Source organism: Paenibacillus sp. AK121, assembly GCF_019042715.1.
GTDB classification, from domain to species: domain Bacteria; phylum Bacillota; class Bacilli; order Paenibacillales; family Paenibacillaceae; genus Paenibacillus; species Paenibacillus polymyxa_C.
Genome location: NZ_JAHPJM010000002.1, coordinates 576716 through 634386 on the forward strand (window position 1 = coordinate 576716; position 57671 = coordinate 634386).

Below are 57671 nucleotides of genomic sequence, written 5' to 3' on the forward strand. Positions count from 1 at the left end.
CCTAATAGTACCTTGTGTCACATCGTAATCGAAGGAGACCACTTCTAAGGTCGGAGTATCAATATAATACATGGTACGGTAATCTGAGCTCCAGGCTAAGCCATTAGATGTGGAAGCATTATCAATCAGTAAGGAGACATTTCCTTTTGTGCTCAGACTATACAATGCTCCTTGCGCGCGTTCGCCATTTAAACTCATTGTTCCAGCCAAAAAACGTCCTGCAGGATCGCATTTACCATCATTAAATCGATTTCCTGGCCGACCTTCCTCAGGATCGTGGATCAATACTTTGGTCCCTGTCTCTATATCCAAACAGTATAGACCGCTGATCATGGCTACGATTACTTTATTTTTAAGATAAGGTACAACTGCACTAATATGTTCGCCTACATCTATGGTACGATCTGTGCCTGTAGATGGATCGTAGATGTGCAATTGAAAGCCTTCAATATCGACCCAAAATAAACGTTGAGACTGGTGATCCCAACTAGGACCCTCGCCTAATTTGGCTTTAGCATCTATCACTATATTCGCTGTATAGGTTTCGATGTGTAACACTCCTAACGTATAGGTTTATTTTTGTACATACTCACTCTTTTTACCCTATTCAATGTTCAACGAATACATAAGTGCAGCAAATGGATAATCCAGATGAATACCAATATACAAGATAATATATAAAAGGAACGATGTTTTTTTTTATGCAAAATAGCAGACTGGATTCACAAGGGGGTCTGTCTTTTTTGATTTCCTCAGTTAATAGCCTGTACAGCTTGTCGGTCAAAAGAATGGGCAAGAATGCATATTTTAAATTTGGAAGAATAACATGACATGAGGTGTTGTATTTATATGAATAGAGTCGTATAATAATACATATTTCATAGGGACGGAATGGAGGAAGGTCTGTGAGCAGTAAGCTAAAAGTGGCAATTGTCGGTTCCACTGGATATGGTGGGGTGGAGCTGATTCGATTTTTGGTTCATCATCTGCAGGTGGAGATTGTATCTGTTATTTCTTCGTCCAGCGCGGGTGTCCCGATTAGTGATGGGTTTCCACATCTGACGGATATTGTGGTTCAGGATTTGGACGGTGTCGATATCCATGAAATTGCTGCCAAGGCTGATCTGGTTTTCACAGCTACGCCATCAGGCGTTAGTACCCAGTTAGTGCCACAGCTTCTGGATGCCGGACTGAAGGTGATTGACCTATCCGGGGACTTTAGGCTCCGAAGCGGGGAAGTGTATGAAGCTTGGTATAAAAAGCCTGCGGCTTCACCTGAGTATCTCAAGCAAGCGGTATATGGACTCAGCGAGGTGTATGCAGAAAAGCTTGCTGGAGTTTCTTTCATTTCGAATCCAGGCTGCTATCCAACGGCAACACTATTAGGAATTATTCCTGCCTTGGAGGCGGGGTGGATCGACCATCGGTCACTGATTGTGGATGCCAAATCCGGGGTATCTGGCTCCGGTCGGGGAACAAGTCTTGTTTCGCATTATGCGGAGATGAATGAGAACTTTAAGGCTTATAAGGTCAATAAGCACCAGCATATCCCTGAGATCGAGCAGGTACTGAGTGATGTTGCGGACGAGGATGTTACGATTACGTTTACGACACAGCTTGTGCCTATGACGCGAGGAATTATGAGTACAATCTATGTCACGTTGAAAGGTGATCATACGGATCAGGATCTCATCGGGTTATACCGGGATTATTATAAAGGTCATCCTTTTGTCCGTGTACGTGGCGAAGGTATATGGCCGGCAACGAAAGAAGTATTTGGTTCAAACTACTGCGACATCGGTTTTGCAGCAGATGCTCGTACCGGGCGTCTTACGATTATTTCTGTCATTGATAATGTTGTGAAGGGTGCCGCCGGACAGGCGATTCAGAATTTAAATTTGATGATGGGATGGGAGGAGAACCTCGGACTGGGCTTCATACCGGTATATCCGTAAGTAGCACGTAAACGCAACAGGCTGCGGGGAACGACAGAGAGCAGATTGGAGAACGCAAGTGTCCAGCTGTCATGCCTCCTATATGTTGCGAACGAGGGCACATAATTATGGGCAAAGTAGGCTTTACAGTAGTACATGAGGGCAACATCGTAACTCCGCGTGGCTTTACAGCTGGGGGATTGCACTGTGGATTAAAAAATACGAATCGCAACGATATCGGCGCGATTCGCTGTGAGGTAGAGGCGACAGCTGCTGCGGTGTATACCACCAATGTGTTTCAGGCTGCACCGCTGAAGGTGACTCGCGAGAGCCTGACAGACGGTCGATTGCAGGCGATAGTAGTGAACAGCGGGAACGCCAATGCCTGTACGGGACTGCAAGGGGAGCAGGATGCTTACGCTATGCGTTCGGCCGCTGCTCATCAGCTGGGTGTGGCAGAGAGCGATGTAGCCGTTGCCTCGACTGGTGTAATTGGCGAGCATCTGAAAATGGATCGTGTGCTTGGCGGTATATCGTCACTACCTGAGCGGATGAGCGAGGCAAGCGATGGGGCGGAGCAATTTAGCCAAGCCATTCTGACAACGGATTTGGTTAAAAAGGAAGCGTGCGTGTCAGTTGAAGTGGATGGTGTGACTGTGCACATCGCCGGGGCGGCAAAGGGATCGGGTATGATTCATCCGAATATGGCAACCATGCTCGCTTTCATAACTTGTGATGCAGTCATCGGACAGACGGCCCTTCATCAACTATTAAAGCAGGCCACGGATACCAGCTTTAATATGATCACAGTCGATGGGGATACAAGCACGAACGATATGCTGATCGCTATGGCAAGCGGACTTGCAGGCAACAGCGAGTTGAACGCAGAGCATCCTGATTGGGAGGCTTTTGCCGAGGCATTCACTTATATCTGCCGTGAGCTGGCGAAGGCGATTGCCCGTGATGGAGAAGGTGCTACGAAGCTGGTAGAGGTGTCTGTCAGCGGAGCGATAAGCGATGCATCTGCCCAGGCGATAGCCAAGACTGTGATCGGGTCCAGTCTGGTGAAGTCAGCCGTTTTTGGCGCAGACGCCAACTGGGGACGGATTATTGCAGCTGTCGGACGTGCCGGAGAACCGGTGAATCCGGATACGGTAGACATTCGCCTGGGTGATATTATCGTGCTAAGCCAATCAAGTCCAGTAGCTTTTGATGAAGCCGAGGCGCTTTCCTATTTACGTGGAGATACGGTGCAAATTATCGTTGATTTGCATCACGGGAACGGGATGGCTACAGCATGGGGCTGTGACCTAACCTATGATTATGTGCGGATTAATGCGGCTTATCGGACATAGATACCCGATTTAATTACGGATAAATATTTAATAGTTAATAGAAGAAGCGAGCGAATATAGCTTCGGTATCATTTGAAAATCGCACAAAATTGTGCAGAGAAGAAAAGGAGAGATGATATGCAATCGGCAGTGGGACACGCGGATCAAGCGAAACATGCGGGAGTGGCACGTCGTAATTTTGTGATGAAATGCGGAGGAAGCACGCTGGCTGCGTTGCCTGATTCCTTTTTTGACGACTTGGCCCGTCTGCAGTCGGAAGGTCTCCAACCAGTCATTGTACATGGCGGTGGGCCTGCGATCTCTGACAATTTGGCGAAGCTGGGGATCGAAACGGAGTTCATTCATGGATTGCGTAAAACGACTGAACCCGTGCTGGATGTCGTGGAAATGGTGCTGGCAGGCAGCATTAACAAGCAGATTGTTCGCAGAATAGGGATGCACGGAGGGCGAGCGCTGGGTTTGTCAGGCAGTGATGGCTATTTAATTGAAGCAAAGCCTGTGACGAATGCCGCAGAGGTCGGCTGGGTTGGAGAGGTAACACATGTTCAAGCTTCGATTATTACCGGTGTGCTGGATATGGACTATATGCCAGTTATTGCGCCTATTGGCATTGATCGATCCGGTCAGCGTTACAACATTAATGCCGATACAGCGGCGGGTGCGGTGGCTTCTCATCTCGGCGTCAGTCGAATGATTGTTGTGACGGATGTACCCGGTATACTGAAAAAGAATGGTGTAGAAAAGAAGGTTCTGGAGTCAATTACCATACAGGAAATTGAAGATATGATCAGTACAGGTGAAATCTACGGTGGTATGATTCCGAAAGTGAGAGCGGCTATTGCCTGCATTCACGGTAAAGTGAAGGAAGTCGTCATTGTGGACGGCAGCGAACCGCAGGTACTCAGCCGTGTGCTGGGTGGAGAATCGATTGGAACACGCATTGTGCGTATGCAGTAATTGCGATATATGCTCAACCTATATAACCAAACGATAAAGGGGCGTGAACGACATGAGTAAGGAACAGAATACGCTGGTGAGCGAGGAAATGCCAAGTACGAATGGAAGCGGAGCGCAAGCGGAAAAGGGGGCGGCAAAAGTGCAGGCAGATAGCTCTCTTTTTCCAAACTACGCAAGATACCCGCTTACACTGGTGAAAGGACAAGGAAGCTGGCTGTGGGATGATCAGGGCAAACGTTATCTGGATTTCATGTCAGGTATTGCCGTTACCAATCTAGGCCATGCGCCTCAAGCTGTAGCGGAGCGTTTGAAAAAACAGATCGATGAACTGTGGCATGTATCCAATCTGTTTCATATTCCCGGGCAGGAACGGGCCGCGGCCTTGCTGACAGCCAATAGCAGCGCAGATGCCGTGTTCTTCTGCAACAGCGGGGCTGAAGCGAACGAAGCTGCCATTAAGCTGGCGCGTCGTTACCACCAGAAGGTGAAGCAGACCGGTCGCTATGAAATCATTACGTTCACGCAATCCTTTCACGGACGGACGCTGGCAACCTTGACTGCTACGGGTCAGGACAAAGTGAAAGAAGGTTTTTTACCGCTTCCCGCCGGATTCAAAAGCGTTCCGCTTCATGATCAGGCTGCGCTCGAAGCAGCTATCAATGAGAATACAGCGGCAATTATGCTGGAAATGGTGCAGGCCGAAGGTGGCATGTATCCGGTAGACCCTGCTTTCGTAGACGTGATTACCAAGCTGTGCCACGAGCATGGATTGCTGCTGATCATTGACGAGGTGCAAACAGGTATGGGACGGACAGGTAAGCTGTTTGCCTTTGAGCATTATGGAATAGAACCGGATATTTTTACATTGGCGAAAGGATTGGGCAGTGGCTTTTCGGTCGGTGCAATGCTAGGCAAAGAATATTTGCGTGAAGCGTTCACAGCGGGCAGTCATGGTTCTACCTTCGGGGGTACACCGCTTGCCATGGCAGCAGTTCAAGCAACCATTGAAACGATTATTGATGACAAGCTGCCAGAACGCGCTGCCGAAATGGGAGATTATCTCTTTCATAGTCTGCAAAAACAGCTTAAAGATATTCCTTTTGTCCAGGATATCCGCGGAAAAGGTCTGATGGTCGGGATTGAGTGTGCGGAGCCGGTAGCAGAGCTTGTTTTGGCAGGACAGAAGAAGGGCATTCTGTTCATTACAGCAGGACCGAACGTGATTCGCCTGTTGCCTAACCTGTATGTAACGAAAGACGAAATAGATCAGGCTGTAACATGGATTGCTGAATTGATTCGGGAGCACGTAGCTTAGTGTAGAGCCAGAAGCATCCGAGATTAGAGTGTAAAAGGAGAGGATCGCATGAGTCAGGGCGGCGCATTGCAACAGGTGAATTTGAAAGGACGGGACTTTCTAGAACTGGACGACTACTCGCCAGAGGAAATCCAGTATTTAATTGATCTCGCCATTGAAATTAAGCGTAAACACAAAAACGGAGAAGCTTATCAGCCGCTGAAGGGGAAAACACTTGGACTGATTTTCGAAAAGTCCTCCACACGCACACGGGTATCCTTTGAAGTCGGTATGTATCAATTGGGTGGGCATGCCCTTTTCCTCAGCAAAAATGATATTCAACTGGGACGCGGTGAACCGATTAGCGACATGGCCCAAGTCATGTCACGTTATCTGGATGGCATTATGATTCGTACCTTTGGGCACGATAATGTCGTAGAGTTGGCCCGTTATGCATCCGTTCCGGTAATCAATGGCTTGAGCGATTTGGCGCATCCGTGTCAGGTGCTGGCTGATTATCAAACCTTGTATGAGCAAAAGGGTAAGCTAAAAGGGCTCAAACTGGCTTATATCGGAGACGGCAACAATATGGCGCATTCCCTCTTGATTGGTGGAGCCAAGCTCGGAGTGCATGTCTCCATTGCAAGTCCAGCTGGATACGAGCCTGACCCGAGTGTGGTCGCAGTTTCCCGGGAGATTGCCAAGCAGACAGGTAGTGAAATTGTGATCACTCAAAGTCCGCAGGAAGCAGTAAAAGATGCTGATGCGATCTACACAGATGTGTGGGCAAGCATGGGTTTTGAGGAAGAGCAAAAGGAGCGTGAGCTTGCTTTTGCCGACTTCCAGGTGAATGAGGAGTTGGTTAAGCTCGCTAAGCCAGATTATTTATTTCTGCACTGTCTACCTGCGCATCGTGGGGAAGAAGTGAGTGCGGGAGTAATCGATGGTCCCAATTCGGTCATTTTTGATGAAGCGGAAAATCGTCTGCATGCACAAAAAGCGTTGCTAGTTGCTTTAATGGGATAAGTTGATCGTAAAGAAGATAGAGGTATAAGCATTCGGGGAGGACTTCAATAATGGCAAAAGAAAAAATCGTACTCGCATATTCCGGCGGTCTGGATACGTCGGTCATTCTGAAATGGCTCAAGGAAAAATATGATGCTGAAATTATCGCATTCACTGCAGATATCGGACAAAAGGAAGAACTGGACGGTTTGGAGGAAAAGGCACTCGCTACGGGAGCTTCCAAAGTGTACATCGATGATCTGCGTGATGAATTCGCCAAGGATTTTATTTATCCGATGTTTCAGGCAGGTGCTTTATATGAAGGGCAATATTTACTCGGTACGAGTATCGCACGTCCATTGATCGCTAAGCGGATGGTCGATATTGCGATTGCCGAGGGAGCAACAGCCATTGCTCACGGGGCAACAGGCAAAGGTAACGATCAGGTGCGCTTCGAGCTGAACGCGGCGGCGCTAACGCCGGACATCCAAGTCATTGCACCTTGGCGGCTGGAAGAGTTTCGCAATCAGTTCCCGGGCCGGGCAGAAATGATTGCCTATGCGGAAAAACACGGTATTCCGGTAACGGCTTCTGCAGCCAAGCCGTACTCCATGGACCGCAACCTGCTGCATATCAGTTATGAAAGCGGCGTGCTGGAGGACCCTTGGTTTGATCCGAGCGCTCCTGAAAATAAAGAAATGTTCTTGCTCAGCAACGCGCCTGAGGACGCGCCTGATGAAGCAGAATACTTAGAGCTGGAATTTAAAGCAGGCAACTGCGTCGCTTTGAACGGTGAACAGCTAACTCCGCTGCAAGTGATGGAAAAACTGAATGAACTGGGCGGCAAGCACGGTATCGGACGTGTAGATATGGTGGAGAACCGTTTTGTGGGTATGAAGAGCCGCGGAGTCTATGAGACGCCAGGCGGTACAATCCTGTTCACAGCTCATCGCAAAATGGAATCAATCACAATGGATCGCGAGGTTATGAATCTGCGTGATAGCCTGATTACCCGTTATGCTACCTTGGTGTACAATGGATTCTGGTTCGCGCCGGAACGTGTCGCTTTACAGGCTCTGGTTCATGAGAGCCAGAAAAATGTCAGTGGTACGGTGCGCGTGAAGCTGTATAAGGGCAACATTATCGGTGCAGGTGTTAAAAGTCCGGTTAGCTTGTACAACCCAGACATTGCGACCATGGAAGCTGATCCGACACAAGCCTACGATCAAGGCGATGCTACAGGCTTTATCCGCTTGAATGCTTTGCGTTTGAAGGTCAACGCGGGCGTAACACAAAATCATAAATAAGATGTAATCTAAAAAATGTACGGAATGCGGGCCGTTCTTGTCCAAACGACGAGGGCGGCTTGTTATTGCAGAGAGGGGATCATGCAATGAGTAAGCTATGGGGCGGACGGTTTACAAAGCAAACGAACAAGCTGGTAGAGGAGTATACGGCTTCTATTGGGTTTGATCAGGCGTTGGCGGAAGAAGATATTCAAGGCAGTTTGGCTCATGTGGCCATGCTGGGCAACTGCGGTATTATTCCGCAGGAGGATGCGGACACGATCAAGGGAGGACTGCACACCGTTCTGGAGCGTATCCGCCGTGGGGAAATTGAATTTTCCGTTTCGGATGAGGATATTCACATGAATATCGAAAAAAACCTGATCGAAGTCATTGGCCCGGTCGGCGGTAAGCTGCACACTGGACGCAGTCGTAACGATCAGGTAGCAACGGATATGCACTTGTATTTGCGCGGACGTGTCGTATCACTGGTGGGTATGCTGTATGATGTACAAGTTGCATTAATTGGGCAGGCCAAGGACAATCTGGACACAATTGTACCTGGATACACACACTTGCAGCGTGCGCAGCCTATTTTGTTCGCGCATCATTTGCTGGCGTATGTGTCTATGCTGGAGCGTGATATTGACCGACTCAAGGACAGCTACAAACGCATCAATGTGTTGCCGCTGGGCGCTGGCGCTCTGGCTGGAACCACTTTCCCGATCGATCGTCATTTTGTAGCTGAGCAGCTTGGGTTTGATGGCGTCTATGAAAATAGCCTGGACGCTGTCAGTGATCGGGACTTTATCGTAGAGTTTCTGGCCGGGGCCTCGCTGATTATGACGCATTTGTCCCGTCTGAGCGAAGAACTGGTGCTATGGAGCAGCACAGAATTTGGTTTTGTCGAACTGGATGATGCTTTCTGTACAGGCAGCAGCATTATGCCACAGAAGAAAAATCCGGATGTACCGGAGCTAGTACGTGGCAAAACCGGGCGTGTCTATGGAAACCTCGTCGGTCTGCTGACTGTACTGAAGTCCTTGCCGCTGGCATACAACAAGGATATGCAGGAGGACAAGGAAGGGATGTTCGATACGGTTGCTACGCTGGAGGGAGCCTTGCAATTGTTCGCTCCAATGATCGCCACGATGAAGGTGAACAAGGACCGGATGCGTCAAGCGGTCAATCAGGATTTCTCCAACGCAACGGATATTGCGGACTTCCTGGTCGGCAAGGGGCTTCCGTTCCGTCAGGCCCATGAGGTTATCGGCAAAACGGTGCTGTATTGCATCCAGCAGGGCAAATATCTGCTTGATTTGAAACTGGATGAATTCCAGCAGTTTTCGGATCTGTTCGACGAGCGCATTTATGAGGTGCTTCAACCAGAAGCGGTAGTCAATGCTCGGAATGTGTATGGCGGAACCGCCACCGGTCAGGTGCAGGCAGCCATTGGACGCAGTGAACAGCTTCTAGTGAACACGTCAACATGGTATGAAAATCATAAGCCAAAAAAATAATCCATACAGAAAGAATTATTCTCTTGCACAGCAACGGGATGCTGTGTAAAATCAGATTTTAAGAATATTTGCCATCTATGTTTTCAAAGGCACCGTTCGCGGTGTCTTTTGTGTTTTCTGAGGTATTTGAATGATTTATGATCAGAATAATCATAAACTACATAGATTTATTGGAAGAATATCGCCCAAGATGTTTAATATCTAGTTCTATATACCTATCTATACATTAGTGTGAAAGTTTCTAGAATTTACATTTTTGTATACTACACCTACTAGGATTATGGTAGAATAGCACTAAGTTTTTCATTGAATTACCAATTCGATAGAACAAGAAGCATATGCGATAAATCATTTTCAAGTTTTTATTGGTTTTTTTGACCAGGGAAATTGCATAAATGTGTAAATGAAGGGCTTGAATGAGAAAGCAGGTGTGTCCTGGTTTTGGAAGAAAGCCAGTAAAAATATTGAAGTAGCGACATAGCAAAGGCAGAGTCGGGACGATCCAGGGAGGTATTATGAGAACTAAACGAACGACGCGTCAGCTAAAGAGCGCTTGGATCGGTTATCGCGCTTCTGACGCCGATGGATTGGTATCCTCATTGCATGACGAGCGAATCCAGGCAGAGAGGTTGCTACGTGAGGAGCGGGAGCTTTTCCATGCGGCGCTGGAGCGGAAAAAGCAGCGGGATACCGAGTTAAAGCAGCTGCTTGCAGATGCGCTTGCGGAAGAGCGGCGCTGGATTGAAAGGGCGGGAATTCATGGGTGACAAGCTTAGGTGGCAGGTTGGAGGAGTTTCAATTCGCCAAACCAAGAGAAGAATAAAAGAAGAGCGTCAGCGAATCGAACAACTGCAACAACAGCTAGAGGCTCAGCGTGCAGAGCAGGCCCCGATACTGTACAAGCTTGATTTTCACATCGAAGAGTTGGAACGACGACTTCGGGATACAGAACTTCGTATTCAGGCTATACAGAATGCCAATGATACAGCAGCAGCTGTGGAACAATTGCTGGATGAAGGAATACAGGATGGACAGGTGCAGGAGGCGCAAGTCCAGTATGCATCTGGACAGGAACAGGCAGCGGCAGGAGCAGCCATGGGTCTTGCTTCCAGTATTCCTGGTGCAGAAGGCGGAGAGGCGGCAGCAGGAACGCAGACCGGACGAAACGGCAAGGCCCGTCTGGGAGATCAGCTGGTGGAGAACGGGATGATTACCCGGGATCAGCTGACAGATGCTATCCGCAACCAGAAGCGTTACGGTGGCAGACTGGGCGATATTCTTGTAGAGATGGGTTTCATTACAGCTGAGCAGCTACAAGAGCAAATTGACGGTGATGAATCCAAGGAGAGACTGGGCGACATGCTGGTTCGTTCCGGCTATATTACACCAGAGCAGCTAGAGCGCGCGCTCGAGTTCCAGGCGAAGAGCGGCGGACTGCTCGGCGACATCTTGCTGTCATTACAAATGCTGGAGCCTGCGGATTTGTACCGCGCGATTGCAACCCAGAACCGAATCGGGCGTATAGGTGAGGAGCTGGCGCTGGATGCGGCGTACAAACTACCCGAGCAAGTGGCAATGGCTTATGGCGTGGTCGTCATCCATCAATATATAAACCGCTATATTGTAGCGGTCAGTGATCCATTACCAGAAGAGCGACGCTTGAAGCTGGAGGAAATTCTGGGTATGCCGGTAGAGCAAGTGCTTGCAACAAAGGAAGAGATGGAGCAGCTCTGGGGTAAAATCTACGGCGAGGAAATGATGCAGGAAAGCACGACCGGGCTGTTGGAAAAAGAACCGCACAATTCGGCGCGGACCACCTTTACCAAGGGACAGCTCTGGGTGTTTGCAGCCATGGGAATGATCACATTGCTCGGCCTCTTCTGGAACAGCTGGAAGACAGTGCTGATCATTAATATGATGATCCAGCTTTTTTATTTTGCGATGACGCTTTTCAAATTTGGAATTATCTATCTCGGTTCCCGGCGTGGGGCGCAGCTTCGCTTCACGAAGGAAGAGGTAGACGCCATGGATGAAAAAAGACTGCCGATCTATACGATTCTTGTACCGATGTATAAGGAAGCGGGCGTGCTTCCGATGTTGTTACGGAATTTGGAGCAGCTGGATTATCCAAAGTCCAAACTGGATGTACGGCTGTTGATTGAAGAGGATGACATTGAGACGATTGAGCTGCTGCGTGAAATGAAGCTGCCAGCGTATTACACGACACTGGTCGTGCCCGACGGCTTGCCGAAAACCAAGCCGAAGGCATGTAATTATGGACTTATTCGGGCCTGCGGCGAATTTGTCGTCATTTACGATGCTGAGGATCGTCCCGATGCTGACCAACTTAAAAAGGTCATTGCAGCGTTTGATTCACTGCCTGAGAATTATGCGTGTATTCAAGCGAAGCTCAATTATTTTAACAGCACACAAAATTTGCTGACCCGCTGGTTCACACAAGAATACAGTATGTGGTTCGAATTGCTGCTGCCAGGAATTATGCAGTTAGACACCCCCATTCCGTTGGGCGGTACGTCCAATCATTTCCGGGTATCTGTATTGAAAGATATCAATGCGTGGGACCCCTATAATGTAACCGAGGATGCCGATCTGGGCATTCGTCTGTATAAAGGTGGTTATAAAACGGCCATTGTCGATTCCCGCACATGGGAGGAAGCGAACAGCCGCGTGGGCAACTGGATTCGTCAGCGTTCACGTTGGATCAAGGGATATATGCAGACATGGCTGGTTCATATGCGCAATCCGGTTAAGCTGGTGCGCGAAGTGGGCTGGAAAGGATTTTTCGGTTTTCAGGTGATGATTCTGGCGACTCCGATGTTGCCATTGCTAAACCCGATTTTTTGGGGCTTGCTTATTTTATGGTTTGGCTGGGAGTTGTCCTTTATTCCCAAGCTGTTCCCGGGTTATGTGTACTACTTGGCCAGCGCAGAATTTTATATCGGTAACTTTCTGTTCGTATTCAGTAATGTGGCCGGCATGTATTGGGTCATCGGTGAGCTGGAAGAACGCGGTGAACGAACATTTTCATATGCGATGGTCAAATATGGGCTACTCTCGCCGTTATATTGGGTACTTATGAGTATAGCTGCGATAAAAGCAGCTTGGCAGCTTATAACCAAGCCGTTCTATTGGGAAAAGACGACGCATGGTCTGACCGATATGCATGACTTGGATGATACCCCGGCACAGTCCTCCTGAATATGAAGAAAGAAGGAGCAAGAATGGAGACCAAAAATCCTTTTTTATCCGTCGTCATTCCCATGTACAATGAAGGCTCACACCTTGAGCGTTCACTTAAGGTGATTGATGGGGTGCTGTCTGTTGTCACCTCACGTTATGAGCTTATTATTGTAGATGATGGTTCCAAAGACGATACGTGGCTCAAGTTGTCCGAATTGTCCCGTCGTATGCCCTCTTTGCTCGCACTCCGGCTGAGTCGGAATTTTGGTAAGGAGCTGGCGTTGTGCGCAGGTTTGGAAAATGCATCTGGCGATGCGATCATTGTCATGGACGGTGATCTGCAGCATCCTCCCGAGATGATCGGAGAAATGGTGCGTTTATGGCAGAATGAAGGTTATGATTTAGTTGAATGTGTGAAAGAATTTCGGGGAGAAGAGTCTGTAGGCAAAAAGCTCGGAGCTTCTTTGTTCTATGCAACCTTGAATCGTTTGACGGGCTTTAATCTAAAGGATGCCTCCGATTATAAGCTGCTGGATCGAAGAGTGGTGGATGCCTGGATGGCGATGCCAGAGCGTATGCCGTTTTTTCGCGGGATGACCGCCTGGCTCGGTTTTCGTAAAACCCAGATTACATTCCGGGTGGCTCCACGAGAAGAGGGTCCAAGCCGCTGGAGTCCGTTAGGCCTATTTCGATTGGCTGCGGAAGCGATCGTTTCGTTTTCGACGGTACCTTTGCGGGTAGTGAGTTTAATGGGTCTCATTTTCATGCTGATTTCGGTCGTGTTGGGGATTCAAACCTTAATGCACAAAATAACGGGTGACGCTGTGACCGGGTTTACCACTGTCATTTTACTGCTTTTGATTATCGGTAGTGTACTTATGCTGTCGATTGGAGTGGTAGGAGAATATATTGCCGCCATATATCACGAAGTCAAAGCCAGACCCCGTTATCTAATTGCAGATAAACGGGCGAATGCTGACCGACTGTGGGTGGATAGGGAGTTTAATCAACATGATCAGACGTTCGTATCTAAAGTATCCAATCATTAAATACGGTATTGTCGGACTGCTGGGTACAGGCATTCACGTCGGTGTACTTGTGCTGCTGGTGGAGCTGTTTGCAATACCTGCAGTAACGGCTACTACCATAGGCTTTATCGTTACGTTGCTCGTTTCGTATGTGCTGAATCGTAACTGGACGTTCGAGCCTACCGGCGAAGGGAGCCGCACTCAGTTTCTTAAATATTTATTGGTCTGCACCTGCGGCTTGCTCCTGAATGCCGCTCTGATGTACGTAACCATTCACTGGATTGGTTGGTCGTATCTGATCGGTGAAGTCTTAACTACCATCATCGTGCCAGTTCATAATTATATCTGGAACCGCTATTGGATCTTCTCCGTTCCGCAACAGCGTCAGAAAGAGGTTTCATGATCGTAAGGAAACATGGAAAGTTGTTGTCATTGTTTGCTTGTATTGCTGCTCTAGAATTAGCCGTGGGTGTTTATTTTGCATGGCATCTTGGCTATATGCATACCGATGCGCTCAGTCGAGTAGCAAATGCATTTTATGTACTGTATAGTCGTGACCCGCATTTGGGTGCTATTGGGTTTGTGTGGAATCCACTACCGAGTTTGATGGAACTCATTGTACTGTTGTTCTATCCATTGTTTCCCGCACTCGCTTCCCACGGGCTGGCAGCAGTGATTGTGAGCAGCCTGTTTGCTGGGGCGAGTGCAGCATTATTGTACGGGACGGGAAAAGAACTAGGGCTTCACGGTGTAACCAGTTTGCTAATTGCGCTGTTATTTTCACTGAATCCGTTTATGTTTCTGTTTGGCTTCAACGGCTTGAGTGACTCGCCCTATATCTTTTTTATCCTGTTGACAGTGAGTCGATTCTGTATGTGGCTTAAGGATCGCAAGGCGGCGAATTTGATCGTATCCGGTTTTGCGCTTGCATTGGCATTTTGGGTTCGCTACGAAGCAGTTCCCCTGGGGGTTGCGCTGGCTTTGGGCGTATTACTGACGATTTTTTCTCTGCATCGGTGGCGTACAAACAAAGAGAGCGTTAGAACGCAATTGTCTTTAAAAGAGCGCCTGTACAAGGTAGAAGCGACATGGCTTCTATTGTTGCTGCCGCTTGTCTTTTCGGGTTTGCTGTGGCTCTTTTTTAACTGGATTATCATGGGCGACCCGCTTTACTTTTTACGTTCGCAGTATTCCAATTCCACACAATCAGCGGCTTTGCTGGAGGATCAGCGCTTTGTGGAAATGTTTGCTCATCCTGTGCTGATGCTAAAGTTTGTCGGGCAACGAACCTTATGGTATGCGGCCCCATTAATTGCCATTTTGCTTATACGCCTATTGGACAAACGTCTGTGGAGTTGGAGCACGTTAACGCTGCTGGCTATCTTTTTATCGGTACCCGGGCTTCAGCTTTTACTTATGCTTAAGCATTCTTCGTTTGGCTGGTTCCGATATTTTATGTATGTATTCCCAATTACGGTTGCTTGGCTGCCGTATGAGCTTAGTCTGTTGAAGGGGAAAATGCGGGGGATCGGAATCTCACTGGTAACGGCAGGAATGTTGGTAACAGTAGGCTTGTTATCCTACGCACTGACGAATCCCGCAATTGCGGCGGATGAGCATAGCTATCTGACGCATAGTGGCAATGAAAGCTATACTCGGCAAATTGTTGAACGGAAAATAGGGTCATGGCTGGATGAACATTATGGTTCATCTCTCATTTTGACTGATTCTTATACGGCCTATCCGATCATTTTGAGCAGTAAAATTCCGAAGAAGTTTATGATAACGAGTGATTATGATTTTGGAAAATCTTTAACGGATCTGCCCGCCTCCAAGGTGGATTATGTTTTGGTTACGCGCTTGGTAGAAGGGGTACCGCTGGATCAGGTGAACCGGAACTATCCTGATTTGTTTGAAAAGGGGGCGCCATGGGCCTCGTTGGTGCATGACTTTGACGGGGAGTGGCGATTGTACAAGATAGAGCATGAAGAACTGCAATAATTTTATTGTATGTTAGTGCATCGTAGCGGAGGAAAGGATACAGCTGTCGGGCGTAATTTCCCTACAGCTGCACCGCCGCAAGAAGTTTGAGGGGGAACGAGAGGAATGTCCTTTCGAAAAATGTCTGCAAGCAGATGGATGGCTATAGGTCTGTTTGTGTTTATACTTGCATTGGAGCTGTCTGCTGGCATCTATTTTAGCTATGTTCTGGGATATATGCACACAGACGCGCTCAGTCGCGTAGCTAACGCATTTTATGTGCTGTACAGCCGCGACCCGCATTTGGGCGCCATCGGATTTATCTGGAATCCACTACCCAGTCTTCTGGAAATGGTAATTCTATTGCTGTATCCAATCTTTCCGGCATTAGCCTCCTATGGATTGGCTGCTGTTATTCTGAGTGCTACCTTTTCTGCTTTGACCGCAATGCTGCTATATCGGGCAGGTGTCAGAACAGGGCTTAGCTCTAGGATGAGCTTGCTGCTGGCTTTGTTGTATGCACTGAATCCGTTTATTTTACTGTTTGGTGCCAACGGTCTGAGCGATTCGTTATACATATATTTTATTATGATGACAGTGATTGAATTTGCGCTGTGGCTCAAGGACCGCATGACGGCAAGTCTGATTGTTTCTGGATTAGCGCTTGCCATGGCGTTCTGGACTCGTTATGAAGCAGTGCCTCTAGGCGTGGCAATGGCTGTTGGCGTAGTCTTGGCGATCTTATTTCTTCATCGCAACTTGGGTAGACGCGAGCTGGCCCTGCGGGAAAAGCTGCATAAAGTCGAGGCAACCTGGTTACTTCTTTTGCTTCCTGTGGTCTTTTCGGGGCTGTTGTGGATTTTCTTTAACTATCTCATTATGGGGAATGCCTTTTATTTCCTGAATTCAGAGTATTCGAACACGGCCCAATCGGCAGAGTTGCTGAATGATGATAAATTTGTAGAGATTTTCTCCAATCCACTGGTAGCCTTGAAGTTTATTGCTTCCAAAACCATCTGGTACTCTGTACCATTGTTTGCTATTCTGTTCATCCGTCTGTTGAGTGGACGCTTATTCCGGTGGGGAACCCTGATTATTTTGTTATTGTTCCTGTCTGTGCCCGGCTTGCAATTTTTACTTATGATGAGACAATCCTCGTACGGGTGGTTTCGTTACTTTATGTATGTATTCCCAATTACCGTAGCCTGGTTGCCTTATGAGTTGAGCCAGCTTCAGGGACGATGGCGGAGGGCGGCCTTTGGTCTAGTGTCCGTCAGTCTGCTACTTACCGCTGGATTACTCTCCTATGCGTTGACTCGCCCGGATATTGCACCGGATGAGAATAGCTTTCTCACACGTACAGGGAATGTGAACTATGTGAGACAGGAATCAGATCGCAAGATTGCCGTTTGGCTGGATGGGCATCTGCCGAAATCTACCATTATGACTGATTCGGCTTCAGCCTACACAATGATCGTCTACAGCCAATATCCCAAACGTTTTCTGATCACCAGTGATTATTCGTTCAATAAAGCATTAAGTTATCCGCAGGACAATCATGTGGACTATATCCTTGTACCTAAGATTATGTCAGGCATGCCGCTGAGTAAGATCAATATGGTATATCCGAATTTATATGAGCATGGTGCCCCATGGGTTCAGCTTGAACGTGAGTTTAACGGCGAGTGGCGCTTGTATAAAGTACTGCCTAAGTCACTAACTAAAGAATCTCCATCGACGGAGACAACGACAAATCCCTGATGGGTATAACAACAATCCCCGGAGCTTAATTCCTTCGCATGGTGCGATGAGAAAGGCTCCGGGAATTTTTTTGCCTGTTTTAGTGTCCTTTAAGCGGTAGCCACGCCAGTACGTCCTGAATTTTCGCGTCCCAGTATCCCCATTCATGAGTTCCAGGACCTTCTTCGTAGGTCAGCGGAACTCCAAGAGAGGTGCATGTTTCACGAAAAGTCTGATTTCCCTTATATAAGAAATCTTCCGTACCGCAGCATTGGTAGAGTCGGGGGAGTGAGGTCCCCGCAGTGGCATGACGTTGTAGCAGCTCCAGCAAGTCGTGATCTGTTCCGCGTATTTCATCTGGTCCAAAAATGTTAAGCCATTCCGCTGGACTCATAGCATTTTGCTTAGGATCGGTGCGTGATGCGTGCAAATCCATGACCCCCGAAAGACTGGCAGCGGCTGCAAAGCGCTCTGGATGCTGAAGTGCCAGTTTGAAGGCGCCATACCCACCCATAGAAAGCCCGGCTACAAAATTGTCTTCACGCTTGTCGGACAGAGGAAAAAATGAACGTGCCAAAGCTGGCAATTCTTCACTGATAAAAGTCCAATAAGCTGCTCCTTGCTCCATATTCGTATAGAAACTCCGATGTACCTGAGGCATGACGACCGCTAGGCCCATGGAGGCGACATAGCGCTCAATGGAGGTTCGACGCAGCCAGGTTGAATCATCGTCTGACAGGCCATGCAATAAATACAGTGTCGGATGTGGCCCTATTCCTTGCTTGCCCTCCATTCCAATCTGTGATCGGGTTGCCTGCGGAAGAATAACATTCATGGATGTGCTCAGACCAAGAACTTCCGAATAAAACTGACATTGAATAAGAGCCATAAGAAAACCTCTTTTCCTAAGGGGATGTGACCTCATTGACCTTTTCCAGCATACAACTGATTATTCATCCAGTATACTGTGACCTGTCCAAATATACATATCCAAGTGAATGGCTAGGTATTAAGTCCTGTTTCTTTTTTATCCTACATTAGGAGGGGGTATGGTTATATGGGACGATTTTTTTAATTTAGGGGTTATTTGGGTTTGATTTCTGGTAAAGTGTTTAAAAAAGATTGATGAATCCAATCTGAGGGAGGAATTTATAGCATGGGGAAAAAGTTAAGGAACACAATTACAGGTGTACTGAGCACAGGTCTTATTCTTAGCGCATTCAGCGCAGCGGCAGCTGCTCCTCAAACTACAAGCGGCCATTGGGCGGGAGATCAGGTGCAACGCTGGTCAGCTACAGGGCAATTGGATGGGGCGGTAAAACCGGATGCGGCGATCACACGCGCAGAATTTATCGTTCTTCTGAACCGCAGCTTGGGAACGTTCACACAGGAACTTCCAGCAGTGACAGACGTAACATATGCAGGTGGTGTGAAAATCAACGGTAATGGAAGCAGAACGTTCACAGATGTTCCGGCATCCCACTGGGCATACAACGAACTGACAAGTGCCGTAAATGCAGGCTACATAAGCGGCTATGCAGATAACAAGCTCAAACCAAATGGTAAGGTAACACGTCAGGAAGCAGCTGCGATTATTGGCAAAGCTATTGGGCTGACTGCGGGTAACGCAGCAGATGTTACTAAATTCATTGACTCCGACAAAATCGGATCTTGGGCGAAGAAAAGTGTAGCGGCTGTTGCGGAGCAAAAAATCATCAACGGTTATCCGGATGGTAAATTCCAGCCACTGAAGCCGCTGACTCGTGCAGAGGCGGTTGCTATTCTGGATGCTGCATCCGGTTATAACCTGAGTCCTGTTGATAATCTGACGACGACTCCTGGTGGAACGGTAACGAATTCCACGTACGGTAACGTGACAGATTCCACTTACGGTAATACGTCGACTACTTCTGGAACTGAAACAGAAGATAGCAGCACAAGTACTAGCACAGATAGCACGACTGCGACTACTACAGACAACTCTACAACAACAGAGACAACTACAAATACCGATACGACTACAGACAACACTACAGACAACACTACAGACAACACTACAGACACAGCTACTGACGCGGATGCTACTTCGAATGCACTGAAAGTCAACGATGTGTACGATGGTGAAGGTACAATTACAGGAACAGCAAAAGCTGGTTCCACAGTAACTGCCTATTCCAACGATCTGCCTATCGGCAGTGCAGTAGCCAAGGATGACGGCACATTTAGTATCAGTGTGCTTACTCAAAAAGCGACAGTTAGACTGGTGATCAAAGCTAAAGATACAGACGGCCATGAAAGTGAGCCTGTAGAAATTTCGGTTTTGAGTAAACGTAGCGAGTAATTTAGAAAAACCCCCCCCCCTTTCACTCTGTCTGGAACCAATCCAGCCAGTAGTGAAGGGGGATTTTTTCGTTTATTCGCTTATGCCATCTTCCACAATAGGTTTCTCCAGTTCGCGTGTTTGTGGCTCAGACGATGTGCTACCGCCATAACTAGCTATAATGCGCTGCTGCGCTCGGTACGTATCGCGGCTGATTCGGGTGCGCTCGACGGGTTTTCCATCTACCTTTTTTATTCGAAATGTTTCTACCACATACCCTTCTTTGCCCTGTCGAATGACTTGATAGAAGCCGGGAGATAGGGAGTCATTACGTATTCTTTTTACCGGTATAGGCAGTACGCGAACGGTGTGAGATTCAAGTTCATACGAAATATTGGATGGGAATGTACCAAAAATTTTAACAGTAAGCGTTCGATTTTGGACCACAGCGCGAAGGAGTAAATGTTTGCCGGTATTATTTCTAAAACGAAAATTAATAGACCCTGTAGCAAAAGTCGCATCCTGACCTTTGGGTAAGTAGCTGACTGGCAAGGAATGGTTGCGGCGTTCGACAATGTCCAAGCCGACTCGCAGCGCTGCATTATACACCGTGCTGGATACCTGACAAATCCCACCGCCAATGCCGGACTCCAGCCGTCCATTTACGATCACGGGAGCCTCACGAAAGCCATGAGTGCGTTCAGCCTTGGCAATCACCTGGCCGTAGTCGAATATGTCACCCGGTTTGAGAATTAAACCATCGACGGTGCTTGCCGCTGAATTAACGTTATACACACGTCCTTCCGAACTGCTGCCGAGACTGGTGGAAAACTGGGTGATTTTTCGCTCTATACCTTCGCTGCGCAGACTGTCGACTGTAATTTTCGGCTCCAGTTGGTAGAACGGTAATTCCACCCGGATCGGCTCCTCAGAAGCCGTAAAATCCTTGGGGAGTGCCTGGTTCATTACGACGTCCAGTTTGGGCCAATCCAGGCGCCGGGCAGAGCGCTCCGGAATATAACGAACCTGATCGTTTGCATCAATCTGACGCACCGCATTGACAGGCATGCCGTATCGTTGCTCCTCCCAATCCGCTCCAAATTTGGATTTCAAGATCTTCTCTTGCTGGAAAGGTGTGATAGACCATTCCTTCTCGAAGCTAAAACGTGTCTGTACGCGAGTCCATAGATGCTTCGCGCTTAGTGCCTTCACCGCATTTCGGAATGCGTCCGCTTTATAACTAATCCCTGCTTCCGCGAGTGTTAGCTTTATATCCTGTGCACTGCTGTCACTGTCCGTGAGGAGCAGAGGACGCTGCTTCAATGTATCCAGTTTTTTCTCCACCAGCCGAAGAGCGTCCGTTTTATACATACCGCCTACGTTGACTCCTCCGACTCGCACTCCCTCTGGTAGCGTTTGTCTGTCGGCGTACAGATGAAGTCCTCCCCACAGCACGGCCAGCGCCAGAACACCGGACCATATCCAAATGACAGATAAATGAATTTTTTTCATAATGCAGATGTCTCCTGTCTGATAAGCTTGATAGCGTTTCGTGTGCCACAATATTCATATATATGTGCCAAAAGCAGAAAACTTTCGGTACTATTTAGGTAACAAATTTGTTACAATGATAAACGGTATGATGAAATACAGAAGTTTTTAAAGGAAATGCATGGAATATGTCGAATGGATACTAGGTTATACGTAATATGATTAAGCAGCGGGAAGTGATCGAGTGATTGAAATGCAGGATGTGTGGAAGACCTATACGAACGGGACCCACGCACTTCAAGGAGTATCGGTCAGAATTGACCGTAATGAATTCGTATACGTAGTCGGCCCGTCTGGAGCGGGTAAATCGACTTTTATGAAGCTTATTTATAGAGAAGAAGTACCGACCAAGGGACAAATTTCAGTCAATGGTTTTAATATCGGGAAGCTTAAGCAGCGCAAAATTCCCTACGTTCGTCGTAACATCGGAGTCATTTTTCAGGATTTCCGGCTTTTGCCGCGTTTGACAGCCTATGAGAATGTGGCATTTGCTATGGAAGTTATAGAGGCTCCCAAGAAGCTGATCCGCAAGCGGGTTCCAGAAGTGCTCGAATTGGTTGGCTTGAAAGAAAAAATGAATCGTGAGCCTGCCCAGCTTTCTGGTGGGGAGCAACAGCGTGTAGCGATTGCACGGGCCATCGTGAACAATCCCTCGGTCATCATTGCTGATGAACCAACGGGGAATCTGGACCCCGAAACATCGTGGGAGATCATGCAACTGCTGGATGAAATTAATTTTCGGGGCACGACCATTGTGATGGCGACACACAATAAGGACATCGTGAACTCCATGCGTAAACGCGTCATTGCGATCGAAAATGGCAATATCGTAAGAGACCAGGTAAGAGGGGAGTACGGATATGACTTTTAATACCTTCTTGCGTCATATGCGGGAAGGTTTCAAAAACATATTCCGCAATGGCTGGATGTCCGTAGCATCCGTCACCTCAATTATTGTGTCACTGCTCATATTGGGCGTTTTTATCATGCTGGTGCTTAACGTCAACTCCTTGGCTGATCAAGCAGATAGTCAGGTGGAAGTTAACGTGTTTCTGGAGCTCAATGTCGATCAGAGCATGCGTGAAACGCTGCAAAAAGAAATCGCGGCAATGCCGGAAATCAGCAAAACTACCTTTGTGACGAAAGCTCAAGGTTTGGAGGAGCTGCGCAAAGATTTGGGAGACAGTGGCAAGGATCTGCTAGAGGGCTTTGACAAGGACAGCAATCCACTGCCGGACAAAATCGTGGTAGAGGTTATTGAACCAACGACGGTTCCATTTGTGGCTGAGAAAATTGAGAAGCTGAATACATTACATCCCGAAAAACCGATTTTAAAGGTTCGTTACGGAAAAGGCACTGTAGAGACGCTCTTTACTATTACCAAGCTGATCCGCAATGTTGGCTTTATATTTGTCGCCGGACTGGCGATCATGTCTATGTTCTTAATCTCGAATACCATTCGAGTAACGATATTGGCACGACGCAGAGAAATCAGCATTATGAAGCTGGTCGGTGCGACCAACTTTTTCATACGATGGCCGTTTTTTATCGAAGGCGCGCTTATTGGTCTTATTGGTTCTCTTATTACTGTAGGAATTTTATTTACAGGCTATCAGCGTTTGCTGACAGCCGTTCAAGGAGATATCGCTCTCAATATGTTGAAGCTTATGCCGCTTGAAGGCATTTGGATTCAGCTGAGTGCATTGCTGGTTATTTTGGGGATGCTGGTCGGAATTGTTGGCAGTACCCTGTCCATGCGCAAGTTCTTGAAAGTCTAAGAAGCATTTGGTGGAACGTCGTGGTCGATTTAATAGAACGGGGAAGCCCGGTGTTATTTTGCGATAAAGGATGGGGAGTGCAAGTTGAAAAAAATAGGATCTGTGTTGGCTGCTACGTTGGTAGCTGCATTGCTAATCCAGCCTTCTGACGGATATGCCAAAAGCGTAAGTGAAATCAATTCGCAACTGAACCAATTAGAAAAGCAAGCCAAATCTGCGAAGCAACAGCAGCAAAAGGCTGCTCAAGATAAACAGTATGCTCAGCATTATAAAAATAAAACCGTGCAAAACCTGAAAACGGTACTTGCTCAAATTAACAGCGTCAGTGATCAACTGACTCGTGTAGCGGTTCAGATCGATCAAACGGAAGATAATCTGCGTGCGACTAAAAAAGATTTAGCCGAAGCGATTGATCGCATCAATTCGCGGGAAAAAATGCTGGAAACTCGTGTGCGTCTCATGTATACGGATGGAACGGTATCCTATATGGACGTGCTTATGTCCTCAACCAGCTTTAGTGATTTTCTCAGCCGGGTGGATTCTCTGAAAACGATCGTGGAGCAGGACCAAATTCTGTTGGACGAGCATAAAAAGGACAAGGCTCTGGTCGTTAGCAAGAAGAAGCAGCTCGACACGGAATATAAAAATGCCAAGAAGTTGTATGCACTCAAGCAGGACGCCAAAGCTCAATTGAATTCGAAGGAAAAAGAGAAGCAAAGACTGATTGCCAACTACGATCATGATATTGCTGAATCCGATGAAATCAGTGAAGAGCAAAACGATATGCTGGTAGCCCTCGCGAACAAACGTGTGGCTCTTGTGCAGGAGAAGAACAAGCTCAGAGCGGAGCAGGCTGCCAAAGCAGCACGCGCTAGAGCGGCTGCACGTGCAGCTGCAGCTAAGCGATATGCATCTTCATCCTCAGGCGCCGCCTCGAATTCCAGTCATACGGCAGCCAGTACGTATACAGGCGGATCAGGTACTTTGGCTACGCCTGTAGCCCATTACCGACTCTCATCTACTTTTGGCATGCGGGTACATCCGATAACCGGCAAGCTTAAAGGCCATACAGGTATTGATCTGGCGGCTCCGCAGGGAACCGATATTCATGCAGCCGAAGACGGTGTTGTCATTGTTGCTGAATGGTGGAGCGGGTATGGCAACACGGTTGTCATTGATCACGGAGACGGACTATGGACTCTATACGGACATATTCGCAACGGTGGTACGGTGGTTCATACGGGGCAAACGGTGAAACGCGGTCAAAAAATTGCGGAAGTGGGTTCGACGGGGAATTCCACAGGACCTCACTGTCATTTTGAAGTGCGCGAGAATAACAAACCTGTAAATCCGATGAACTATTTATAATAGATAAGGTAAGCCCTATTTGTAACCAATCCGGTTGTAGATAGGGTTTTGCTTTAATGGTTCATATCCAATGAAGAACATGTGCATTGAAACACAGAGTAGGATACAATTAACATATTCCGTACAAGCTAGACGTATACTTCGTGAATGGATGCGTTGTGAGGAAATAGGATACAAGATAAAGAGAAGGCGGTGGACGATTAGATGTTGAAAAAAAGTACAGCGGTACTCTTGATGGTGATCGGGCTGCTTGGCGGCAGTCTGCTCACTTTTGCTTATACTGGAACAACCACAGTTGGGAACAGCGCTCTGGGCGAAGGACTGCTGGCGAGTGTGACAGGAAGTAGTTCCTCCTCCAGAAGTGATATTCGCAAAATTGAGACAGCGATGGACTTAATTCAGGGACAATACTATCAGGATGTGGATCGAACCAAGCTGGTGGATGGCGCCATTAATGGGATGATGGAGTCGCTTGGCGACCCGTATTCCTCTTATATGGGTAAAGAAACTGCACAGCAGTTCGAGCAATCCATAGAAGGCTCCTTTACCGGGATTGGAGCCGAAGTAGCAGCTGAAAATGGGAAAGTAGTCGTAGTCACACCAATTAAAGGCTCTCCGGCTGAAAAGGCGGGTCTACGCGCTAAGGATATTATATTGTCTGTTAACGGTGAAACCCTGGACGGATTGGATCTGAACAAGGCCGTTTCCAAAATTCGTGGACCAAAGGGCAGTCAGGCAAAAGTCAAAATTCAGCGTAACGGTTCTCCGGATCCACTTGAATACACGATTACCCGTGACAACATTGATATGGAAACTGTAACGGCTCATATGGAAAACGACGGTGTAGGTGTCATTACGATCACCCAGTTCTCCTTAAATACGGCAGAACGCTTCAAGGAAGAGTTAGCCAAGCTGGAAAAACAAGGGCTTAAAGGACTCGTCATTGACGTGCGTAATAACCCGGGTGGAGTGCTTTCTGTCGTTATTAATATTGCAGAGCAATTTGTACCTTCCGGCAAAACGATTGTACAAGTTGAAGATAAAAATCAGAAACGTGAGGAAGAAAAATCCAAAGGTTCGCGCAAAAATTATCCGGTGACTTTGCTCATGAACAAAGGTAGCGCAAGTGCGTCCGAAATTCTGGCAGGTGCTCTCCAGCAATCCGCTGGCGCAGTGTTGATCGGGGAAAACTCCTTTGGTAAAGGTACTGTACAAACCAGCTATGACAAGCAAATGGGTGACGGTAGCCTGCTCAAAATCACGATTGCCAAGTGGCTAACGCCAAACGGAACATGGATTCATAAAAAAGGGATTAAGCCGGATATCGCGGTGGATCAGCCTGAATACTTCACGGCAGCGCCGCTGAACAAGGAAAAATCCTTGAAATACAATATGAATAGCAGTGATGTAAAAAATGCACAAATCATTCTGCAAGGCTTGGGCTACAAACCAGGTCGTGAGGACGGCTATTTTGACAAAGTGACTGAAAGTTCTGTTATGGCTTTCCAAAAAGAGGCGAAGCTGACGACTAACGGCATCATTGATGCCAAGACAGCAGCAGCAATGGAAGCCAAGCTGATTGAAAAAATTCGCGATCCGAAAAATGATAATCAACTCAAGCAGGGGATTGAAGAGATTCGGAAGGAAATGAAGACAAGCGCAGCGAAATAATAGTGAGGCTACAACAAGGGGGCTGGAAACAGCCTCCTTTGTTATTGGGATTTATTTGCAGTCTGTCGGTTTGTCTTCCCTACGTTGGCAATTTCATATAGAATAAATGGATATGAAATGTACGTGATCCGCTATATAGCGGGCCAGGGGCATAAGGAGTGTGAATGGACTTGGAATGGGCATTACAATGGGGATGGAGCGTCTTGAATGCTTGCTTGTATCTGCTTTTGCAGCCGTTTTATTATATCTCGATACTCATTGTCGCGCTTGGCTATCGTCGGCAAATGCTACTAGAGCGCAAGCTATTTCATACTAGAATTCATAGCTGGGCTGCAGAGACCTGGCGTGTCGTATGGAGCGGCTTGCTTGCCGGGATGGCACTATCCGCTCTAGGAATGTTCGTCAGCATGCATCTGAACCCGACTTCCATCGTGTGCCTGTGGATAGCCACATTATTGCTCATGCTGGTACGCGTCCGCTACCTGTGTCTTGCTTATTCGGTAGGTCTGCTAGGTGTAGTTCAATTTTTTCTAAACGTAGCCAGTGGCTGGCAGCCTGGGGGAGCGCTCGGGACATCGGTAGCAGCTATCCGCGGATTGGATATTCCAGCACTCTTAGTGCTCGTTGCTGTGCTGCATGTGGCTGAAGCGCTGTTGGTTCGCTGGCAAGGAGGAAAGGCAGCTATGCCACTGTTTGTTGAGGGCAAACGGGGGAGATTGGTCGGTGGCTATCGTATGGAAGATCTCTGGCCCATTCCGTTGCTGTTGCTGGTACCTGCTCAGGGAGGATTCATGCTTCCCTGGACACCTTTGTTCGGCGGCGATGCCGGAACGGGGTATATGCTAGCAGCTCTGCCAGTCCTGATGGGCTTTAGCAGTGTGACGCTCGGCCAGCTACCACGACAGAAGGCAGTACTCACTTCGAACCGATTGCTCCTGTACAGTGTGGCTTTGCTTCTGCTAAGCCTGTTAGCGGCCTGGTGGAGTCCGCTAATCTTGCTGGCAGCGTTATTTTCCTTCCTGGCCCATGAAGCGCTGATTTGGTACGGAAATATAGAGGAAAGCCGTCTTAGCCCGATGTTTGTACATCCAGAGCAAGGGATGCGTGTTCTCGCTGTGCTGCCAGATAGCCCGGCGACAGCCATGGGTATACTACCAGGCGAGGCCATTTATCGTGTGAATGGCATGGTTGTGAACAGCCGTGCCGAGCTGCACCAGGCCTTGCGGATCAACTCTGCTTTTTGTAAGCTGGAGGTACGCAATCTGCAAGGTGAGAGCAAGTTTGTACAGCGAGGCATGTACGATGGCGATCATCACCAGCTAGGGGTTGTTCTTGCACCGGATGAACACGCAGGCTGGGCCGTATCCATACAACCGGCTTCTATCTACCGAATTGTGGCCATGCACATAGGCGCACGACGACGTAAAGCGGGACAAGCATCCAAGGCAGAGAGTACGCATTTGGACACCATGGACCAATAGATATTACAACAAGAGGGTAGTCATTATTTGATTAGAATCGAATAAGGCTATCCTCTTTTGTATATGGCGACAGTAGCCTGCTTGAAATCAATATTCTCATCGGTATACAATGAATATGTAATGGAAACCTTTGATGAACCGAATGCCTATCATGTGTGTCAAGCAGGGAGAGGAAAAGATGAACGCGATTCACTTTATTCGAGAGTACATCAGGCACCCACGCAGCGTAGGCGCTGTTATACCCAGCTCAAGACAGCTGGCCAAGCAAATTGCCACACCGATTTATTTTGACAAAGCCTCATGCATTATTGAATATGGGGCAGGGACCGGTGTGTTTACGCAGGAGTTGATTTTGAACAAGCGTCCAGAAACGTTACTGTTAGTGATTGAAGCTAATGAATCGTTTTATAAAACATTACAAAGCAAATACGGACACTTGGAAAGGGTACACATTATTCATGGATCGGCCGAGCATGTAGCCCGGTATATGAAACAGTATCATGTCTCGAAAGTGGATTATATCGTATCGGGGCTACCATTTACCAGCTTACCCGCTGCGTTATCCAGTCTCATTTTGGGACAAACGGCTGAGGTGTTAGGCCAGGAGGGCAAGTTTATTACGTTCCAGTACAGCAAGGTTAAGCACAATTTCTTCCGTACTTTTTTTGCAGATATCCAGATTAAAAAGGTGAACTATAATGTTCCGCCAGCCTATGTGTTCACTTGCAGCCTGTGACCCTTCAGCTATGTAGGAGATTAGAATAAATAAGAATATCCATATGCGGATGATTATGAGAAGACTAGGTCAGCATCATTAAGATGTTGAAACGGTCTTTTTTGTTGCCTACTTTTATGGAAATATAAGAGAATGGATATGTTAAATAGCAAAATTGTTTTAAGGAATCATATTTTAAAATGGGGCTTAACCTATATATTACATAAGTTGGAACCTGTTAGATTTTTGTAGGATTCATAATAAATCTGAACTTTTGTTAAAGGAGATTTATATATGGTAAAACCGCTGATGTTCATGCGCTGGTGTGAGTATTATGGGTTAAGCGACCGTGAGACAGATTTTGTATCTTTTTTTATGATGAATTTTTCAGCTGCACGATCAGGCAATCAACCAAAACTTAAAGAGCAATTTGTTGAGATTCAAAAACAAACCTTTCCAGAATACCCGTTTGATATTAGCCCGGAAGAACTGGATTATAACAAATTTGAAGAACTGATGAAACGAGTGTTGAACATTCATTTTGACACGGCTGAACTGCTGTACTCCTTCTATCTCCAAAAGCTGTGTGCACCTTTAGCAGAATACATTTTATCTACTGGAGATGCCGAGCCTGCACGAATTTACTATGAGCTTATTCAAAAGGATAAAGTACGGTAGAGATAAAAAAGCCCCTTGACTAAGGGGCTTTTTTCTATACTCAGGCTATAAAGTTATTTAATAAGTTAACTCTAGTCAATGTTCTGCTATATGGATATATGGAATAATCTATGTATATGGACATTACGTCCCATAAATGGTTCGATATAAAGATTTGGTCGTTAGAACGTATAGCAAAGCTGTATTACAACATTTGAAGATCCGAGCAATTCTGAATTTCGGACGGAGAGGAGAGTGTAATCAACCGAATACCTGGAGCTTCGAGACGCTGTACCGGAACGATTAACTCGTTAGGAATCAGGAGCCTTAAAGCCTGATGGAGCGGCACTCGTATGGGGTGCTGCTCTTTTCAAATGTAAAGGAGGAAAGCGGTATGAGGGCGAAAAATAGTAGTAATCTTTTGTTCAAACGTTCCAAATGGCTGCCTGTCGTCATGGCATGCACAATGATAGTAGGAGGGGCTCTACCAGCTCCAACTGTAGTTCACGGTCAAACGGCAAAAACTATTACTATTAAAGTAGATACATCCAAGGATCGTAAGCCTATTAGTCCTTATATATACGGTACGAATCAGGATTTGGCAGGCGATGAAAATATGGCTGCCAGACGACTTGGTGGCAATCGAATGACCGGATACAACTGGGAAAACAATATGTCCAATGCAGGAAGTGACTGGCAGCAATCCAGCGATAACTTTTTATGTAATAACGGTGGCCTGACAGGAGCAGAATGCGAAAAACCGGGAGCGGTGACGACTTCGTTTCATGATCAATCGCTGAAGCTAGGCGCTTATTCTTTAGTTACGTTGCCGATGGCCGGCTACGTGGCCAAGGATGGAAACGGCAGTGTGCAGGAAAGCGAAAAAGCCCCTTCCGCTCGTTGGAATCAGGTCGTAAACGCCAAAAATGCACCGTTTCAGCTACAGCCTGATCTGAATGACAATCGGGTCTATGCGGATGAGTTCGTCCATTTTTTAGTGAACAAGTATGGCGCTGCTTCAACAAAGACGGGTGTGAAAGGATATGCACTCGACAATGAACCCGCTCTCTGGTCGCATACGCATCCGCGTATTCATGGCGAAAAGGTTGGGGCGAAAGAGTTGGTAGACCGGTCAGTAAGCTTATCCAAAGCTGTGAAGGCGGTTGACGCGGGTGCGGAAATTTTCGGGCCGGTTCTTTACGGTTTTGGCGCTTATAAAGATCTCCAAACCGCACCTGATTGGGACTCTGTAAAAGGTAGCTATAGCTGGTTCGTGGACTATTACCTGGATCAAATGCGCCTCAGTTCGCAAGCCGAAGGCAAGAGATTGCTGGATGTTTTCGATGTGCACTGGTATCCCGAAGCGATGGGCGGAGGCATACGAATTACGAATGAGGTAGGCAATGACGAAACGAAGAAAGCCAGAATGCAGGCACCTCGTACTTTGTGGGACCCGACCTACAAGGAAGATAGCTGGATCGCCCAATGGAACAGCGAATTTTTGCCTATACTGCCTCGATTGAAGCAGTCGGTGGATAAATATTATCCAGGAACCAAGCTGGCAATGACCGAGTATAGCTATGGCGGCGAAAATGATATTTCCGGCGGGATTGCGATGGCTGATGTGCTCGGCATTTTAGGCAAAAATGATGTCTATATGGCAAACTACTGGAAGTTACAGGATGGTGCCAACAACTACGTTAGTGCCGCTTACAAGCTTTACCGCAATTATGACGGAAAAAGCTCTACTTTTGGTAACACCAGTGTTAGTGCGCAAACGTCGGATATTGTCAACAGCTCAGTGCATGCTTCCATATCGAATGCATCCGACAAGGAACTGCACCTCGTAGTCATGAATAAAAGCATGGACAGCGCATTCGACGCCCAATTTGATCTTTCTGGCGAGACGACTTATGGCTCCGGTAAAGTATGGGGCTTCGATAAAACTAGCTCGCAAATTAAAGAAGCAGCGCCAATCACGCAAATTTCAGGAAACCGTTTTACTTATACCGTACCGCCTTTGACGGCTTATCATATCGTGCTGACTGCCGGTAAAGATACGTCTGTGCCACCAGTGGAAAATCCTGAGGGCTTTAAGCTGAAAGCAGAGGCAGGCGATGGGCAAGTCCATTTGTCCTGGGACGCTTCCAACGGAGTTGTGGGCTACAGTGTACAGCGGGCAACGGATGGAAACGGTCCTTTTACTACTGTAGCATCCAACTTGATCGAAACGTCTTATACGGATACTAACTTAACGAACGGCTCTTCATACTATTACAAAGTAACCGCCAAGACAAATAAGGGAACGAGCGAATCTAATGTTTTGAAAGCGGTTCCGAAGGTGTCTGTGAACGATCCGGTTCGCTATGAAGCTGAAGACGGCACGCTGAAGGGAACCATTGTAGAATCCAGTGGAACTGGCTACTCCGGTACTGGTTATGTAACGAATTTTCACAATGCAGGGGATTCTCTAACGATGACGATCCAGGCTCCCACGGCAGGCCTGTACAATCTTACAATCGGCTATCGTTCTCCTCATGATGACAAACGCACGAATTTCTCATTAAACGGCAAAGCGTTTGGAGAACTGGTGCTTAAGAAAACGACTGATTTCAAAGAAACTTCCGGAGGCAAGCTTCTGTTGAATGCAGGCGCGAATACGATCGGTTTTGAAACAGGCTGGGGCTGGTACGATATCGACTACGTCAGGCTGGAGCCTGCTGCTGATCGCCCACCCCATGCGGTAACCAAAACGCTCACTAATCCGAATGCGACGGTAGAAGCAAAAGCATTGATGAACTACCTGGTTGATCAATACGGGAAGAATATGCTCTCTGGTCAAGAGGAAATAAATGAAATTGATTGGCTTCAAGCTAATGTAGGTAAAAAGCCGGCGATTGCAGCGCTTGATCTGATCGACTATTCGCCAAGCAGAGCGGAGCATGGTCTTAGTTCTACAGAGGCGGAAAAGGCGATTGCATGGGATAAGCAAGGGGGCATCGTTACCTTTGCATGGCACTGGAACGCGCCGAAAGGTCTGATCGATACGCAGGGAAAAGAATGGTGGAGAGGCTTCTATGCCGATTCGACCACATTCGATATAGAATATGCGATGAGCCATCCAGAGTCCGAGGATTATAAATTACTTATTCGCGACATCGATGTGATCGCAGCACAATTAAAGAAGCTGCAGGATGCGAAGGTTCCTGTCCTGTTCCGTCCTTTGCACGAAGCAGAAGGCAAATGGTTCTGGTGGGGCGCCAAAGGTCCTGAGCCTGTTAAAAAATTGTATATTTTAATGCACGACCGATTGACGAATGTGCACAAATTGAACAATCTGATATGGGTATGGAATTCTGTTGCTCCGGACTGGTATCCTGGAGACGAATATGTGGATATTTTGAGCTTTGACTCTTATCCGCAAGCAGGTGATTACAGCCCGCAAATTGCAAAATACGAAGACCTTGTTACATTGGGCAAGGACAAAAAGTTAGTTGCCATGAGCGAAAACGGACCGATCCCAGACCCTGATCTAATGAAGGCGTATCAAGCCCATTGGAGCTGGTTTGCTACATGGTATGGGGATTTCCTGAGAGACGGTAAACAAAACAGCCTTGAGCATCTGAAAAAAGTGTATAATCATCCGAACGTTATTACGCTTGATGAGCTTCCAACGAACTTAAAAACGTATGGCATTACCGAACAGCCGTCAGTACCGGGCAGCTTCACGCTGAACGCCGCGGGCGAAACGGCGAAAGTATCGCTAAGCTGGACAGCATCGGCGAATGCAAAAAGCTATGAAGTGAAGCGTTCGACGGCTGAAAACGGCGCGTTCGCCACTGTAGTGAGCGATGTATACGGCAGTAGCTACACCGACACAGCTGTAACGGCAGACACGACGTACTACTACCAAGTCGTAGCGAAGAACGATGCAGGACAGACGCTGTCGAACACGGCCAGCGCAGCGCCAAAAGCGGATACTCAGCAGCCAACAACAGGACTGCTGCTCCAGTATCGCACAGCGGATACCAAGGTGAACGACAATCACCTGAATCCGCACTTCCAAATTGTAAACAAAGGCACAGCCTCCGTACCGCTCAACGAGTTGAAGATTCGTTACTACTACACGATCGACGGTGACCGTGAGCAGACTTTCAACTGTGACTATGCGGCGCTGAGCTGCTCGAAGCTGAACGGTAGACTGGTTAAAATGGAGAAGCCTACGACCGGTGTCGATTATTATTTGGAAGTCGGCTTTAACTCAGACGCAGGCGTGTTAGCACCTGGAGGAAGCACTGGTGAAATCCAAACCCGTATCCATAAAACAGACTGGTCAAACTATAACGAAAGTGACGATTATTCGTATAAAGGCACACAAACCTCATATGCCGATCATATGAAAGCTACCTTGTACCATAATGGCGTACTTGTTTGGGGAACCGAACCGATAGCTAATTAAATAAATGTTTGATGTGCGGTGGCATGTGCAATCAACCGATTTTTTGCGCCGATGGGGAGATCCCGCCATTTTAAACTTGTATAAATAACATTGCTGAAATGAGCAGGGGATTTGTATCCCATCTGCTCTTTTTTTGTATAGAACCTCTATAACCTAAAACGGATAATGAAGGAGACGTATTTTGGCTTTTATATTCAGGTTAAAGAAATCATAGGATAAAATTACCTCATAATGTTAGAAAAGACGAAAAATATATTTTTTAAATTAAGAGGGGGATTGAGATGAAACACACACCTACGATCCGCTCGACGATAGAGACCGAACTAAAGCAAAGGGGATATACATTTAGCAGCTTCAGTAAAATTTCCGGTATTAACCGTGGTACATTTAGCACCATGCTGAACAGTAATCCGCCTAAGCCAATTTCGGTTCGGCAGATGGACTTGATTACTAAGGCATTAGGATATCCAGAAGGCTGGCTGTATGAGCTGTACATAGATGAATGCTTTCACGAGGGGAAAGGGCACTGGAAACGGATCAAACCTTTTTTATTGCGTTGTGTGGAGTTAGGGAGGAAGGAGTGTATTCAAAAGGTATTGGTGAGATTAACAGAAGACTTGTCCTATGTGTCTACGGTATTTGAGTTTGCAGAAGAACTGCACAAAGAGGGGAAGGAAAACGAGGCGGTTCCTTTTTACGAGTGTGTGGTAGAAAACGAAAGGTATTACCACTCGGAGCGGCTGGCAATTTGCCAGTATCGTTTGTTTTGTTATTCTCTAAATACTGATTTGGATAATAATCGGCAAGCAGCTATAAAGTTTGCACCGTTTCCGAAAAATCTCCCCGAGAATTATCAACTGGACGCTTTGTTGAAATTGACCAATATAAATTTCCAATTTTATGATTATGACACGGCTATACATTATGCGAAAGAGCTTGAGGTATTAGTCACAGGTATTTTTTGGGACCAGGCTCAAGCGAGGGCGAAAAATCGTGAAGTTACACGTCTCAATACAGAAAGACATCTAATCGTTTATTATGGTCAAGCCTATTTAATGCAGGGAAACGCCTTAGAAAAACAAGGACTATATGAAGCAGCTATGAAGTTCATACCTTACTATGAAAACTTAACTAGGTTTGAAGGTCTGGATGAGGTAGGAATGATAGAAGCACAGAAATTCGAAGTATGGGGGAAAGCCAATCGGTTGAATCTACAAATTCTGATGGGGGATAAGGATAGCCTGCCTGCCTATGTTGAACTTATGAGGAATAATCCTCAGGAAATATTACTAGGCCTATTAACCATTATAGAATCGGCCAATAATTACAGCTACTCAGTAGACGATATTTTGGACCTTTTTGCAGAGAATATTAATAAATTTAGGGAGCTACGTACAGATATTTCGTATTATCATACCAACAACAGTCTGCTGACATATTCTCGTTTTTTTCTTGAACTTAGTCGATACTTTTTTAATAAGGGAAGCTACACCGAGGCAATAAACAATATGCTGATTAGTTTAAAAGCATCCTCTCAGTTGAACGATAAGACTTATTATATCAAATCCATCACGCTATTGTTTGAGAAATATAAGGATTATTCGACTGAAGAACAACGGACAGAATATGAAAAAGCGATAAAAGCAGTGGAATATAATACGAGGCAAATGACCTCTTAGAGCAAAAGGGCTATGTTTCTCTACCTAGAGTAGAAGATCACATAGCTCTTTTAGTTTATCGTGCTAAATTGTTTGAAAAAATTTAGTGTATATTCTCTGTGAGGATTTTTATACACATTAAATTCCATAATATATTGAAATGGTGTAGAATAAAGGGTTGACCATCATCCAATTTATTCATATAATTTCTAGTATATTGTAATTGATTGTCGAGGAGGGTGATTTTTTAAAATCATCTGAATACGCCGGGGGTGTTTTTATTGGAAAATGCAACCACGATTCGTTCGGAAATTGAGAAAGAATTAAAACTTGGTGGCTATACTTTTAATAGTTTTGGACAAGCTACGGGTCTTAATCGGGGCATATTTAGTGCAATGCTTAACGGGAATCCGCCTAAGCCTATCTCCGTACGACAAATGGACTTGATCACTAAAGCGCTTAATTATCCCGAAGACTGGTTGTATGACCTGTATGTGGATGAATGTTTTTATGATGGAAGACCGCATTGGAAAAGGGTTAAGCCGTTCCTTATACGTTGTGTTGAAGTAGGAAACCTGCAATGCGTGGAGAAAGTGCTTTCACGCTTAATGGAGGATCTCAACCACATTCCAACAATTTTTTCTTTGGCAGAGGAGCTATACGATGGGGGAAAGCTACAGGAGGCAATTCCTTTCTATGAATGTGTAATTGAAAATGAAAAGTATCAGCACTCTGAACGTTTGGCTATCAGTCATTATAAATTGTTTGTTGCTTCTGTCGGTCAAGATTTGGAGAAAAATTTGGAGTATGTTCTGAGGTTTGTCCCTTATCGTAATCGTCTACCAGAGAGTTATCAGCTAGATGGGCTTTTAAAAATTATCAATATATATTTTTATCTACATAAATGGGACAGCGTTGAGAAGTATGGAGATGAGTTGTATACTCTCGCCAAAACTGTTTATTTAAATCGATATGAAAATATCGATACTAAAAGACGTGCTAGGGACGAACTTAAAACGGAGAAAAGCCTTGTTTTTTATTATGGATATGGATATTTATCTAAATCTACTGCTCTACAAAAAATGGAGAAATTTGAGGAAGCACAATCGTATATTAAATACTATGAAGATCTAAGCTGGCTTAAAGGACTAGATTCAGAAGGCGAGCAATATGTAAAGATGTTCAGTCTCTGGGCAAAGGCAAACTCTTATACACTTGATATGCTTCTAGGAAAAAGAGATGTTTTAGAAGAATATATTACTTTTCTTAATCAACATCCGGAAGAAAAATTATCTGGTCTTTTAACTATCTTGGAATCAGCAAACAAATATAACTTTTCGGTGGATTATGTACTTGAAAGTTTTTCAGCAGAAATTGACCAATTCAAGTTTCTCGATGATGTAAAGAATAGAAATTATTATTGTTGTTTTTTATACCAACGGGCAATTTATGAGTATAAAAATAGTAGCTATGAGAAAGGAACAAACTATGTTCTGGATTGTCTTGCTCTTTCATTAATTAGTCGGAATGATAGTGACTTTAAACAATGTGTCGCGTTGTTTGAAGTTTACAGAGAGTTTGCTACTAGTGAACAAAAGAGAAGATATGAAAATATAATAAAGGAGGTGAATATCTATGAAAAAAGGTTATTTGATGGTGTTAGCCTTAGGTATTCTATTTTTTAGTATATTCCCTTTTTACAATCCAATTAATGTAGAAGCTTCTGAAATGATTATAGTGTTTAATCACGGTATGGGTTGATTATATATAATTTTAAAGCAGAGTTAGTACTCTCTAAACCAATCCTTGCGGGTTGGTTTTTTTGATGCATCCCGTTAAAGGGATGAAATGGGTTTTATTATATTTTTAACCTGTAGGGAAGGTATCAGCCTGTAAACTAATGTAAATACCACACCGAACAGGAGGTTTATTGATGTGAAATGGAAACAATTGGAGGAGTGCATCGAAGAAAAGCGAAAAGAATTAAATGATTTGGCGAAAGAGGTGGGATTGAAGGATCGACGGGTGTTGACCAAGTCTATGGAGTTGGATCGGCTCCTTAATAAGTACAGCGACTGGAAATATAGCTATCGTAGACAACAGAGCGTACTTCAAAGTTCACAAATCCAAGAGAAGCAACACGAGCTCGTCCTATCTTATTAACATCAAGCATCATGACAAGATAAAACCTAACTTCACCTTGGCTTCTAATACATAGTGAGATATAGCATAAACAAAATAATCTCTATTACATCTCGTACGCCGCCCTTATCCACGTTGTTCGTACAGTTTATTGTTCTGCGTCTACATCAGAGTGGAAGCCACGTAACATGATGATACATCTTAAAAAAACCTCCCCATTCACGTTATTGCGTGACTCGGGAGGTTTTTGGGTTTTACTGCTGCAGCTGCCGCAGCACAGTGATTTCGACACGGCGGTTTTTTTGTCGTCCTGCTTCGGTGCTATTGTCACCAACCGGACGGGTATCTGCATAACCCGCATACTGGAAGCCTGATGGGGATAACTGCTCTCGGTCGATAAAGAACCGGAGTACAGACAGTGCCCGAGCGCCGGAAAGCTCCCAGTTGTCCTTGTAGGTCGACGAGTTAGAGGAACGCGTGAATGGAATGTTGTCCGTATGACCTTCAATGCTAATCGGTGTTTTTAAATCTCGAAATAGACTGGCTAATTTGGATAACGTGTTTGCAGAACCCTGCTTGAGTGCCGCTCTGCCTTGGTCGAATAGAAAGCGGTCATTCAGCGTAATGACAATGCCACGCGGTTGATCGGATACGAAAATCTGGTTTTGTAGCTTGTTGTCTGTAATATATTCCTGAATGACACCCATTAGGTTTTGCAGCTCTTTTTCTTGCTTGCGAAATGCTTGTTCACGCTCGGTGAGCTTGGTTGATCCCGATTCTTTTTTATTAGAGGCCGGTTGCTTCGTCGCGGGTGGATTCTTGCTGGTATAACGATCGGCAGTTCCTGTAATGCCCGAGCCTTGTTCCAAAATAGAATCTCCCTTGTGGAACGTATCCTGGAGGGATTGAACAACGACGTCGTATTTCTTAGCATCCAGACTGCTCATGGCATACATCACGACGAAAAAAATAAGCAGCAGGGTGATCAGATCGGCATAGGTAATCATCCAACGATCTCGTTGGTCTCCGCCGCCACCTTGACGCCCACGGCCCTTAGCGCGCGCTCTCATGGAAATCCTCCTTTGGAGTAGCGCTCTCTGTACGTGAGCGACGAGGCGGTTTGCGATCTATATTTTGCTCTGAGCGGATAAAAAACTCCAACTTCTTGCGTACAAGCTTAGGGTTCTCTCCGTTTTGGATAGCCAGGATACCTTGCAGCAGCAAATCCATCGTAATAATTTCACTTTCACTGGCTGCTCTTATTTTGGACGCGATGGGCAGAAAGATCAGATTGGCGCTAGCAACGCCGTATAATGTTGCGATAAAAGCTACAGCAATCGACGGTCCGAGCGCAGTAGGCTCGGTTAGGCTGCCAAGTACATGGATCAGACCCATGACCGTACCGATAATCCCCATCGTAGGGGCATAGCCGCCTGCCGATTCAAATATTTTGGCGTACCCCTCATGTTTGTGCCCAATAGCATCTAACTCTAGTTCTAAAATTTGCTTGATCTGTTCCTGTTCAGTGCCGTCAATGACTAGTTGAAGACCTTCCCGCAAAAATGCATTCGGATGCTCTGATGATATGCGTTCTAGCGCAAGCACACCGGATCGGCGGGAGGTGGCTGCCATGGAAACCAAATCTTCTATATATTGCTCCGTTGGATTGTCCTCACGACTAAAAGCCATCCGCAGAGCGGTGGGTATAGTCTTCAGCTTGGAGGCAGGGTAGCTGATCACAACGGCGGCGAAAGTTCCGCCGAATACGATCAGAGCTGATGTACCTTGAAGCAGCCCTGTGAATTCTCCGCCTTCCCACAAGAAGCCACCGATTAATGCTATGATTCCGGCGATGATGCCCAATACGATGGTGATATCCAAAATTCAATTCACTCCTATTCAAGACTTATCGTTTGCATCCGCGGTAAGAAAGAGGTATAATACGGGAACAAACATTCTTATTCAACCATATTTCCCAAGTATCATTGCTCGGGAAATATCGACATAGAATTACAGGTAAAGACGTTAAAGCTCGATTGGTGTAAAAACATGATGTTTCCATTTTAGACGATAAGGGTGATGCAGGGCAATGAGTGATATCGTTGTTAGCGATAAGACTTTTGAAATTCAGTCGGAATTCCAACCTCAAGGCGATCAACCCCAGGCCATTTTTGAATTGGTAGAAGGAATTGCAGAAGGAAAGAAGCATCAAACTCTGTTGGGTGCTACGGGAACAGGTAAGACGTATACCATCGCTCAAACCATTGCCAAGCTGAATCGGCCTACACTGGTTATTGCGCATAACAAGACCTTGGCTGCTCAACTGGCAAGTGAGTTTAAAGAATTTTTCCCAAACAACTCAGTTGATTATTTTGTCAGCTACTATGATTACTACCAACCGGAAGCGTACATCCCTTCTTCCGATACGTATATTGAGAAGGATTCCAGCATCAATGAGGAGATTGATAAACTTCGCCACTCAGCCACAAGCTCTCTGTTTGAGCGTCGTGACGTTATTATTGTAGCGAGTGTCTCTTGCATTTATGGTTTGGGTTCCCCGAAAGAATATTCAAGCTTGCTGCTCTCGCTTAGAGTCGGCATGGAGAAACCCCGCAATCAGATTTTGTCCCGCCTGGTCGATATTCAATATCAGCGGAACGATATCAACTTCGTGCGGGGTACTTTCCGTGTACGGGGGGATGTTGTTGAGATATTCCCGGCTTCCCATGGAGAAAATGCAATACGGGTAGAATTGTTCGGAGATGAAATTGAACGAATTACTGAGATTAATGTGCTTACAGGTGAATTGATCGGTGAACGTGAACATATCGCTATTTTCCCGGCATCTCACTTTGTTACTCATGAGGATACGATGAGGGTAGCATTGGTTAACATTGAACGTGAGCTAGAAGAGCGGTTAGCAGAGCTGAAGGAACAAGGGAAGCTGTTAGAGGCGCAACGTTTGGAGCAACGTACCCGCTATGATATCGAGATGATGAGAGAGGTTGGCTTTTGTTCCGGTGTCGAAAACTACTCGGGTCCACTGACATTCCGCGAGCGCGGAGCGACACCATATACTCTTTTGGATTACTTTCCAGATGATATGCTGATCGTCATCGACGAATCTCATGTTACATTGCCGCAGATTCGTGCGATGTATAACGGGGACCAAGCGCGTAAAAATGTGCTGGTTGAACATGGTTTCCGTTTGCCATCTGCCTTGGATAACCGTCCGCTGAAGTTCGAAGAGTTCGAGGACAAAGTGAATCAGATTATCTATGTATCTGCTACTCCAGGCCCGTATGAGATGGAAAAATGCGATACGATGGTGCAGCAGATTATCCGTCCTACCGGTCTCCTTGATCCTATTATTGAGGTGCGTCCGAGCAAAGGGCAGATTGACGATCTCATTAATGAGATACGGCAGCGCATAGAGCGTGAAGAACGGGTACTGGTCACCACACTCACGAAGAAAATGGCTGAAGATTTGACTGACTACTTAAAAGAAGTGGGCATCAAGGTTCGATATATGCACTCCGAGATTAAGACTTTGGAGCGGATGGCCATTTTGCGGGATCTTCGTCTGGGAACCTTCGATGTGCTGATCGGGATCAACCTGTTGCGGGAAGGTCTCGATTTGCCGGAAGTATCGCTGGTTGCGATTTTGGATGCGGACAAAGAAGGCTTCCTGCGTTCTGAGCGCTCTCTGATTCAGACGATCGGGCGGGCAGCACGGAATAGTGACGGACGTGTTATTATGTATGGCGATAAGATTACCGATTCTATGGATAAAGCGATCAAGGAGACGGAACGTCGCCGTGCGATTCAAATTCAATACAATGAAGAACATGGAATTACCCCGCAAACCATCCGTAAAAAGATTCGTGATGTCATTGAAGCAACCAAGACGGCAGAGTCCAAAAATGATTACCTTCCTAATGAGACGGGTAAACTTTCCAAGAAGGAGCGTCAATCCCTCATTCAGCGCCTAGAAGCAGAAATGAAGGACGCGGCCAAGAATCTACAATTCGAACGGGCCGCCGAGTTGCGTGATGCTTTGCTGGAGTTGCGGGCAGATTAAACATCGGGAATAAGCTATAAGCAAAACATATTGATAATAAAATGTTTGATTGCTTTTAAGAAATAGTGAGGACGGCCGACGTGGTCGTTCTCTTTGCGATATATCACTTCCATCGGATAATCCAATGCGATATAGGATGACGTGAATTACGGCTAAGGAGATGAAACATTTGGCGAATGAAAGCATCATCATCAAAGGCGCACGCGCGCATAATCTCAAAAATATTGACGTGACGATTCCACGGGACAAGTTCGTCGTCCTGACGGGGCTTAGCGGCTCAGGTAAATCATCACTGGCTTTCGATACGATCTATGCAGAAGGACAGCGGCGGTATGTGGAATCATTATCTGCGTATGCCCGTCAATTCCTCGGGCAAATGGAGAAACCGGACGTCGATTCGATTGACGGCCTGTCTCCTGCCATTTCCATTGACCAAAAAACGACAAGTCGGAATCCTCGTTCTACGGTCGGAACAGTTACAGAAATCTATGATTACTTGCGGTTGTTATTTGCCCGAGTAGGTCATCCTCATTGTCCTGAACATGGCATTGAAATCACTTCACAGACCGTCGAACAGATGGTAGACCGCATTTTGCAGTATCCTGAAAAGACGCGGCTGCAAATCCTGGCTCCATTGGTCTCCGGTCGCAAAGGTGAGCATAAAACACTGTTCACTGATATAGCCAAGCAGGGCTTTGTACGGGTACGTGTGAATGGCGAACTGCGTGAATTGTCCGAGAAGATTGAACTGGAGAAGAACAAGAAGCACTCGATTGAAGTGGTCGTAGACCGGATCGTAGTCAAGGAAGATGTACGTGCGCGTCTGTCCGACTCTATTGAGACGGCACTGAATCTTTCAGGCGGACAGTTGCTTGTAGATATTATAGGGCAAGAGGAGTTGCGATTTAGCTCCAACTTTGCGTGTCCGATTTGCGGTTTTAGCATAGATGAGCTATCTCCACGGATGTTTTCTTTTAATAGTCCGTTCGGCGCTTGTCCAGATTGTGATGGGTTAGGAGTTAAAATGGTCGTTGACCCTGATCTGCTCATACCTGATCCAGAAAAAAGTATAGAAGATGGGGCGTTCCAGGCATGGAGTGGAGGAACTTCCACTTATTATCCTCAATTTTTACAGTCCGTATGCGAACACTACGGTATTCCGCAGGACATTCCTGTAAGCCAATTGACGTCAGAACAAATGAATCTTATTTTGCACGGAACAGGTGACCAGAAGATCCGTTTCCGCTATGAAAATGATTTTGGTCAACGTAAGGAAGCCTATGTGACCTTTGAAGGCATTATCCCGAATTTGGAGCGTCGTTACCGTGATACCGCTTCTGAGGGAATACGTGAATTTATTGAAGGCTTTATGAGTGCAAAGCCATGTAACACCTGTAAGGGGCACCGACTGAAAAAAGAAAGCCTGTCGGTAACCATTCAAGAGCGCAATATCGCTTATGTGACAGCTTTGTCTGTCGGGGAGGCTTCTCACTTTTTCCATACACTGGAGCTGAGTGAGAAAGAGCAGTCGATTGCCAATCTCATTTTAAAGGAAATTAACAGCCGACTGGGATTCCTCGTGAACGTTGGTCTGGAATACCTGACTTTAAGCCGTGCAGCAGGTACATTGTCCGGCGGGGAGGCACAACGTATCCGATTGGCGACACAGATCGGGTCCAGTCTGATGGGTGTGCTTTATATTTTGGACGAGCCAAGTATTGGGCTGCATCAGCGAGATAATGATCGTCTGATTAGTGCTTTGGAACATATGCGGAATCTGGGCAATACGCTGATCGTGGTGGAGCATGACGAAGATACGATGATGGCGGCGGACTATATCATTGACATTGGGCCAGGAGCCGGAATCCATGGCGGGATGATCATGTCGCAGGGGACTCCACAGGAAGTTATGGAAGATCCGAATTCCCTGACCGGGCAATATTTGAGCGGTCGCAAGTTTATTCCGGTCAATACCGAGCGGCGCAAGCCTGCGGATAAGTGGCTGGAGATTCGCGGAGCCAAGGAGAACAATCTCAAAAATGTGAATGTCAAAATCCCATTGGGTGTTTTCACGGCTGTCACTGGCGTATCCGGGTCTGGAAAATCGACGCTGGTCAACGAAATTTTGTACAAAACGTTGGCGCGTGATCTGAACCGTGCGAGAGTACGCCCAGGTCAACATAAAGAAATTCGCGGGCTAGAGCATATCGAAAAGGTTGTTGAGATCGATCAATCGCCAATCGGCCGTACACCGCGTTCCAATCCTGCAACTTATACAGGTGTGTTCGATGATATCCGTGACTTATTCTCGCAGACGAACGAGGCTAAGGTTCGAGGCTACAAGAAAGGCCGGTTTAGTTTTAACGTTAAGGGAGGCCGATGTGAATCTTGCAGAGGCGACGGGATCATCAAGATTGAGATGCACTTTTTGCCTGATGTGTACGTACCATGCGAAGTGTGCAAAGGCAAACGCTATAATCGGGAGACCCTTGAGGTTAAGTATAAAGGGAAGAGTATTGCTGATGTGCTGGAGATGACGGTAGAGGATGCGACAGCATTTTTTGAAAATATCCCGAAGATTCATCGCAAGATTCAGACGCTGATGGATGTAGGTTTGGGGTATATCAAGCTGGGTCAACCAGCGACTACCTTGTCTGGTGGTGAAGCACAGCGTGTGAAGCTGGCTTCCGAATTGTATCGTCGCAGCACAGGCAAAACCATTTATATTTTGGATGAGCCGACAACTGGTCTGCATGTTCACGATATTGACCGATTATTGACCGTGTTGCATCGTTTGGTCGATTCAGGCGAAACCGTACTGGTTATTGAGCATAATCTAGATGTAATTAAAACAGCAGATTTCCTGATTGATCTGGGGCCCGAAGGTGGAAGCGGCGGTGGAACGATCTTGGCTACCGGGACACCAGAACAACTTGTAAAAGTCGAGGAATCCTATACAGGCCGATACTTAAAGCCGATCCTTGAACGGGATACACAGCGCAGTCAAGCGCTTCAGACCGTCGATCTATAGATACAGTTTTAACGTACGTTGTGAAAGCCCTGCACAGACAGGAAGGCAGAATACAAATTAGCGTATTTGTGCCTTCCCGTTGGCAGGGTTTATTTTTTTTGTAAAAAAAGAAAACTTTTATTAAATTCCTGCGTTAAAGCATGTGACACATAGTTTACCAAGCGCTGGAATAATAAATCTATAGGTATATTCTTCGATAGAAAGTCTCTGAGTAATCTCTACATTTTAGAGTTTTGGATGTTTAGGCTCGGGCTTGAAGAGGTTAATATATAACTTATGATTATCTAGCATCATACGAAGTTCCGTGCCCACGTGACAACCATTACTAGTTGAAGCGACCGTTTATAGTTAAATTGCATCTAAGGTTTATATCACATCTCTGAGGAAGTCATGAAGGGAGCTGGAACGTTTGAAGATTAAGCAAAGTAGAGTTCTACGTAAACGTGTATACTCATGGGCAGCAGGAGTCGCTTTAGCGGCATGGTTGTTGGGTTATAGTGCCGTACCGGCCTATGCATCCGAGGTGTCCGAGGCGTATGCGCCCAAACAAGCCGAGATCGAAACTAGTGCAGCGATTGGCAGTATTAAGGATTCCGAGAGCGCTCACAATTACATTCAGCCCGCAGCAAAGGGCGGGTTCTTAATGCTGAACGTCGAAGACGATACAGAAGCAAGTGTAGTACACGTCACGTATGGCAAGCTGGACAGTTCTCTGGAGACGGTATGGAAACACCAGCAAGACCTGAGCGTACAGCCGGGAACAAGCAGCAGGGGAGTCCAGCGGGAGACGTCGGATGGTGGCTTGCTGTTTCTGCTTGATTATACCCAACCGAACGGAATGCGAGATGTGCAGGCTTCACGATTGGATGCGGATGGAAACCCCCAGTGGTCCAAAACGTTATCCACTGACGGTTTGATATCCTATGGGCAGAATTCTCAGGTAGGATTGGAGCCACTGGAGGATGGTAGTTTTCTAGTGTCCTCGCTGAACCCTGTGGAGCAGTCCTTCACTGTACTCAAATACACTGAAACTGGCGATATACAATGGAATCGAACGACAAACGGAGTGACCTCGGGTTGGCTGGTCGGCAATCACAATGGATATTATGCGCTATTGAACAGCTCAGATGGTCCCGTGGGAGTACAAGCCGATGTGTATGGTCGCAATATCCGTGATGTCCATCTGGACTTAGGATCAGGTAAAGAAATTGCCGCGGTACATGAGTTGTCTAGCGGTCATATTGCTGTAACAGGGCTTAAAGGAAACAGCAAACGCACCCAGGTGTTAAGTAATGGTCTGCAATTGTTTAGTAACACAGAGGACTATGCGGCTGACCGGGTATATCTGCCCGAGGAGCAGTTGTACGTCCAGTTCAGTGATCAATATGACCCACTGGGTAAAACCACGAAGATGCATGGCATCACTATCACAGGCTTAAAAGGAAACGGTACGAAGGTATGGGAAACGAAGACTCATTATAAGGAAGATAACTCCTTCGGCATCCGATATGATACGGGATTGATATATAAGATACCTTCAGGCTACGCGGTGGTGACATCTACAACAGGCGCTCATAAGCCAATAGTACTCGATTTTGCGAAAATATTGATACCGGAGTAATCCGGTGTCTTTTTTTATGCAATCAAAGAAGTAGGAAGTAGGTATGGCGCTGGTTTATGGCATAAGAAACAGCCTGCTTGTATATAAAATACAAGCAGGCTGTTAATGGACTTAATGTCTAGGATGCAACGTGGCTGGACTGTAAAATGGCGGACAGCTTTTCCTGGAAAGACGGAATGCCTACACGCTGTACATACGCATAAAAGCTTTCGCCAGCAATCCTATTTTCCTTGTAGAACAGAATAAGCTCTGCCAATACAGGACCAATCTGGTCCCCACGTACGCGGCCTTTGAGTGTCTTGTTGAACTGGGCACCAGCTCCAAGCGCCCCGCCAACAGCGATGTCGAACGCGTCAACCATGCCTTCAGGTGTCTTAAGGAGCGAGCCTTGCAGTCCAATATCCGCAATATGCTTTTGACCGCAGGAATTCGGGCAGCCGATGAAATGGATGCGCACCTTTTCATCCAATTGTACGTGCTGATCCAAATACTCGGCAACGTCAACCGCTCGCTTTTTCGTTTCCACAATCGCCAGATTGCAAAATTCATTTCCTGTGCACGATACCGTACGGCTCATAAAATGCTTGGGCTGTGGTGTCAGGCGTTGCAGCACAGGAGCTTTCAGTAGCTCATCTACTTGGTCATCCGGCACACCGCTCAGCAAAATATTTTGCGACATCGTGGTACGAATCTGTCCATCGCCGTAGCGATCAGCCAGGTCGGCCAGTTCGTGCAACTCGTCAGCACTGAGGCGACCAACAGGTACGTTCAGACCGACATAGTTCAGACCTTCTTGGGCTTGGGGATGTATACCGTCAAAATAGGCGGCTTGCCACCCAATGGTTTTATCTTCACCTCGTCCTGGCATTTCGCCAGTGTACTCGGTAAGCTTGGCTAGAAATTTGTCCGGGCCCCAATCGGCAATGAGGAATTTCAGACGGGCATGGTGCCGTTTTTCCCGATAGCCGTAATCACGGAAGATGGTTGTGACAGCAATAGCAACCTTCAGCACTTCCTCAGGACGGACAAACAAGTCCAGCGGATGTGCCAAATGCGGCTTGGCAGATAATCCACCGCCAACCATCACATGGAAACCAACCACTTCTTTTCCGTCAAGGATCTTGGTTGCCGGAGTGAAGGACAGGTCGTTAATTTCAGCCTGTGCATTGTTGTAGGTATTACTGGAGATGGACATTTTGTATTTGCGCGGAAGATTGGAAAAGTCACGATTTAATAAGAAAAAGCGGTTTACTTCATCTACAATCTCCTGAGTATCCACCAGTTCATTAGGATCAATGCCAGCCAGCGGATTGCCGACAATGGTACGCGGGCAGTCCCCACAGGCTTCAAAGGAATACAAACCAACCTTTTCCAAACGTTCGAAAATATCCGGCAAGCTTTCAACGGTCAGCCAGTGAAATTGAATCGCCTGACGGGTGGTGACATCCACCAAGCCGCGCCCGTACAGCGCGGAGATGTCCGCTAAGGCACGTGCCTGTGCTGAAGTCATAATCCCTGTATTGATGCGGACGCGCATCATGAAATGGCCATCCTTGGGTTTTTGCTGGTAAACCCCGGCCCATTTGAATCGGTCCATATCGTCCGCAGAGATCGAGTCATAGCCTTTGTGCGCATAGCTTTCGATGATAGTACGTATAACGTCGAGACCGTCTTTTTCCAGCTTGACTAACTCAAACTTGTTAAGCTTATCGGGATGAGCGTTCCAGATTGGTTCATAGGCCATCCTTTTAACCTCCTTCAGGTGTCTTATTTATACTTGAGATGTTAGATATAGAACTCACGATTTTATTTTTATTTCCGACAATATAACTAAGATATAATGTGATGGTATCATAGTTGGTTATGCCCGTAAACGAAGGAATGGTCTAAAAGGTATAACGATTTTTTATTGTTTTTGCTTATTTTTTTGATATAAGGATTTGGAAAATTTATAATATAAATAGCATGAGAGGATAGGGATGCAGCAAACGGCGCTTTTTTAGAAAAAGATAGGGCTTAAAGCGATTGTATGCGTGTCCCCTCTATGGTAGATTTGGACTAACTGATAGAGCAGGGTCATGTTAGAGAGGAAATGGTGAGTATATGCGTAAGATGGGGAAAAGGGTGGCTGTGTTGGCTTTGGGCAGCGCTCTATGTGTTTCTGGAACGGCAGGTGCAGCCAGCAGTGGAACTGCGTTAAAGGCCAAGGTCATTAATGGTGGGGTCTATGTTAACGTAAGGGATATGAATAAAGCATTAGGAACCAGCGGCGCGTATAACAGCGCAAATGGTACATATACGTTATCGGCCGATCGTGTGCCACAGGTCGTTAAAAATGTTTCTCCTTCTGTAGTCGGTATCATTGGCCGTTCAGCGACAGGAGAGACCGTAGCAGGGGGAGACCGATACAACCTGGCTCACGGCACGGGTGTCATCATTCGGGCAGATGGATGGATTGTTACGAATGCGCATGTTATCGAAGGATTAGGTGATGCCGTAGTTGTAACCTCGGACGGAAAATCTTACGGAATCATCGACAGCTACAGCGATCCGATCAGTGATTTGGCGTTGATTAAAATTAAGGCAAGCGGCCTTAAGCCTGCTACCTTTGCAGCTTCTACGAACAGTTTACAGGTAGGCGAGCAGGTAGTGGCTATCGGTACGCCGATCTCTTTCTCACTTCGTAACTCGGCAACCTCAGGTGTTGTTAGCGGGCTGAACCGTGGTGTCAACGCTGCTTATCGTCTGATCCAAAGTGATACCGCGATCAACCCTGGTAACAGCGGTGGTCCGCTGGTCAACCTCAAGGGCGAGGTCATCGGGATTAATACAATGAAATTCTCAGCGGTCGGAATTGAAAATATGGGTTTTTCGATTCCGGCAGATACAGTGAAATATGTCATCAATCAATTTTTCAAATATGGCGAGGTTCGGCGTGCTAGTCTTGGCTTAGGGCTCGAAGAGAGCTGGTCAGCTATCGTCGGATTGCCTACCGAGGATCCTTTGAAAGTCACGAAAATCACTTCAGCCAATGCCGTACAGGCCAAAATCAAGGAAGGCGATGAGCTGTATAGTATTAACGGCAAGCGTGTAGCCTCTGCCATTGATGTCAATGAGCTGCTTAAAAACTATCAACCAGGGCAAACGGTGAGTGTACTTATGCAATCGGACGGTGATATTGTAAAGCGCAAGCTGGTACTGACACAGGATAATGGTGAAATTTATGATTCCATTCAGTCTGGAGAAGATCTTGAGGATTCGAATGAATCAGGAGCTACTGTAGATGACGGCATAGCGCCTTCGAAAGAAGCATCAGATTCAGCTACGGGAAAATGAACGATAACGGCTCATGAATCTATAAAATAAAGCTAAAGGGAGATTTACTGTGAAGCATATGCAAAGAAAAATGATGCGTAAGCTGGGGGTCGGCGCTGTCGCATTGTCCCTTCTGCTTACCGCTTTACCAGCAGTTGCAGCAGATCAAGATAAAAACATATTGGAATTGCGGCTGCAAAGTGGCAGCAATACAGCCATCGTGAACGGTCAAAATGCGAATATTACGAAGCCCTATTCCAAAAGTGGTGCACTGATGGTTCCGGCTGGTGTGTTTAAAAAGGCATTTAACAGCAAAATTCGCCTAGCTGAAGATAATGTGGTCAAGATCACCAGCGGCACTCACGTCGTATCGCTGACAATTGGTAGTCGTACAGCCTGGGTGAGGGGCCACAAGGTGACACTTCCGGCTCCGCCAGAAATGTCATCAGGGATCCTCATGGTGCCTTTGCGTCAAGTAGCAGAAGGGCTTGGCGGTAAGATGGAGAAGAATGGCGCAGGAATCATCATTCGGATGCAAGCCCAAGAAGAGGCGGGTACGGTAGCTGAAGAAACACCGAACATTGATAATGATGAGGGCAAGACGCAGATCGGGAACAGTTACTACGATTGGTCCATGAACTATCCAACAGGACTCGTCATCGGTCAGGGAGGTGGAGATGAGAGCATTTCCACATTTATGGACGAGAACAGTGCATACTATATGGAAGTACACACAGCAATACAACCGGTTCCATTGAATGCAGACGATCTGCTGCAACAATTGGTGCAGGCAGCTAAGGAAACAGGAGAAACTGTGGTGGATCGAAAATCCTTCCCGAAAGCGAAAGTGCCTTATGCTCGTGTTATTACGAAGGATGGGGACGGCGTACTATGGGAAAATCGTCAGTACTATGACAATGGACGACTGTATGTAATATATTTTTCCGATGCTAAAGCAACGAACTATAAAGATCTGGCCCAGTATGCCGGACTGCTGAACTCCTTTAAAACCTCTTTTAACGCACAGGATAAAAGTATTAAAGACTTGTCCACTGTTGTCGGAGGCACACGCGAGGCCGGGAACCCAGACTATGGTGTGTCACTCAAAATACCGGCAGGCTGGAAAATGGACGACCAGCGAATGCAATATGAAAGCAATGACGGATCAAGCTTCAACATGAAAGTCACCTCAGCTCCTGCGGATGGAAAATTGGAGAACTGGGGTCAGCAGCTGCAAAAATGGCTGAGCGATTCATTTGTGTCCACTGCTTATGAGGCACAAAAGACATATCCGCTGGAAGTTGCAGGCGTTCAGGGATTAGTGCAGGAGTACCGCTATAATTTTGGAGATGAATGGGTCAAAGAGTACAATGTGCTGATTCAGCAAAATGGATACCGCTACCTGGCTGAATATGCAGTGCCTGAAAAAGTAAGCAAGGGAAATGACCAGTTCAACGCGATCATCTCCTCGCTTCAAATTGATTTTCAAACGGTAGCAAATAACTTTGGACAATTGGAAGAGGATGACTACCTGGCGGACAAAACGAAAACGATTAAAAAGACGTCTAAAGCATATGAATATACAGTGAATATCCCACGCTATTGGACCGCGGTTAGCGATCAATTTGAATTGGGAGATATAGAGTATCAATTTACCGGAGGACGTTTTTCCATCAAAATCGACAACGACCAATCCTTTGAATTAACGGTGTCTCAGCTTAAGGACTTCTATGATAAGCAAGCCAAGAACTATAAAAACCTCAAAGTAGAGGAAGTGAAGGACGTAACGTTTGCTGGAGTTCCAGCAGTGTCCTTTACATTCCACCGTGTAGAGGAAGGTATCGGTTATACAGGTCGCCAAATCGTTTTGGAGCATAACGGCAAAACCTACACCGTGACAACAACATTAAACGATGCGAACAACACAGCGGCACAGTCTAATGCACTAGATTCGACGCTGAATTCGTTTCATTTTGTGAAGTAGAGGGTGTGGGGAAAAGATTAGTGAGTTGTAGTCGGTAGAGGCTACGCGTACCATTTGATCCTACGATCGCTGTTGACCCGGGATTCTTGGATTATATAAGGATTTAATAGTAAGAATCCCGGGTCAAAGGCGAACGCTGGCGCTTCTTCGGATTCAAATGGCCCGCTTCGCTGGCGCCCGCCAAATATCCCCAATCTTTTAAAGAGTGAAGTAAGCAGGGGAGAGCGAAGATGTCGGACTAAATGTATAGGAGGAATCCGAACATAATTACGCTAAAGGCAGTCGACAAAAGTAATTGGGAAGAATGTGCTGAACTTCAACCGAACCCTGAGCAACAAAGGTTCATGGTATCTAACCTTTACTCAATTGCAGAATGTCAGTTTTTAGATGGATTTTTATCTAAAGCAATTTATAATGATGACGTATTGATTGGCTTTACGATGTTTGGTTTAGACCCGGATGACGGAAACTACTGGGTTTACCGATTTATGATTGACGAAAGATTTCAAGGTCGAGGTCATGGTTACCATGCAATGTTGCTGGTTATCGACGAAATCAGGAAAGCCAGTGATAGGACTGATGTTATCATGATTGGATATAAACCAGACAATGAACTAGCTAGAAAGCTATACAGAAAATCTGGTTTCAGGGAGGAAGGAATATCACCCTGGGGAGAAATGCTTGCGAAGTATAGGTTTGCTTAGTTAATGATATGATGACGCACCTCCAAAGCACCGCTAACCCGGATTGGAGGTGTTTTTGTGCTTTTAGTATTATATTTTTAAAGGAATCGCTTGGAAAGTGTAGAAGCTTGGGGCGCAGTCTGGTACACTAGATTAGTTACAAGATAAGAATGATTTCTGCCGCAGATGTTTGTGATGCGGATTTTTTGAGTTGGATGCGATTCATGCGGAGGACCAATGGTTCAGCGTGTGAATGATCGGACAAGATGATAGAGACAGATAGGACTTAATAATATGATTCTTAGTAAGTTCCCATTCCCCTGACTGAACATAACCAGCTTTGGAATGAGTGGATGGAACGTTCTTGAGATGACCAAGTAAGCAGCATAGCTGCCCTGAAAACAACGAGATTCAATGAGGGGTCATTCGTTTTCAGCATATAGGGAGGGCAATAATGAAATCAGCAGTACGAAGAGAAGATGTCGAGCTTCTGGCACCAGCAGGTGACTGGGATTGTATGCGTGCAGCGGTAGCGAACGGAGCCGATGCGATCTTTTTTGGGGTGGAAAAATTCAACGCACGAGCACGGGCGAATAATTTTCGCATGGATGAACTGCCCGAGATTATGGCTTTTTTGCATAGCTACGGGGTTAAGGGCTTTTTGACATTCAATATACTGGTATTTGAAAACGAGCTGGAGGACGCTAAAGAGCTGGTTGATGCCTGTATTGATGCCGGAGTCGATGCCCTAATTGTTCAGGATATGGGTTTGGTGAAAATGATCCGCGACATTTCACCGGATTTCCCGATCCATGGTTCTACCCAAATGACGATCACCTCGCCGGAGGCTGTAGAATTCACAAAGCCGTACAACATGGAACGGGTTGTGCTGGGTCGTGAAAATAATCTAAAACAGATTCAAAAAATTGGCGATCAAGCGAGACTTCCGATGGAAGTATTCGTGCATGGAGCGTTATGCGTATCTTATTCAGGCCAATGCCTGACTTCAGAAATGTGGGGCGGACGCTCTGCAAACCGTGGTGAGTGTGCACAGGCATGCCGTTTGCCTTACGATTTGATGGTGGATGGAGAGCAAAAGCCGATGGCCGATGTGACATACCTGCTATCCCCCAAGGATTTGGCGGCCATTGATTTGATGCCAGAACTGATTGATGCCGGGGTGGTTTCCTTTAAAATTGAAGGGCGACTGAAAACGCCTGAGTATGTAGCGAATGTGGTTAGCAAATATCGCAAGGCCATTGACAAGTATTTTGATGGCGATACGTCCAAGACGAGCAAAGAAGATATCCGCGAGCTGCAGCAGAGCTTTTCACGCGGCTTTACGCACGGTTTTCTGGAAGGAACGAATAACAAAAAGCTGGTGGACGGTACGTTCCCGAAAAGCCGGGGCGTGTACCTGGGCCGAGTGGAACAAATCCTTCGTGATGGGGTAGTATGCCGCATCGATGCCCCGCTCAAGCGTGGCGATGGTATTGTATTTGATGCAGGAGATCCTACGCAAAAAGAAGAAGGCGGACGTGTATACGATATCCGCCGCAAGGGTGTGAAGATTGAAGGCGAAGCCGGAGAAGGCTGGATCGTTGACATCGTAGCAGGACGCAATGATGTGGATCTGCGCCGTGTGCACGTAGGCGATCGTATTTGGAAGACCAACGACCCGGCGCTGGACAAGCGTCTGCGCCAGTCGTACGAAACCGAAAAGCCGTACCGAGTTTTCCCGGTACATGTGCGGGTCAGCGGCTCCCCAGGACAGCCGCTTTCAACGTGGTGGACCGATGTGCAGAAGGGCACAACGGTCCGCGTGGACTCCGAGCTGGAGCTTGAAATCGCCCAGAAGCGTCCGATGACGCACGAACTGCTCGAAGAGCAATTCGGCCGACTGGGCGGAACAGTGTTCCAGCTGGAAGAGCTGGACGTCCAGCTGCATGGAGACGTCATCGTGCCCATGCGCGAGCTGAACAGCATCCGCCGTCAGGCGGTGGAACTGCTCGCGGGCGAACGCCCCAAACCACCCGTATACACGAAACGGGCGGTAGAGGTGTATGGCGATGCCTCGGCTCCGGCATCGTCTGTGGCATGCGGTCAGGCAGAGCTGACCGCGCTGTGCCGCAGCCTCCCTCAGGTGGAGGCTGCGCTTGAGGCCGGTGTGGAGTTCATCTACGCCGACTTCGAGTTCATCAAGCAATTCCCGGCAGCTGTAGAGGCTGTGCACGGCGCTGGGCGCCGAATTGCGTTGGTGACTCCGCGTATTCACATGCCGGGCGAAAATGGATATCACAACAATATCCTGCGCCTGAAACCGGATGCTGTGCTGGTGCGCAATCCGGGAGCCTTGTATTTTTACATGCGTCATCGCTTGGAGAACCCGGATGCACATCATCCGCAATTGATTGGCGACTTCTCGCTAAATATCGCCAACCATAAAGCGGCTGATCTATTCCTGGATTCCGGCTGTGACCTGGTAACACCGTCGTATGACCTGAACATCCAACAGATGGTCGATATGCTGGGACGTACACGTACCGACAAGCTGGAGATCGTCATCCAGCAGCATTTGCCGATGTTCCATACCGAACACTGCGTATATTGTACCTTTATGAGTGAAGGCACAGACTACACCAACTGTGGTCGTCCGTGTGAGGATCATCGCGCATCCCTGCGTGATCGTATTGGGATGTCTCACCCGGTTCGCGTGGACGAAGGATGCCGTAATACAGTGTATAACGCGATTGAGCAATCAGGCGCGGAATACCTGTCTAACTTCCTAGAATTAGGCGTATCCCGTTACCGCGTGGAATTTTTGGAGGAGACGCCGGAGCAAGTTCATGAGGTTATTGATCTCTATAACCGTGCCTTGCGCGGAGAAATCAGCGGAACACAAGTATGGAAGACGCTAAAAGCGACGAATCAGCTAGGGGTTACACGTGGGCAACTGGTGAAGTAAAAAGTGCTATAGAAAAACAAAAAATAGGGGATGTGCTTTGACAGCACATCCCCTATTTTTATCTGTTAGTTTATTTAAACTATGAATGAAACCTCAGATTGTTATACTTTTTGGGCTCTTGTCTTTTTGGAAAAAACAATGAACTTTTGTCCGATATAATTAATTAAAGTATAAAAAACATTCCCGATTAGAATGGACACGTTGCCTAGAACCTCATTGTTTTTAATACTCAAACTTGAGATCAGGAAGTGACTGAGTAGATAGCTCAGACAATACGACAGTATATAGCATATCAATATAATAGAGATGAACTTCCAAATGGTCTGCCCATGGCTTGCATCATTTTTGAAAGTAAATCTCTTATTTAAGAAATAGCTTACAGTGGCGCCTACAGAATTACCAATAAAGGTCGATAACCAGTAGTTAGTCCCTAAAATATTGAAGAGCAAGAACATGACGGACATGCCGCATATTGTATTTAGAACACCTACGACAAGAAAACGGAAAAAACTATTCTGAAATAAAGTCAAATTAGTCACCTGTTCGCATCTGTTATTGGACCGCCACAGCTTCCCTTTCCCTATTATTCACTTTCTTTGTGTTTTCAGTATCTAAGGTGCTCTGGGACTCTAATATAGTCTCAATAATATATTTAGGTCTTTGTTTTACTTCTTTATATATTTTACCGATATATTCGCCAATGAGTCCGAGTGCGACGAGTTGTAGACCGCCTATGAACCAGATGGATAACATTAAAGAAGACCAGCCCCAAACGGTGGTGCCAAGGAACTTGCTAATAAGGGTATAGGCAGCTATTAATAGGCTTATGCCAAACATTCCAAAACCCACAGCCGAAATAAGCCGTATCGGGGTTACGCTAAACGAGGTGATTCCATCGAAAGCAAAAGCGAGCATTTTCTTTAAAGGATATTTGGATTCACCTGCAAAGCGTTCGTGTCGATCGTAATACACTTCAGTAGACTTATAACCTATTAACGGAACTAGACCACGTAAAAAGAGATTTACCTCTTTAAAGTTGCTTAATTCCTGGAGAACTCTTTTGCTCATTAAACGGTAATCCGCATGATTGTATACGATATTGACGCCCATTTTACTCATCACACGATAGAAGCCTTGGGCTGTTGAACGCTTGAAAAATGTATCGGTAGTTCTACTTTTTCGCACCCCATACACGATGTCATAACCTTCTTTGAATTTTATTATGAATTCTCGGATGGCATTGAGATCATCCTGAAGGTCAGCGTCAACGGATATCACACAATCTGAGGTTTCTTTAGCTTCCATTAACCCAGATAATAGAGCGTTTTGATGGCCCGCATTTTTCGCCAATTTGAGACCACTGACAAAAGGATTTTTTAGATTATATGATGCTATGATGTCCCATGTTTGATCACGGCTACCATCATCAACAAACAACATTTTACTATGTTTAGAAATGAGCTCGCTCTCAGCCAACTCTTCCAGAATGACCGTAAGTCTGCTTATGGTTTCAGGTAGTACTTCTTCTTCGTTATAGCAGGGAATAACTAATGTTAAAACAGGGTTACTGATTATTGAATCCAAAGAACTCTCTCCTCAAATTTTGGCTTATCTGGTACTCAAATTTCTATCTTTTTTAGTCTATAATATGGTTTACTTAAATTATATAACAATGCGATGACTAAGTGCTATAATAAACTATTAGCAATTTCCAAACGTTACTCAAACTATTGAATAATTTAGTAAGATTTGTCGAAAAGGAGTTTTACCTATGAAAATCCGTAAAGCAATTATTCCTGCTGCGGGATTAGGAACCCGGTTCCTTCCTGCTACGAAAGCGATGCCTAAAGAGATGCTTCCCATTGTAGACAAACCAACAATTCAATATATCATTGAAGAAGCTGTTGCATCTGGTATTGAAGATATTATTATCGTTACTGGTAAAGGCAAGAGGGCAATAGAGGATCATTTTGACTACTCCTTCGAGCTGGAGCATAATTTGACCTCGAAGGAAAAATGGAACCTGCTTAATGAAGTGCGCAAACCATCAGAGATGGCAGATATCCACTATATCCGTCAAAAGGAGCCTAAAGGGTTGGGGCATGCCATCTGGTGTGCTCGTAAGTTTATCGGTGACGAACCTTTTGCTGTCCTTTTAGGAGATGACATTGTTGAATCTGAGAATCCATGTCTCAAACAAATGATTGATGTGTTTGATGAGTATCAGCGTTCCGTTGTAGGTGTAAAACAAGTCGATTGGAACGAGGTACATCGTTACGGGATTGTTGAAGGCCACGCACTTACTTCCAAAATCTCTGAGGCGGAACGATTGGTAGAAAAGCCAAAGAAGGAAGAAGCTAAATCCAATTTGGCGATCATGGGACGTTATATCTTGACACCTGATATTTTCGATATCCTGGGTCAGCAATCCGCAGGAGTAGGCGGGGAGATTCAGTTAACGGATGCATTGTCCAAGCTGGGAGAAAAGGGCCCGATCCTAGCCTATGAATTTGATGGCAACCGCCATGACGTTGGCGAGAAGCTGGGATTCATTGAAACGACCATTCATTATGCTCTACAGCATAATGAGATTAAGGATGAAGTACTGGCTTATATGAGACAGGTTATTGAAGAAATTGACCAACAAAAATAAACATCTCGCTAAACCCAACTATGCTTCCTCAATGTAAAAAAAGGACTGTCAGGTGATGTAAAATGAACTGTGACCCGTAAGATGGACACTTTGAAAAAAGTGCCCTCTTACGGGTCTTTTGTGTTTTAATCAGATTATAAAAGTTTGTGGGGATGAAGAATTATGAGAAAAATCAGACGAGTTTTTACGGAGCAAGAGATCAAGGCGCTGGAGTCAAATCCATCCGTTCTTCGCGTAT

Annotated in this window: 42 protein-coding genes (2 of these 42 running past the window's edge); 34 read left to right on the top strand and 8 right to left on the bottom strand. The window is 46.3% G+C overall.

Going from position 1 to position 57671, the window contains the following annotated elements:
- On the bottom strand, positions 1 to 525 hold the 5' portion of the coding sequence (locus KSP24_RS05900) for an SMP-30/gluconolactonase/LRE family protein (RefSeq protein ID WP_043921430.1). Its footprint begins 363 nt before the window's first position; the window shows 525 of its 888 coding nt (coding positions 1-525); its start codon is at positions 523 to 525; the stop codon falls past the left edge of the window.
- A gap of 380 nt (positions 526 to 905) precedes the next feature.
- Between KSP24_RS05900 and argC the strand changes: the two genes are divergently transcribed.
- The 13 genes from argC (at position 906) to KSP24_RS05965 (ending at position 17321) form a co-directional block, all read left to right on the top strand.
- A complete protein-coding gene (gene argC / locus KSP24_RS05905) occupies positions 906 to 1955 on the top strand; it encodes an N-acetyl-gamma-glutamyl-phosphate reductase (protein WP_216974684.1) in 1050 nt (349 codons plus the stop codon).
- 107 nt (positions 1956 to 2062) lie between these two features.
- Positions 2063 to 3289, top strand: a complete 1227-nt coding sequence (gene argJ, locus KSP24_RS05910) for a bifunctional glutamate N-acetyltransferase/amino-acid acetyltransferase ArgJ (protein WP_216974685.1) — start codon at positions 2063 to 2065, stop codon at positions 3287 to 3289.
- 117 nt (positions 3290 to 3406) lie between these two features.
- Positions 3407 to 4246, top strand: a complete 840-nt coding sequence (argB, locus tag KSP24_RS05915; protein ID WP_013373361.1) for an acetylglutamate kinase — start codon at positions 3407 to 3409, stop codon at positions 4244 to 4246.
- Between the two features lie 52 nt (positions 4247 to 4298).
- Entirely contained in the window at positions 4299 to 5561 is a 1263-nt protein-coding gene (locus tag KSP24_RS05920; RefSeq protein WP_164964440.1) for an acetylornithine transaminase, read from the top strand.
- 48 nt (positions 5562 to 5609) lie between these two features.
- Positions 5610 to 6566: an ornithine carbamoyltransferase gene (gene argF, locus KSP24_RS05925; protein WP_165079726.1), complete on the top strand. Its 957-nt coding sequence runs from the start codon at positions 5610 to 5612 to the stop codon at positions 6564 to 6566.
- A 50-nt stretch (positions 6567 to 6616) separates the two neighbouring features.
- A complete protein-coding gene (locus tag KSP24_RS05930) occupies positions 6617 to 7852 on the top strand; it encodes an argininosuccinate synthase (RefSeq protein ID WP_216974686.1) in 1236 nt (411 codons plus the stop codon).
- A gap of 86 nt (positions 7853 to 7938) precedes the next feature.
- Positions 7939 to 9351, top strand: coding sequence for an argininosuccinate lyase (argH, locus tag KSP24_RS05935; RefSeq protein WP_064961704.1), 1413 nt, complete (start codon positions 7939 to 7941; stop codon positions 9349 to 9351).
- Positions 9352 to 9866: 515 nt separating this feature from the next.
- The gene (locus tag KSP24_RS05940) at positions 9867 to 10118 is read left to right on the top strand and encodes a hypothetical protein (protein WP_064961705.1); all 252 of its coding nucleotides are present in this window, start codon (positions 9867 to 9869) and stop codon (positions 10116 to 10118) included.
- Positions 10111 to 12570: a cyclic di-GMP-binding domain-containing protein, MshE-related gene (locus KSP24_RS05945; protein WP_216974687.1), complete on the top strand. Its 2460-nt coding sequence runs from the start codon at positions 10111 to 10113 to the stop codon at positions 12568 to 12570. Before KSP24_RS05940 ends, KSP24_RS05945 begins: the two co-directional genes overlap by 8 nt.
- A gap of 23 nt (positions 12571 to 12593) precedes the next feature.
- Positions 12594 to 13601, top strand: a complete 1008-nt coding sequence (locus KSP24_RS05950; protein ID WP_017427078.1) for a glycosyltransferase family 2 protein — start codon at positions 12594 to 12596, stop codon at positions 13599 to 13601.
- Positions 13564 to 13983 carry a GtrA family protein gene (locus tag KSP24_RS05955; protein WP_013373353.1) on the top strand — a complete coding sequence of 140 codons (420 nt, stop codon included), beginning with the start codon at positions 13564 to 13566 and terminating at the stop codon, positions 13981 to 13983. Before KSP24_RS05950 ends, KSP24_RS05955 begins: the two co-directional genes overlap by 38 nt.
- Complete coding sequence (locus tag KSP24_RS05960; RefSeq protein ID WP_216974688.1) at positions 13980 to 15581, top strand: ArnT family glycosyltransferase; 1602 nt, start codon at positions 13980 to 13982, stop codon at positions 15579 to 15581. Before KSP24_RS05955 ends, KSP24_RS05960 begins: the two co-directional genes overlap by 4 nt.
- A 105-nt stretch (positions 15582 to 15686) precedes the next feature.
- Complete coding sequence (locus KSP24_RS05965) at positions 15687 to 17321, top strand: glycosyltransferase family 39 protein (RefSeq protein ID WP_216974689.1); 1635 nt, start codon at positions 15687 to 15689, stop codon at positions 17319 to 17321.
- Positions 17322 to 17400: 79 nt separating this feature from the next.
- Here KSP24_RS05965 and KSP24_RS05970 read toward each other — a convergent pair whose 3' ends face one another.
- Positions 17401 to 18189, bottom strand: coding sequence for an alpha/beta hydrolase (locus tag KSP24_RS05970; RefSeq protein ID WP_064961709.1), 789 nt, complete (start codon positions 18187 to 18189; stop codon positions 17401 to 17403).
- Positions 18190 to 18456: 267 nt separating this feature from the next.
- Between KSP24_RS05970 and KSP24_RS05975 the strand changes: the two genes are divergently transcribed.
- Entirely contained in the window at positions 18457 to 19641 is a 1185-nt protein-coding gene (locus KSP24_RS05975) for an S-layer homology domain-containing protein (protein ID WP_216974690.1), read from the top strand.
- Positions 19642 to 19713: 72 nt separating this feature from the next.
- Here KSP24_RS05975 and KSP24_RS05980 read toward each other — a convergent pair whose 3' ends face one another.
- Positions 19714 to 21132 carry a VanW family protein gene (locus KSP24_RS05980; RefSeq protein ID WP_216974691.1) on the bottom strand — a complete coding sequence of 473 codons (1419 nt, stop codon included), beginning with the start codon at positions 21130 to 21132 and terminating at the stop codon, positions 19714 to 19716.
- Positions 21133 to 21355: 223 nt separating this feature from the next.
- On the opposite strand from KSP24_RS05980, the gene ftsE reads away from it, so the two are divergent.
- From ftsE to KSP24_RS06035, 11 genes are all read left to right on the top strand, one after another.
- Positions 21356 to 22042 carry a cell division ATP-binding protein FtsE gene (ftsE, locus tag KSP24_RS05985; RefSeq protein ID WP_007432660.1) on the top strand — a complete coding sequence of 229 codons (687 nt, stop codon included), beginning with the start codon at positions 21356 to 21358 and terminating at the stop codon, positions 22040 to 22042.
- The gene (gene ftsX / locus KSP24_RS05990) at positions 22032 to 22949 is read left to right on the top strand and encodes a permease-like cell division protein FtsX (RefSeq protein WP_013373346.1); all 918 of its coding nucleotides are present in this window, start codon (positions 22032 to 22034) and stop codon (positions 22947 to 22949) included. Before ftsE ends, ftsX begins: the two co-directional genes overlap by 11 nt.
- Positions 22950 to 23033: 84 nt before the next feature.
- Positions 23034 to 24317, top strand: coding sequence for a murein hydrolase activator EnvC family protein (locus KSP24_RS05995; protein WP_013373345.1), 1284 nt, complete (start codon positions 23034 to 23036; stop codon positions 24315 to 24317).
- A 204-nt stretch (positions 24318 to 24521) separates the two neighbouring features.
- A complete protein-coding gene (locus tag KSP24_RS06000; RefSeq protein WP_129550089.1) occupies positions 24522 to 25988 on the top strand; it encodes a S41 family peptidase in 1467 nt (488 codons plus the stop codon).
- Between the two features lie 164 nt (positions 25989 to 26152).
- Positions 26153 to 27469, top strand: a complete 1317-nt coding sequence (locus KSP24_RS06005; RefSeq protein WP_216974692.1) for a PDZ domain-containing protein — start codon at positions 26153 to 26155, stop codon at positions 27467 to 27469.
- A 178-nt stretch (positions 27470 to 27647) separates the two neighbouring features.
- Entirely contained in the window at positions 27648 to 28205 is a 558-nt protein-coding gene (locus KSP24_RS06010; protein ID WP_016324784.1) for a class I SAM-dependent methyltransferase, read from the top strand.
- Positions 28206 to 28478: 273 nt separating this feature from the next.
- Positions 28479 to 28862: a hypothetical protein gene (locus KSP24_RS06015; RefSeq protein ID WP_016324783.1), complete on the top strand. Its 384-nt coding sequence runs from the start codon at positions 28479 to 28481 to the stop codon at positions 28860 to 28862.
- A 373-nt stretch (positions 28863 to 29235) separates the two neighbouring features.
- A complete protein-coding gene (locus tag KSP24_RS06020; protein WP_216974693.1) occupies positions 29236 to 33300 on the top strand; it encodes a glycosyl hydrolase in 4065 nt (1354 codons plus the stop codon).
- A gap of 281 nt (positions 33301 to 33581) precedes the next feature.
- Positions 33582 to 34979 (top strand): helix-turn-helix domain-containing protein, encoded by a 1398-nt coding sequence (locus KSP24_RS06025; RefSeq protein ID WP_216974694.1) that lies wholly within the window; start codon positions 33582 to 33584, stop codon positions 34977 to 34979.
- A gap of 260 nt (positions 34980 to 35239) precedes the next feature.
- On the top strand, positions 35240 to 36643 hold the full coding sequence (locus KSP24_RS06030) for a tetratricopeptide repeat protein (RefSeq protein WP_216974695.1): 1404 nt from the start codon (positions 35240 to 35242) through the stop codon (positions 36641 to 36643).
- 250 nt (positions 36644 to 36893) lie between these two features.
- Positions 36894 to 37121, top strand: a complete 228-nt coding sequence (locus KSP24_RS06035; RefSeq protein ID WP_064961716.1) for an aspartyl-phosphate phosphatase Spo0E family protein — start codon at positions 36894 to 36896, stop codon at positions 37119 to 37121.
- Positions 37122 to 37354: 233 nt separating this feature from the next.
- On the opposite strand, the gene KSP24_RS06040 is transcribed toward KSP24_RS06035, so the two are convergent.
- Positions 37355 to 38170: a flagellar motor protein MotB gene (locus KSP24_RS06040; RefSeq protein WP_216974696.1), complete on the bottom strand. Its 816-nt coding sequence runs from the start codon at positions 38168 to 38170 to the stop codon at positions 37355 to 37357.
- Complete coding sequence (locus KSP24_RS06045) at positions 38154 to 38981, bottom strand: flagellar motor protein (RefSeq protein WP_016324776.1); 828 nt, start codon at positions 38979 to 38981, stop codon at positions 38154 to 38156. The genes KSP24_RS06040 and KSP24_RS06045 overlap by 17 nt, the downstream gene beginning before the upstream one ends.
- A gap of 208 nt (positions 38982 to 39189) precedes the next feature.
- On the opposite strand from KSP24_RS06045, the gene uvrB reads away from it, so the two are divergent.
- The 3 genes from uvrB to KSP24_RS06060 all read left to right on the top strand — a co-directional run bounded on the left by uvrB (position 39190) and on the right by KSP24_RS06060 (position 45833).
- Positions 39190 to 41181 (top strand): excinuclease ABC subunit UvrB, encoded by a 1992-nt coding sequence (gene uvrB, locus KSP24_RS06050; RefSeq protein WP_013373322.1) that lies wholly within the window; start codon positions 39190 to 39192, stop codon positions 41179 to 41181.
- 169 nt (positions 41182 to 41350) lie between these two features.
- Positions 41351 to 44212 (top strand): excinuclease ABC subunit UvrA, encoded by a 2862-nt coding sequence (uvrA, locus tag KSP24_RS06055; protein ID WP_013373321.1) that lies wholly within the window; start codon positions 41351 to 41353, stop codon positions 44210 to 44212.
- Positions 44213 to 44621: 409 nt separating this feature from the next.
- The gene (locus tag KSP24_RS06060; protein ID WP_216974697.1) at positions 44622 to 45833 is read left to right on the top strand and encodes a hypothetical protein; all 1212 of its coding nucleotides are present in this window, start codon (positions 44622 to 44624) and stop codon (positions 45831 to 45833) included.
- A 118-nt stretch (positions 45834 to 45951) separates the two neighbouring features.
- Here the strand turns inward: KSP24_RS06060 and KSP24_RS06065 are convergent, their stop codons facing one another.
- Positions 45952 to 47577, bottom strand: a complete 1626-nt coding sequence (locus KSP24_RS06065) for a nitrite/sulfite reductase (protein ID WP_216974698.1) — start codon at positions 47575 to 47577, stop codon at positions 45952 to 45954.
- Positions 47578 to 47936: 359 nt separating this feature from the next.
- Here KSP24_RS06065 and KSP24_RS06070 point away from each other — a divergent pair, with 359 nt between their 5' ends.
- From KSP24_RS06070 to KSP24_RS06085, 4 genes are all read left to right on the top strand, one after another.
- A complete protein-coding gene (locus KSP24_RS06070) occupies positions 47937 to 49169 on the top strand; it encodes a S1C family serine protease (RefSeq protein WP_216974699.1) in 1233 nt (410 codons plus the stop codon).
- A 49-nt stretch (positions 49170 to 49218) separates the two neighbouring features.
- Positions 49219 to 51132 carry a stalk domain-containing protein gene (locus KSP24_RS06075; protein ID WP_013373317.1) on the top strand — a complete coding sequence of 638 codons (1914 nt, stop codon included), beginning with the start codon at positions 49219 to 49221 and terminating at the stop codon, positions 51130 to 51132.
- A 242-nt stretch (positions 51133 to 51374) separates the two neighbouring features.
- Positions 51375 to 51836 carry a GNAT family N-acetyltransferase gene (locus KSP24_RS06080; RefSeq protein ID WP_058712203.1) on the top strand — a complete coding sequence of 154 codons (462 nt, stop codon included), beginning with the start codon at positions 51375 to 51377 and terminating at the stop codon, positions 51834 to 51836.
- Between the two features lie 433 nt (positions 51837 to 52269).
- Positions 52270 to 54780 (top strand): U32 family peptidase, encoded by a 2511-nt coding sequence (locus KSP24_RS06085; protein ID WP_216974700.1) that lies wholly within the window; start codon positions 52270 to 52272, stop codon positions 54778 to 54780.
- A gap of 101 nt (positions 54781 to 54881) precedes the next feature.
- On the opposite strand, the gene KSP24_RS06090 is transcribed toward KSP24_RS06085, so the two are convergent.
- Complete coding sequence (locus KSP24_RS06090; protein ID WP_330707131.1) at positions 54882 to 55319, bottom strand: GtrA family protein; 438 nt, start codon at positions 55317 to 55319, stop codon at positions 54882 to 54884.
- Positions 55320 to 55332: 13 nt separating this feature from the next.
- A complete protein-coding gene (locus tag KSP24_RS06095; RefSeq protein WP_216974702.1) occupies positions 55333 to 56364 on the bottom strand; it encodes a glycosyltransferase family 2 protein in 1032 nt (343 codons plus the stop codon).
- 187 nt (positions 56365 to 56551) lie between these two features.
- Between KSP24_RS06095 and galU the strand changes: the two genes are divergently transcribed.
- Complete coding sequence (galU, locus tag KSP24_RS06100) at positions 56552 to 57433, top strand: UTP--glucose-1-phosphate uridylyltransferase GalU (protein ID WP_216974703.1); 882 nt, start codon at positions 56552 to 56554, stop codon at positions 57431 to 57433.
- A 162-nt stretch (positions 57434 to 57595) separates the two neighbouring features.
- Positions 57596 to 57671, top strand: the 5' portion of a protein-coding gene (locus KSP24_RS25170) for an HTH domain-containing protein (RefSeq protein WP_254207611.1). 455 nt of this gene lie beyond the right edge of the window; the window shows 76 of its 531 coding nt (coding positions 1-76); its start codon is at positions 57596 to 57598; its stop codon lies off the right edge, out of view.

Excerpts from the sequence above, each read along its gene's own strand:
- argJ (WP_216974685.1), top strand. The coding sequence starts at position 2,063 with ATGGGCAAAGTAGGCTTTACAGTAGTACATGAGGGCAACATCGTAACT.
- argB (WP_013373361.1), top strand. The coding sequence starts at position 3,407 with ATGCAATCGGCAGTGGGACACGCGGATCAAGCGAAACATGCGGGAGTG.
- KSP24_RS05920 (WP_164964440.1), top strand. The coding sequence starts at position 4,299 with ATGAGTAAGGAACAGAATACGCTGGTGAGCGAGGAAATGCCAAGTACG.
- argF (WP_165079726.1), top strand. The coding sequence starts at position 5,610 with ATGAGTCAGGGCGGCGCATTGCAACAGGTGAATTTGAAAGGACGGGAC.
- KSP24_RS05930 (WP_216974686.1), top strand. The coding sequence starts at position 6,617 with ATGGCAAAAGAAAAAATCGTACTCGCATATTCCGGCGGTCTGGATACG.
- argH (WP_064961704.1), top strand. The coding sequence starts at position 7,939 with ATGAGTAAGCTATGGGGCGGACGGTTTACAAAGCAAACGAACAAGCTG.
- KSP24_RS05940 (WP_064961705.1), top strand. The coding sequence starts at position 9,867 with ATGAGAACTAAACGAACGACGCGTCAGCTAAAGAGCGCTTGGATCGGT.
- KSP24_RS05945 (WP_216974687.1), top strand. The coding sequence starts at position 10,111 with ATGGGTGACAAGCTTAGGTGGCAGGTTGGAGGAGTTTCAATTCGCCAA.
- KSP24_RS05950 (WP_017427078.1), top strand. The coding sequence starts at position 12,594 with ATGGAGACCAAAAATCCTTTTTTATCCGTCGTCATTCCCATGTACAAT.
- KSP24_RS05955 (WP_013373353.1), top strand. The coding sequence starts at position 13,564 with ATGATCAGACGTTCGTATCTAAAGTATCCAATCATTAAATACGGTATT.
- KSP24_RS05960 (WP_216974688.1), top strand. The coding sequence starts at position 13,980 with ATGATCGTAAGGAAACATGGAAAGTTGTTGTCATTGTTTGCTTGTATT.
- KSP24_RS05965 (WP_216974689.1), top strand. The coding sequence starts at position 15,687 with ATGTCCTTTCGAAAAATGTCTGCAAGCAGATGGATGGCTATAGGTCTG.
- KSP24_RS05970 (WP_064961709.1), bottom strand. The coding sequence starts at position 18,189 with ATGGCTCTTATTCAATGTCAGTTTTATTCGGAAGTTCTTGGTCTGAGC.
- KSP24_RS05975 (WP_216974690.1), top strand. The coding sequence starts at position 18,457 with ATGGGGAAAAAGTTAAGGAACACAATTACAGGTGTACTGAGCACAGGT.
- KSP24_RS05980 (WP_216974691.1), bottom strand. The coding sequence starts at position 21,132 with ATGAAAAAAATTCATTTATCTGTCATTTGGATATGGTCCGGTGTTCTG.
- ftsX (WP_013373346.1), top strand. The coding sequence starts at position 22,032 with ATGACTTTTAATACCTTCTTGCGTCATATGCGGGAAGGTTTCAAAAAC.
- KSP24_RS06000 (WP_129550089.1), top strand. The coding sequence starts at position 24,522 with ATGTTGAAAAAAAGTACAGCGGTACTCTTGATGGTGATCGGGCTGCTT.
- KSP24_RS06005 (WP_216974692.1), top strand. The coding sequence starts at position 26,153 with ATGGACTTGGAATGGGCATTACAATGGGGATGGAGCGTCTTGAATGCT.
- KSP24_RS06010 (WP_016324784.1), top strand. The coding sequence starts at position 27,648 with ATGAACGCGATTCACTTTATTCGAGAGTACATCAGGCACCCACGCAGC.
- KSP24_RS06015 (WP_016324783.1), top strand. The coding sequence starts at position 28,479 with ATGGTAAAACCGCTGATGTTCATGCGCTGGTGTGAGTATTATGGGTTA.
- KSP24_RS06020 (WP_216974693.1), top strand. The coding sequence starts at position 29,236 with ATGAGGGCGAAAAATAGTAGTAATCTTTTGTTCAAACGTTCCAAATGG.
- KSP24_RS06025 (WP_216974694.1), top strand. The coding sequence starts at position 33,582 with ATGAAACACACACCTACGATCCGCTCGACGATAGAGACCGAACTAAAG.
- KSP24_RS06040 (WP_216974696.1), bottom strand. The coding sequence starts at position 38,170 with ATGAGAGCGCGCGCTAAGGGCCGTGGGCGTCAAGGTGGCGGCGGAGAC.
- uvrB (WP_013373322.1), top strand. The coding sequence starts at position 39,190 with ATGAGTGATATCGTTGTTAGCGATAAGACTTTTGAAATTCAGTCGGAA.
- KSP24_RS06065 (WP_216974698.1), bottom strand. The coding sequence starts at position 47,577 with ATGGCCTATGAACCAATCTGGAACGCTCATCCCGATAAGCTTAACAAG.
- KSP24_RS06070 (WP_216974699.1), top strand. The coding sequence starts at position 47,937 with ATGCGTAAGATGGGGAAAAGGGTGGCTGTGTTGGCTTTGGGCAGCGCT.
- KSP24_RS06080 (WP_058712203.1), top strand. The coding sequence starts at position 51,375 with ATGTATAGGAGGAATCCGAACATAATTACGCTAAAGGCAGTCGACAAA.
- KSP24_RS06085 (WP_216974700.1), top strand. The coding sequence starts at position 52,270 with ATGAAATCAGCAGTACGAAGAGAAGATGTCGAGCTTCTGGCACCAGCA.
- galU (WP_216974703.1), top strand. The coding sequence starts at position 56,552 with ATGAAAATCCGTAAAGCAATTATTCCTGCTGCGGGATTAGGAACCCGG.